51 protein-coding genes and 3 pseudogenes (1 of these 54 running past the window's edge) are annotated in these 57,671 nt (G+C 35.9%); 16 read left to right on the top strand and 38 right to left on the bottom strand.

Going from position 1 to position 57,671, the window contains the following annotated elements; translation table 11 throughout:
* The 8 genes from ACTXGU_RS13590 to ACTXGU_RS13555 form a co-directional block, all read right to left on the bottom strand.
* A protein-coding gene (locus ACTXGU_RS13590) for a 4-hydroxyphenylacetate 3-hydroxylase family protein (protein ID WP_443482065.1) crosses the window boundary here: on the bottom strand, nucleotides 1-813 show its 5' portion. The gene continues 633 nt to the left of window position 1, outside the view; the window shows 813 of its 1,446 coding nt (coding positions 1-813); the start codon lies at nucleotides 811-813; its stop codon lies off the left edge, out of view.
* A gap of 543 nt (nucleotides 814-1,356) precedes the next feature.
* Entirely contained in the window at nucleotides 1,357-2,313 is a 957-nt protein-coding gene (locus ACTXGU_RS13585) for an ABC transporter ATP-binding protein (protein WP_443482064.1), read from the bottom strand.
* Nucleotides 2,288-3,313 (bottom strand): ABC transporter ATP-binding protein, encoded by a 1,026-nt coding sequence (locus ACTXGU_RS13580; RefSeq protein WP_443482063.1) that lies wholly within the window; start codon nucleotides 3,311-3,313, stop codon nucleotides 2,288-2,290. The genes ACTXGU_RS13585 and ACTXGU_RS13580 overlap by 26 nt, the downstream gene beginning before the upstream one ends.
* A gap of 8 nt (nucleotides 3,314-3,321) precedes the next feature.
* A complete protein-coding gene (locus tag ACTXGU_RS13575) occupies nucleotides 3,322-4,125 on the bottom strand; it encodes an ABC transporter permease (RefSeq protein ID WP_443482062.1) in 804 nt (267 codons plus the stop codon).
* Nucleotides 4,126-4,139: 14 nt separating this feature from the next.
* Nucleotides 4,140-5,081, bottom strand: coding sequence for an ABC transporter permease (locus ACTXGU_RS13570; RefSeq protein ID WP_443482061.1), 942 nt, complete (start codon nucleotides 5,079-5,081; stop codon nucleotides 4,140-4,142).
* Nucleotides 5,082-5,098: 17 nt separating this feature from the next.
* The gene (locus ACTXGU_RS13565) at nucleotides 5,099-6,658 is read right to left on the bottom strand and encodes an ABC transporter substrate-binding protein (RefSeq protein ID WP_443482060.1); all 1,560 of its coding nucleotides are present in this window, start codon (nucleotides 6,656-6,658) and stop codon (nucleotides 5,099-5,101) included.
* A gap of 23 nt (nucleotides 6,659-6,681) precedes the next feature.
* The gene (locus ACTXGU_RS13560; protein WP_443482059.1) at nucleotides 6,682-7,383 is read right to left on the bottom strand and encodes an HAD family hydrolase; all 702 of its coding nucleotides are present in this window, start codon (nucleotides 7,381-7,383) and stop codon (nucleotides 6,682-6,684) included.
* A 62-nt stretch (nucleotides 7,384-7,445) separates the two neighbouring features.
* Nucleotides 7,446-9,209 (bottom strand): CocE/NonD family hydrolase, encoded by a 1,764-nt coding sequence (locus ACTXGU_RS13555; protein ID WP_443482058.1) that lies wholly within the window; start codon nucleotides 9,207-9,209, stop codon nucleotides 7,446-7,448.
* Between the two features lie 446 nt (nucleotides 9,210-9,655).
* Here ACTXGU_RS13555 and ACTXGU_RS13550 point away from each other — a divergent pair, with 446 nt between their 5' ends.
* From ACTXGU_RS13550 to ACTXGU_RS13535, 4 genes are read left to right on the top strand one after another with little or no spacing between them, the layout of a single operon-like run.
* Nucleotides 9,656-10,315: an amino acid ABC transporter permease gene (locus tag ACTXGU_RS13550; RefSeq protein WP_443482057.1), complete on the top strand. Its 660-nt coding sequence runs from the start codon at nucleotides 9,656-9,658 to the stop codon at nucleotides 10,313-10,315.
* Complete coding sequence (locus tag ACTXGU_RS13545; protein WP_443482056.1) at nucleotides 10,296-10,976, top strand: amino acid ABC transporter permease; 681 nt, start codon at nucleotides 10,296-10,298, stop codon at nucleotides 10,974-10,976. The genes ACTXGU_RS13550 and ACTXGU_RS13545 overlap by 20 nt, the downstream gene beginning before the upstream one ends.
* 5 nt (nucleotides 10,977-10,981) lie before the next feature.
* Nucleotides 10,982-11,725 (top strand): amino acid ABC transporter ATP-binding protein, encoded by a 744-nt coding sequence (locus ACTXGU_RS13540; RefSeq protein ID WP_443482055.1) that lies wholly within the window; start codon nucleotides 10,982-10,984, stop codon nucleotides 11,723-11,725.
* A gap of 20 nt (nucleotides 11,726-11,745) precedes the next feature.
* The gene (locus tag ACTXGU_RS13535; RefSeq protein ID WP_443482054.1) at nucleotides 11,746-12,612 is read left to right on the top strand and encodes a cysteine ABC transporter substrate-binding protein; all 867 of its coding nucleotides are present in this window, start codon (nucleotides 11,746-11,748) and stop codon (nucleotides 12,610-12,612) included.
* A 118-nt stretch (nucleotides 12,613-12,730) separates the two neighbouring features.
* Here the strand turns inward: ACTXGU_RS13535 and ACTXGU_RS13530 are convergent, their stop codons facing one another.
* A complete protein-coding gene (locus ACTXGU_RS13530) occupies nucleotides 12,731-14,404 on the bottom strand; it encodes an alpha-glucosidase (protein WP_443482053.1) in 1,674 nt (557 codons plus the stop codon).
* 24 nt (nucleotides 14,405-14,428) lie between these two features.
* Nucleotides 14,429-16,597 (bottom strand): alpha-galactosidase, encoded by a 2,169-nt coding sequence (locus ACTXGU_RS13525; protein WP_443482052.1) that lies wholly within the window; start codon nucleotides 16,595-16,597, stop codon nucleotides 14,429-14,431.
* A 258-nt stretch (nucleotides 16,598-16,855) separates the two neighbouring features.
* Here ACTXGU_RS13525 and ACTXGU_RS13520 point away from each other — a divergent pair, with 258 nt between their 5' ends.
* Nucleotides 16,856-17,107 (top strand): hypothetical protein, encoded by a 252-nt coding sequence (locus tag ACTXGU_RS13520; protein WP_443482051.1) that lies wholly within the window; start codon nucleotides 16,856-16,858, stop codon nucleotides 17,105-17,107.
* A gap of 50 nt (nucleotides 17,108-17,157) precedes the next feature.
* Here ACTXGU_RS13520 and ACTXGU_RS13515 read toward each other — a convergent pair whose 3' ends face one another.
* Nucleotides 17,158-17,580: a MerR family transcriptional regulator gene (locus ACTXGU_RS13515; protein ID WP_443482050.1), complete on the bottom strand. Its 423-nt coding sequence runs from the start codon at nucleotides 17,578-17,580 to the stop codon at nucleotides 17,158-17,160.
* A gap of 218 nt (nucleotides 17,581-17,798) precedes the next feature.
* Between ACTXGU_RS13515 and ACTXGU_RS13510 the strand changes: the two genes are divergently transcribed.
* Complete coding sequence (locus ACTXGU_RS13510) at nucleotides 17,799-18,920, top strand: NADH-dependent flavin oxidoreductase (protein WP_443482049.1); 1,122 nt, start codon at nucleotides 17,799-17,801, stop codon at nucleotides 18,918-18,920.
* A gap of 90 nt (nucleotides 18,921-19,010) precedes the next feature.
* On the opposite strand, the gene ACTXGU_RS13505 is transcribed toward ACTXGU_RS13510, so the two are convergent.
* A complete protein-coding gene (locus ACTXGU_RS13505) occupies nucleotides 19,011-19,184 on the bottom strand; it encodes a Fe3+ hydroxamate ABC transporter substrate-binding protein (RefSeq protein ID WP_443482048.1) in 174 nt (57 codons plus the stop codon).
* Between the two features lie 91 nt (nucleotides 19,185-19,275).
* On the opposite strand from ACTXGU_RS13505, the pseudogene ACTXGU_RS13500 reads away from it, so the two are divergent.
* A pseudogene (locus ACTXGU_RS13500) lies at nucleotides 19,276-20,003 on the top strand (amino acid permease); the annotation flags it as partial.
* Between the two features lie 67 nt (nucleotides 20,004-20,070).
* On the opposite strand, the gene ACTXGU_RS13495 reads toward ACTXGU_RS13500, so the two are convergent.
* Together ACTXGU_RS13495 and ACTXGU_RS13490 are read right to left on the bottom strand one after the other, a co-directional pair.
* The gene (locus ACTXGU_RS13495) at nucleotides 20,071-20,664 is read right to left on the bottom strand and encodes a hypothetical protein (RefSeq protein ID WP_443482047.1); all 594 of its coding nucleotides are present in this window, start codon (nucleotides 20,662-20,664) and stop codon (nucleotides 20,071-20,073) included.
* A gap of 161 nt (nucleotides 20,665-20,825) precedes the next feature.
* Nucleotides 20,826-21,524: an ArnT family glycosyltransferase gene (locus ACTXGU_RS13490; RefSeq protein WP_443482046.1), complete on the bottom strand. Its 699-nt coding sequence runs from the start codon at nucleotides 21,522-21,524 to the stop codon at nucleotides 20,826-20,828.
* A gap of 451 nt (nucleotides 21,525-21,975) precedes the next feature.
* Here ACTXGU_RS13490 and ACTXGU_RS13485 point away from each other — a divergent pair, with 451 nt between their 5' ends.
* Nucleotides 21,976-22,350, top strand: a complete 375-nt coding sequence (locus ACTXGU_RS13485; protein ID WP_443482045.1) for a hypothetical protein — start codon at nucleotides 21,976-21,978, stop codon at nucleotides 22,348-22,350.
* 290 nt (nucleotides 22,351-22,640) lie between these two features.
* On the opposite strand, the gene ACTXGU_RS13480 is transcribed toward ACTXGU_RS13485, so the two are convergent.
* From ACTXGU_RS13480 to ACTXGU_RS13445, 8 genes are all read right to left on the bottom strand, one after another.
* The gene (locus ACTXGU_RS13480; protein WP_443482044.1) at nucleotides 22,641-22,928 is read right to left on the bottom strand and encodes a hypothetical protein; all 288 of its coding nucleotides are present in this window, start codon (nucleotides 22,926-22,928) and stop codon (nucleotides 22,641-22,643) included.
* Nucleotides 22,929-23,214: 286 nt separating this feature from the next.
* Entirely contained in the window at nucleotides 23,215-24,462 is a 1,248-nt protein-coding gene (locus ACTXGU_RS13475) for an amidohydrolase family protein (protein WP_443482043.1), read from the bottom strand.
* A gap of 47 nt (nucleotides 24,463-24,509) precedes the next feature.
* Nucleotides 24,510-25,841, bottom strand: coding sequence for an amidohydrolase family protein (locus ACTXGU_RS13470; protein ID WP_443482042.1), 1,332 nt, complete (start codon nucleotides 25,839-25,841; stop codon nucleotides 24,510-24,512).
* A 2-nt stretch (nucleotides 25,842-25,843) separates the two neighbouring features.
* Nucleotides 25,844-26,839, bottom strand: coding sequence for an ABC transporter substrate-binding protein (locus ACTXGU_RS13465; protein WP_443482041.1), 996 nt, complete (start codon nucleotides 26,837-26,839; stop codon nucleotides 25,844-25,846).
* An 81-nt stretch (nucleotides 26,840-26,920) separates the two neighbouring features.
* A complete protein-coding gene (locus ACTXGU_RS13460) occupies nucleotides 26,921-27,769 on the bottom strand; it encodes an ABC transporter permease (protein ID WP_443482040.1) in 849 nt (282 codons plus the stop codon).
* Nucleotides 27,770-27,787: 18 nt separating this feature from the next.
* Complete coding sequence (locus ACTXGU_RS13455; RefSeq protein ID WP_443482039.1) at nucleotides 27,788-29,125, bottom strand: FAD-binding oxidoreductase; 1,338 nt, start codon at nucleotides 29,123-29,125, stop codon at nucleotides 27,788-27,790.
* Between the two features lie 16 nt (nucleotides 29,126-29,141).
* On the bottom strand, nucleotides 29,142-29,945 hold the full coding sequence (locus tag ACTXGU_RS13450; RefSeq protein WP_443482038.1) for an ABC transporter ATP-binding protein: 804 nt from the start codon (nucleotides 29,943-29,945) through the stop codon (nucleotides 29,142-29,144).
* Nucleotides 29,946-30,149: 204 nt separating this feature from the next.
* Nucleotides 30,150-30,974: a creatininase family protein gene (locus ACTXGU_RS13445; RefSeq protein WP_443482037.1), complete on the bottom strand. Its 825-nt coding sequence runs from the start codon at nucleotides 30,972-30,974 to the stop codon at nucleotides 30,150-30,152.
* 795 nt (nucleotides 30,975-31,769) lie between these two features.
* Between ACTXGU_RS13445 and ACTXGU_RS13440 the strand changes: the two are divergent.
* Nucleotides 31,770-33,106 (top strand): annotated as a pseudogene (locus tag ACTXGU_RS13440) (IS4 family transposase).
* A 481-nt stretch (nucleotides 33,107-33,587) separates the two neighbouring features.
* On the opposite strand, the gene ACTXGU_RS13435 reads toward ACTXGU_RS13440, so the two are convergent.
* From ACTXGU_RS13435 to ACTXGU_RS13405, 7 genes and pseudogenes are all read right to left on the bottom strand, one after another.
* Nucleotides 33,588-35,009 carry an 8-oxoguanine deaminase gene (locus ACTXGU_RS13435; RefSeq protein WP_443482036.1) on the bottom strand — a complete coding sequence of 474 codons (1,422 nt, stop codon included), beginning with the start codon at nucleotides 35,007-35,009 and terminating at the stop codon, nucleotides 33,588-33,590.
* Between the two features lie 100 nt (nucleotides 35,010-35,109).
* Nucleotides 35,110-35,385: a hypothetical protein gene (locus ACTXGU_RS13430; RefSeq protein ID WP_443482035.1), complete on the bottom strand. Its 276-nt coding sequence runs from the start codon at nucleotides 35,383-35,385 to the stop codon at nucleotides 35,110-35,112.
* Between the two features lie 5 nt (nucleotides 35,386-35,390).
* On the bottom strand, nucleotides 35,391-36,422 hold the full coding sequence (locus ACTXGU_RS13425; RefSeq protein ID WP_443482034.1) for a nucleobase:cation symporter-2 family protein: 1,032 nt from the start codon (nucleotides 36,420-36,422) through the stop codon (nucleotides 35,391-35,393).
* Nucleotides 36,423-37,422: 1,000 nt separating this feature from the next.
* Nucleotides 37,423-38,888, bottom strand: a pseudogene (locus ACTXGU_RS13420) (IS1182 family transposase).
* A gap of 422 nt (nucleotides 38,889-39,310) precedes the next feature.
* Complete coding sequence (locus ACTXGU_RS13415) at nucleotides 39,311-39,799, bottom strand: hypothetical protein (protein WP_443482033.1); 489 nt, start codon at nucleotides 39,797-39,799, stop codon at nucleotides 39,311-39,313.
* 240 nt (nucleotides 39,800-40,039) lie between these two features.
* Entirely contained in the window at nucleotides 40,040-41,125 is a 1,086-nt protein-coding gene (locus ACTXGU_RS13410; protein WP_443482032.1) for an aminotransferase class I/II-fold pyridoxal phosphate-dependent enzyme, read from the bottom strand.
* Entirely contained in the window at nucleotides 41,068-41,241 is a 174-nt protein-coding gene (locus tag ACTXGU_RS13405) for a helix-turn-helix domain-containing protein (protein WP_443482031.1), read from the bottom strand. Before ACTXGU_RS13405 ends, ACTXGU_RS13410 begins: the two co-directional genes overlap by 58 nt.
* A 398-nt stretch (nucleotides 41,242-41,639) precedes the next feature.
* Between ACTXGU_RS13405 and ACTXGU_RS13400 the strand changes: the two genes are divergently transcribed.
* From ACTXGU_RS13400 to ACTXGU_RS13390, 3 genes are all read left to right on the top strand, one after another.
* Nucleotides 41,640-42,122, top strand: coding sequence for a DUF2975 domain-containing protein (locus ACTXGU_RS13400; RefSeq protein WP_443482030.1), 483 nt, complete (start codon nucleotides 41,640-41,642; stop codon nucleotides 42,120-42,122).
* Nucleotides 42,123-42,132: 10 nt separating this feature from the next.
* Nucleotides 42,133-42,354, top strand: coding sequence for a helix-turn-helix domain-containing protein (locus ACTXGU_RS13395; RefSeq protein ID WP_443482029.1), 222 nt, complete (start codon nucleotides 42,133-42,135; stop codon nucleotides 42,352-42,354).
* 123 nt (nucleotides 42,355-42,477) lie between these two features.
* Nucleotides 42,478-43,248 carry a DUF817 domain-containing protein gene (locus ACTXGU_RS13390; protein ID WP_443482028.1) on the top strand — a complete coding sequence of 257 codons (771 nt, stop codon included), beginning with the start codon at nucleotides 42,478-42,480 and terminating at the stop codon, nucleotides 43,246-43,248.
* Nucleotides 43,249-43,346: 98 nt separating this feature from the next.
* On the opposite strand, the gene hisC is transcribed toward ACTXGU_RS13390, so the two are convergent.
* The 7 genes from hisC to ACTXGU_RS13355 all read right to left on the bottom strand — a co-directional run bounded on the left by hisC (nucleotide 43,347) and on the right by ACTXGU_RS13355 (nucleotide 51,781).
* Nucleotides 43,347-44,411, bottom strand: a complete 1,065-nt coding sequence (gene hisC / locus ACTXGU_RS13385; RefSeq protein WP_443482027.1) for a histidinol-phosphate transaminase — start codon at nucleotides 44,409-44,411, stop codon at nucleotides 43,347-43,349.
* A 555-nt stretch (nucleotides 44,412-44,966) separates the two neighbouring features.
* Nucleotides 44,967-46,436: an ArnT family glycosyltransferase gene (locus ACTXGU_RS13380; RefSeq protein WP_443482026.1), complete on the bottom strand. Its 1,470-nt coding sequence runs from the start codon at nucleotides 46,434-46,436 to the stop codon at nucleotides 44,967-44,969.
* Between the two features lie 716 nt (nucleotides 46,437-47,152).
* Entirely contained in the window at nucleotides 47,153-48,925 is a 1,773-nt protein-coding gene (locus ACTXGU_RS13375; RefSeq protein ID WP_443482025.1) for a pre-peptidase C-terminal domain-containing protein, read from the bottom strand.
* A 193-nt stretch (nucleotides 48,926-49,118) separates the two neighbouring features.
* Entirely contained in the window at nucleotides 49,119-49,316 is a 198-nt protein-coding gene (locus tag ACTXGU_RS13370; protein WP_443482024.1) for a hypothetical protein, read from the bottom strand.
* Nucleotides 49,316-49,912: a DUF3298 and DUF4163 domain-containing protein gene (locus ACTXGU_RS13365; protein WP_443482023.1), complete on the bottom strand. Its 597-nt coding sequence runs from the start codon at nucleotides 49,910-49,912 to the stop codon at nucleotides 49,316-49,318. The genes ACTXGU_RS13370 and ACTXGU_RS13365 overlap by 1 nt, the downstream gene beginning before the upstream one ends.
* Before the next feature lie 213 nt (nucleotides 49,913-50,125).
* Nucleotides 50,126-50,605: a sigma-70 family RNA polymerase sigma factor gene (locus ACTXGU_RS13360; protein ID WP_443482022.1), complete on the bottom strand. Its 480-nt coding sequence runs from the start codon at nucleotides 50,603-50,605 to the stop codon at nucleotides 50,126-50,128.
* Nucleotides 50,606-51,025: 420 nt separating this feature from the next.
* Nucleotides 51,026-51,781 (bottom strand): YdcF family protein, encoded by a 756-nt coding sequence (locus tag ACTXGU_RS13355; protein WP_443482021.1) that lies wholly within the window; start codon nucleotides 51,779-51,781, stop codon nucleotides 51,026-51,028.
* 242 nt (nucleotides 51,782-52,023) lie between these two features.
* Here ACTXGU_RS13355 and ACTXGU_RS13350 point away from each other — a divergent pair, with 242 nt between their 5' ends.
* From ACTXGU_RS13350 to ACTXGU_RS13335, 4 genes are all read left to right on the top strand, one after another.
* Nucleotides 52,024-52,206, top strand: a complete 183-nt coding sequence (locus tag ACTXGU_RS13350) for a hypothetical protein (RefSeq protein ID WP_443482020.1) — start codon at nucleotides 52,024-52,026, stop codon at nucleotides 52,204-52,206.
* A complete protein-coding gene (locus ACTXGU_RS13345) occupies nucleotides 52,206-52,379 on the top strand; it encodes a hypothetical protein (RefSeq protein WP_443482019.1) in 174 nt (57 codons plus the stop codon). The genes ACTXGU_RS13350 and ACTXGU_RS13345 overlap by 1 nt, the downstream gene beginning before the upstream one ends.
* 750 nt (nucleotides 52,380-53,129) lie before the next feature.
* Complete coding sequence (gene abc-f, locus ACTXGU_RS13340; RefSeq protein WP_443482018.1) at nucleotides 53,130-54,761, top strand: ribosomal protection-like ABC-F family protein; 1,632 nt, start codon at nucleotides 53,130-53,132, stop codon at nucleotides 54,759-54,761.
* 21 nt (nucleotides 54,762-54,782) lie between these two features.
* Nucleotides 54,783-54,863 carry a hypothetical protein gene (locus tag ACTXGU_RS13335; RefSeq protein WP_443482139.1) on the top strand — a complete coding sequence of 27 codons (81 nt, stop codon included), beginning with the start codon at nucleotides 54,783-54,785 and terminating at the stop codon, nucleotides 54,861-54,863.
* A 222-nt stretch (nucleotides 54,864-55,085) separates the two neighbouring features.
* On the opposite strand, the gene ACTXGU_RS13330 is transcribed toward ACTXGU_RS13335, so the two are convergent.
* Together ACTXGU_RS13330 and ACTXGU_RS13325 are read right to left on the bottom strand one after the other, a co-directional pair.
* Nucleotides 55,086-55,247 carry a hypothetical protein gene (locus tag ACTXGU_RS13330; RefSeq protein ID WP_443482017.1) on the bottom strand — a complete coding sequence of 54 codons (162 nt, stop codon included), beginning with the start codon at nucleotides 55,245-55,247 and terminating at the stop codon, nucleotides 55,086-55,088.
* Nucleotides 55,248-55,278: 31 nt separating this feature from the next.
* Nucleotides 55,279-57,306 (bottom strand): transglycosylase domain-containing protein, encoded by a 2,028-nt coding sequence (locus tag ACTXGU_RS13325; RefSeq protein WP_443482138.1) that lies wholly within the window; start codon nucleotides 57,304-57,306, stop codon nucleotides 55,279-55,281.
* Nucleotides 57,307-57,671: the final 365 nt, after the last annotated feature.

The raw sequence follows: 57,671 nt of genomic DNA, 5'->3' as shown, positions 1-57,671 counted from the left end.
GACTCGATCCCATGGCACGAGAACATCGTCAAAAACAATTGTTGCATCCATTTCTTCATAACGAGAGCTTAATGGATGTAACTCTTTATTTAAAGAAGAAAAGGAATCTCGGCAAATAATATGAATACCTGGTGTATTGACCGGAACAACCAATAGATTTGCATACTTGCATTCTTCTTCATTAAATTTGAATGACGATTGAACTATAATATCATGGGCATAAGGAACAGCTGTGGCCATCACTTTCGCACCACGAATAATGATACCTTCTTCTGTTTCCTTTACAATTCTCAGCAATAAATCGGGATCTTCCTGTTCTAGTTGAGACTTGGCTCGATTTACTTGTGGATCAGCTACTACCGAAATGGCTAAGCGATTTTCATCTCTCGCTTGTTCATAAATACGAGTAATCTTTTTTGAAAATTCAGGGTCATACTGATTAAATAGTTCTCTTGATGCATACCAACCTGTTAGATAGGATCTTCCGGATTCTGCTAATCTAGACATATTCCCTAGCGTTTGATTCGCCCAAAAAGTAAAAGTTTCTTTTCTAGCATGCAAATCATCGAACGTTTTAGGAACTAAGAATGCATTATGCACATATTGTTTTGTAATGGGGCTAATGAATCCAATTTTGTCACGTACATTAACATCTTCTAATTGATTAAAAAGCGCTTGAATGGTATTTAAAGTGCCTTCGAATGCAGGATGTGCATACAATTCTTTGACTTTCTCTCCGTCTATCCATACCTGTCTACCATCTTTCAAACTATCAATAAATTTTTTATTTTTTCGTTTTTGCTCGATAACCATCTAATATCCTCCTCAATGAAGATTTTTACATCTTCATGATCATTAGCACAAAAATTTCATAACGTTTTTTGATATGGGTTTAAAGCTCATTTGGCTGTTGCAAAATTTTAGTTAATATATATTTTTTAATCCCTTTTTTCTTCGGCCAATTTAAATGACGAAGGCTCTTTTCGTATAGATTGTTGTTATTTAACCCGCAGCCTGAATACACTTCGCTTTCCGCGGACGAGTGCCGAGCCTCCTCGTCGCTATGCTCCTGTGGGGTCTCGTCTTTCTCGCTTTTCTAAGCAGGATTCTACGTGTATTCAGGCTGCTCAGTGCTTCAGCTATGTTTATTATTTTTTTCAAAAACAACAAACTTTTAGAAAACAGCCATGACAAAAAAGTTACGATTCCTTTATTAAAAGAGATTCACATACAACGCTACTAATATTAGTATGTTTTCATTTAATTGAATAAGTCCGTTGATAAATCGGAATAGACCTATAAATAGTATTTGTGACAAATTGGTTCATGAAACCCTCTCCCTTGTCTTTGTTGTGTCTAATATAAATGGCATGAAACGTATTGATCTGTACTAAATTCCTCAAGTATAGGTTCTTTCTGTTTACATATTTCTTTTGCAAAAGGACAACGATTATATAGCGGGCAGCCGCTCAACTTATCTATTGCACTTGAAATCTCTCCTTCTAGCAATAGTGGTTCTCCTTGCCTTTTGTAAGTTGGAATAGCCGAAACAAGTGCTCTCGTATATGGATGAAGGGGAGTCTCATATAAATGATGTACATTGGCAATTTCGATCATTTTTCCTAAATACATTACTGCTATTCGATCACTCATATAATGTACAACATTCAAATCATGTGAAATAAACAAATAAGTTAGTTGATATTTTTGCTGCAAGCTTTTTAATAAATTCAAAATTTGTGATTGAACGGAGACATCTAATGCAGAAACGGGTTCATCTAGAATCAGCAATTTGGGTTGTAATATAAGAGATCTTGCAATACCGACACGCTGCCTTTGTCCTCCGCTTAGTTCGTGTATGTAGGCATCACGATAGCTCTCATCCAATCCAATATCATGCATCATCTCGTTTACCCTTGCTTTTCTCTCTGCTGGTGTTCCGATTTTTTGAATAATTAATGGCTCTTCCATTAGTTTTGAGACTTTATGTTGTGGATTTAATGCGGAAAATGCATCTTGAAAAACATATTGTATATCTTTTTTTAGCAGCCTTTTCTGTTGGATGGTCATATCTCCAATTACTTGGCCTTCAAATATCAAATTTCCTTCGGTAGGTTCTAACAATTGGCCAATCACCTGGCCTAAAGTGGACTTGCCACTTCCACTTTCCCCGACCAGCCCTAGCGTTTCTCCTCTTCTTAACGTAAGACTTACATTGGAAACTGCATGCAACTCTTTGGTTTTATATAACCTTCTCTGTGTATATGTTTTTTTGATGTTCTCCACTTTAACTAGAAGATCTTGCGTACTCATCATTTCCCTCCGCAATTTCACTAAAGTAGCATCTGACATCATGAGCATCAGAAACTTTTGTAAGTTGTGGCTTTGATTCAAAGCATTTTTCGATTGATAGTTGACAGCGGCTAGCAAAGGGACATCCGCCTTTTCGTTCATGAAGCGGCGGTACAGTTCCTGCGATGGAATAGAGCGGTTTTCCCTTTTTATCCGGTGAAGGGATGGATTGCATTAAACCCTTCGTATATGGATGACTAGGGTTTTCAAAAAGTTGTTCTGTCGTGCCAATCTCTACTATTTCCCCAGCATACATAACCGCTATCCGATCACATATTTCACCCATTACACCTAAATCGTGGGAAATGAGTAATATTGTCGTGCCTTGCTCACGCCGTATTTCTTTTAATAATTTTAAAATTTGTGCTTGTATCGTAACATCTAAAGCAGTTGTTGGTTCATCCGCTATCAGCAGCTTTGGCTGACAAGCAATGGCAATAGCAATCATCACACGTTGCTGCATTCCACCTGATAGTTGGTGAGGGTACTCATAAAGCAATTGATCAGCACGCGGTAAACCTACTTTCTTCATAACCTCAATCGCTATTTCTTTAGCTTCCTTTTTGGAAACTTTTTGATGCGTACGAATGATTTCTATAATCTGATACCCTATTGTTAAGGATGGATTTAAAGAGGACATCGGATTTTGAAAAACCATTGAGATTTCATTTCCTCTCATTTTTTGCAATTGATGCTTTGACTTGTTTAACAAGGACTGTCCTTCAAATACGATATCTCCCTTTGACGCGAACATTTTTTCAGGCTGTAAACCGATAATGGAATTTGATAATACGCTTTTTCCACATCCTGATTCCCCAACAATACCAAAAATTTCCCCTTTTTGAACCGTTAAGGAAAGTCCGAAAAGAACAGGGAGTATATTCCTATTTTGTTCAAGTTGAATGGTCAGGTTTTGAATTGATAATATTTCTGGCATTTTTTCATCCTCTCCATCCTCCAAAATAATCTTTACTCCGAAAAATCATGTAAATCTCTTATCCCGTCACCTAGCAAATTAAATCCAAGAATGGTTAGCGTTAACATAAAACCTGGCGCTAAAGTATACCAAGGAGCTAACTTAGCAAACCCTTGCGCCTCATTTAACATTCTTCCCCAGCTCGGATCAGGGGGTTGTACACCTAATCCTAGATAACTTAATGCAGCTTCTACCAGTATCGCAGTGGAAAAACTAAGAGAAGCAGTTACGATAATGGAAGAAACAATGTTTGGTAAAATGTGATGAAGGATGACACGAAAATTACTAGATCCAAAATTTCGAGCAGCCCTAATGAAATCCATCTGTTTAAACTTAATAAATCCACTTCTAATCACGCGAGAAAAGCTTGGAATCGTCATAATACCAATTGCAATTACCGTAATCTCTAAAGTAGGTTGAAAAATTGCTACTAAAATAAGTGCTAATAGAATGCCTGGGAATGCCAATAATGCATCAATGATTCTCATGAGCAATTCATCAATCCAACCGCCAAAATAACCAGCCGCAGCACCTATTAAAATCCCGAACGACAGCCCAATTAATACTGCTCCACCGCCAACGATAAACGCAGTTTGAGAACCTTTCATCACTCGACTTAATACATCGCGTCCAAAATTGTCCGTTCCCATTAAATAATGGCTGTTTGGCTCCATAAGCCTATCTTCAATATTCATTTGATTAACATCATATGGCACATAAAAGAAGCTAATAAGAAAAATAAATAGTAAGAAAAGTACAATCGCACCTCCAGCTATTAGATTAAATTTTTTGAACATTTCATCTCACTTCCTTACTTCCATTTTATTTTTGGATCTAGATAGCGGTAGGAGAGGTCGACTAATAAATTTACGATTACTGCAATCATTGCAATCATAATAACCATCCCTTGAACAAGTGGAAAATCGCGATCTCCAATTGCCGAAATAAGCATTCTTCCGAAACCTGGCAAGGCATATACTTGCTCAATCACAAGACTCCCAGCAAGAATTTCTCCAAAGTTCAAGCCAGCGATCGTAATAACTGGTATCAAAGCATTTTTTAATACGTGCCTAAACAATACAGCTGAATCTTTTAAGCCTTTGCTTTTAGCTGTCCGCACATAGTCAAAATTTAATTGTTCTATCATCGTTGTCCGTAAGTACCTAACAAGCACTGCTATTTGAGGAATGGATATTGCAATAGCTGGAAATAGCAATGATTTAAAAGCTAATAAAGGATTTTCAGACCACGGCACATAACCGCCTACTTTAATCAAATGAAAAAATACACCAAAGATCATAATTAATAATATCCCCATCCAAAAGGATGGAATGGCAAGACCAATTTGGGTGCTAATAGAAATGAATATATCTAGAAATTTCCCTTTATAATTGGCAGCAATTATCCCTAGTGGAATAGATACTAGAATCGTAATAATAATAGCGATGCAAGCTAATGAAAAGGTTACACCTATTCTTTCACCAATCAGTGAAAGAACAGGTTCTGAAAAACGCAGAGACTCTCCAAAATCTAGTAGAAAAACTCCCTTAACCCAATGAATAAATTGTTCAACCGGTGTCTTATCGATTCCAAGCTTTTGTTCCAATGCTTCAATTTGCGCAGGTGTTGCCTCTACTCCCAAAATAATATTAGCTGGATTGCCTGGAATGATGCGAAAAGCTAAAAAAACGAGCACGACGACAAGTAATAACGTTAATAAGGAGCTTAATGTTTTTTTTAGTACATAATCCATTCCATGCCCTCCGGTTATTATTTTTCAATATATACTGATGATAAATCTTGAACATAGATTGGATATGTTTTGTATCCCTTAATCGTATCTTTAAAAGTGACATTTGTATAAGGGTCCATAATGAAAACAGCTGCTGCATCCTCTGCAATAATTTTTTGAGCTTCTTTAATGAAAGAAATTCGTTTATTTTCATCCGTTTCAACTTTAGCTTGATCTAATACTTTATCCAGCTTAGGATTCTTGTAGTTTAAGAAGTTATTATCAGCTGTTGAAATATAACGACTTAATATTTCATACGGGTCAAGCTTTCCGTCTAATCCAATAATAGTTGTTTCATAATCGCGCCCTTGATAAACTCGTTCTAACCAAACTCCCCACTCAACCGTTTCAATCTTCGCTTTAATTCCTACCTTCTCTAGTTGATTTGTGATTACTTGTGCTGTATCAACATGGAATGGATATACGGAAGGAACTGTTATGGTAAATTGGAATCCATCTGGCAACCCAGCTTCAGCAAGTAATTTCTTCGCTTTTTCTATGTCTGTCGGATATAAGTCTTCTAAGCTATCATTATAGTATTTGCTTAATTTAGGGCTTAAGTTGGAACCAATTTTTGTCCCTTTGCCTAGAGCCACTCCTTTGATAATTTCATCCTTATCCACTGCATAATTAATTGCTTGACGAACTTTAATATCATTAAATGGTTTCACTTTATTATTAAAGGCTAATAGCTGAACTAAGTTTTGCTCATTGCTGATTGTTTTAAAACCAGTGGTTAATTGTTCTGCTTTTTCCGTAGCAATCCGTGGATAAATATCAATTTCACCAGATTGTAAAGCTAAGAATGCTGCTTCTGGGTCTGGCAGAATGCGGAATTCTACTTTATCTAAATAAGGAACTCCTTTAATATAGTAATCTTTATTTTTCTCCACAATTAAATGCTGGCCTGCTTTATATTCTACGAATTTGAACGGTCCTGTTCCGATTGGAGTTTTATTGCTGTCTTTGTAATCGGCTGGAATAATAGGCGCCGTAAAAGCTGTAATAACTGCCGCTTCATTTTCTTTTAATCCAACCACAACTGTTTTATCATCTGGTGCTTCAATCTTTTTAACGTTGGCAAAGCCAGCGGATAATGGTTTCCCTGAATCTAAACCAGCTAGCTTAGAATAAGAATAAACAACATCTTTTGAAGTTAAGTCTTGGCCGTTATGGAACTTGACTCCATCACGAAGAGCAAATGTATAGGTTAAGCCATCCTTGGAAATTTCGTATGATTTTGCAATGGCAGAATCTAAGCCTCCATCTGTAGTTGCTTTTAATAATCCCTCAAAAATATTAAACGTTACTTCTCTTGTACCAGCAGCTTCTGCTAAATGTGGATCTAAATAATCCAAATCTTGAGGTATTGCAACGACAATGCTCCCACCTGATTTCGGTTTTGATTCTTTACTATCCTCGGAAGCATCGCTATCCACGTTACTACTATTACTGCATCCCGATAACAAAGCTAGGCTTAAAACAAACAATAGTAACGCAGGTAACCATGTTCTTTTTCTTGTATATAAAGTCATCATTCATCCTCCTCTAATTTCCTCATTTATACACGTATGGCTTTTAATAATGATGGCAGTTCATTAATAGACTCTAGGGTATGCGGATAGTGAAGCTCTTCAATTCCTTTATTTTCAAATCGATTAATCAAATATGTTTTAATCCCCGCTTTTGCGCTGCCAACAACATCGTCATAGTAATTATCACCAATATAAATACTTTCCTCGCTTTTCGTTTTCCCTTGCTTAAGAGCAAGTTCGAATATCTGTTTACTTGGTTTTTCGATGCCAACTTCTGAGGAAATAATAATATGGTCGAAATAGTCAATTAACCCATGGTAATCTAATAAAGGGCGTGCACTCTTATCCCAATTACTAATTACACCAAGTCGATACCCATCCTGCTTTAACGTATGAAGCACGTCTTTTGTGAAGGAAAAAGGCAGCCAATATGGTTTTGTTTCCTTAATTTCTTTTTGCATAAAGCGGTTTTGGGATTCTAGATGGAATGCAAGTTGTAAATAATGATTTACCACGCCCAAATACCATGGAAAAAAATGGTCTGTTTTTGTTCCAAGAATGCCCGGGTACTCACGCATAAATAATTTATCAGCATAGTGATAGGCTTCTTCAATTTTTTGGATAGGTAGATGAATGTTCTGTTCTTTCAAATATTGATCATATATCTTTTCACGCTGTTGATATAACAAGGTATATCCGATATCAAACCATATATATGTATGTTTCAAGATCTACTATCCTCCTGTTTGTTTATAGAAAAGGGGTCGGAGCTGCGCTCACGCCACCTTTATTAGGTTTGAGTCTGGCCCTTTTCTTTCTTAGATGGTAGGGACGAGTCTCCATGTGAATTTTTAATGGTAAACCGTATATTGGATGGGTATTGTTCGCTATGGTATACCGTTTGGGTAGCTGTTTTAAACGTTAGTTCAGTGACTTCATCCAATGGCAAAAACTGATTGCAATGTCGATCAAATGTTGGGAACAATGTGCTTGTTATGTTTAGTCGGATAGCATGACCCTTTTTAAAACGATGTGCAATGGAACCCGCTGAAATGTCCAATTGATATACCTTATTAGGGATTAAAGCTTGGCGCTGATCTATTCCATTTCGTGCACTTGCACGAAGCAGTCCTTCTGCAACATTGATAGAGCGGCCATCAGGATAAACGTCTATTAATTTAACAGCAAAATCTGTATCTTCTACTGTAGTGGAAATATATAATTCTGCGTTCACCTCACCTATTACATCTAAATCTTCTGCTAGAATTTCAGATGTATACACAAGTACATCATTACGGATTTCAATAGGCTGTTGATTTTGTGGTCCCATCGGTGTCTGTACGGGATCTGGTCCAGAGCGGCCGCCAATTGCAGGTACATAGATGGACGGATGATATACATAAATATCTTTTTCACTATTTTGTTTTGATATTTCCTCTGCCAGTTTTCCAGTACCATTAATTGAATTTGCTCGATCTTCACTTGATAAGTAAAGAACTTTACTTTCACTCTCAGGCAAAGGCCAGTGTTTCGACATATGCCATTTATTTTCTCCTGTAACAAAATAACGAACAGGGTCTTCTCCCCACGCCGTTCGACTATCTTTCAGCCACCTGTCAAACCATTTAATTTGTATTTCGTTAACCCGATTTTCTGCATTTTTGCCATAATCAATTTGCCCTACATATCGAGACCATGGCATATGATACCAAGGTGTTAAAATTAAGTATTGATTTTCTCTTGCATTCTCATTTTTGCTTTTTTCTTTTATTCCTTTGTAATTTCCAATCGTTTTGTCCACATACATGTCATACCATCCACCTAGATGTAAACCAGGAACCAAAATATTTTCGTATAATGATGAAGAATCTGCTTGTTTTTCATGTGGTTGTTGAATCCACTTTTGATAGAATGGAGCAAGCTCATTTTTGATAAGCGGTGCATCTTGCAATGGCAAATATCTATATAATTCTTGAATATTCGTTGTCGCAAGCTGTTGAAGCCATTTCACATCTTTTTTTCTGATTGCTTCATTTTGACTAACAAAGATCGCCCAAGACAAATTTTGAGCTAATGGAAAGGCGCCATTCTCAGAAACCTTTATTGAATTGGATCCACACATAAATGGTGCAATACATGCAAGATGTGGAGGCTGCTCTGCCGCTGTCAAAAGTTGTGAAAACCCGATATATGAAAATCCATACATTCCCACCTTTGGAATGGTATAAGGCAACGTAACTGCCCATTCTATTGTATCGTAACCATCTGTTCCTTCGTGAACCAGTGGATGAAATTCCCCTTCAGACGACCACCGTCCACGTGTATCTTGAACAATAACAACATAACCTTGCTGTGCATACCAAATTGGATGTGCATAATTCATTGTTTGTGCATCTTCTTTGTTGTAGGGTGTTCTTAATAGTAGAATCGGATAATCAGTTTTATCATTCGGCCGATAAATATCGGCATACAATTTTGTACCATCTCGCATACTGACTGGTACATTTTGTTGACGGATAATGTCCTTCTTCACGACCACTTTATTCATCATCATGACGTTAATTTCCTTTCATATATCATATTTATCACATGTATTTAGTCGGTTTTAAAAGCCAGAAAAATTCATATTTAGATGCAGGCATTATCTTTTTTTGCAAAATGAACATTAACTTTTACGTTAAGATTCTCCTTTCAAAATTCTACCTAAACAAATCGGATTAGTTTCTTATAAAAATAATATAAAGTAAATATTTACAAAAGTATAATCAGAAATACTAATGCAATAGTTTAGAAATTTAAAACATAAACCAAAGTCTATGTCACCACTAAAAGTAAATTCCGATAAAACATATAAGAATGTAGTTGATTAGTAGATTCCCAGGTGGTATAATCTTCTTGCTTTAACAACTTTTTACTAATAGATTTATTTACTTTTAATAACGAAGAGGAGGAGATCCATTTTAACAAGACAATATTTGAGAAAGAAGAGGTTGATAGATTGTGAATTGGCAAGCAATAGTCGATTGTTTACCTTTGTATGAAAAAGCACTCGGTATAACACTTTGGCTAGCATTTTGGGGCATTCTTATATCATTTATTATTGGAATCATTTGTAGTTTCTGTCAGTACTTTCGCATCCCTATACTTAAACGAATAGCTGCCATTTATATTGAATTGTCAAGAAACACCCCTTTGCTCGTACAACTGTTCTTTCTTTATTATGGCCTTCCTAAGATGGGGGTTACGATGTCAAAAGAAAGCTGTGCGATTATTGGATTAGCTTTTTTGGGGGGCAGTTACATAGCAGAAGCATTTCGCGGTGGATTAGAAGGAGTGCCGAAGATTCAAGTTGAATCGGGAAAAGCAATTGGCTTGTCGACTTTTCAGCTGGCAAGATATGTTGTCTTCCCTCAAGCGCTATCTATTAGTGTACCGATGATTGGTGCGAACTGTATTTTTTTATTAAAAGAAACATCTATTTTCAGTGGTATTGCCATTTTGGAATTAATGAATACAACGCGCGACCTTATTGGGATGTACTATCGAACAGATGAATATCTGCTTGTCCTAGTTATTGCGTATTCCATTATTTTATTGCCACTTTCACTTGTTCTGACATGGTTAGAAAGGAAGGTCCGCCATGGAACATTTGGGTATTAACGTTATTTTTGAGGGGAAAAACCTTATAAGACTATTAGATGGGCTTTGGGTGACTGCTCGCGTTGCTATCATTTCGATGATCATTGGCGGTGTACTCGGGTTAATCATTGGTGCGATCCGTACAACTAAAATAAAGGTCATTCAATTTATTTTTCGGCTTTATTTAGAACTTTTTCGTATTATTCCAATTTTAGTTTGGTTATTTGTTTTTTACTATATCCTGCCACAGGACTACAATCTCGATTTGAATGCTGAAGAAGTTTCTATTCTTGTCTTTAGTTTGTGGATCGCTGCCGAAATGAGCGACATTGTAAGATCCGCCATCTCTTCCGTTCCGAAGCACCAAATCGAGGCAGGTAAAGCGATTGGTTTAAACATTGTACAAGTGTATACATATGTGCTCGTCCCTCAAGCCGTGCGGTATACCATTCCGGCAACCATTAACCTGACAACACGGGTTATTAAAACGACTTCTTTACTAGTCATGATCGGTTTAATTGAGCTGATTAAGGTTGGACAGCAAATTATTGAATTCAGCAGTATAAAAGACCCAAGTGCACCTTTTTGGATTTATGGATTTATTTTTATTCTATACTTTGCCCTAAGTTACCCGTTATCAAAGCTTTCAAGACAATTAGAAAAGAAATATTCACAAGGATGAGTGCAATGAGTAAGCAAGAAGCATTATTGGAAGTTCAAGGATTAAGCAAAAGTTTTGGTGAGAAACAAGTTTTAAATGATGTGAACTTATCGATTAATAAAGGCAATGTGGTCGTTATTTTAGGACCTTCCGGCTGCGGGAAAAGTACATTGCTGCGCTGTTTGAATGGTCTTGAAAACATTCAAGCCGGCAAAATTATTTTTGACGGGAGCGAAGTTGCTCAGAATGAAAAGAGCTGGCAGAAGATGCGCCAGAAAATCGGGATGGTTTTTCAGAGTTATGATTTATTCCCCAACCGTACCATTATGGAAAATATTCTGCTCGGACCTGTTAAAGTCCAGAAAAGAAAAAAACAGGAAGTGAAAAAGCAAGCGATCGAACTGTTAACACGTGTCGGTTTAGCTGACCGAAAGAATGACTATCCGCGTCAGCTTTCAGGGGGACAAAAACAACGCGTTGCAATTGTCAGAGCACTATGCCTCAACCCGGAGCTAATGCTATTTGACGAAGTAACGGCATCACTTGACCCTGAAATGGTGCGAGAAGTGCTTGAAGTAATGCTTCAGCTCGCAAGCCAGGATATGACGATGGTCGTAGTCACCCATGAAATGAGTTTCGCAGAAAAAATAGCCGATCAAATACTCTTTATGGAAAACGGAAAAATTATTGAACGAACAGATGGAAAAACTTTCTTTGAAGATCCGACTACAGATCGCGCGAAACAATTCTTAAGTAGTTTAAACTTTTAAAACAACTAGGAGGAAATATCATGCGCAATTTCAAAAAAACAATTTTAGGATTATTGGCTTTTAGTTTATTCGCTTTCGTACTTGTAGGATGCGGAAAAAATAATGACTCAAAAAATTCAGAATCAAACAACCCATCCTCGGTTGAGGCGATTAAAAAACGAGGCAAAATTAAAATTGCAGTTTTCGGTGACCTTTCGCCATATGGATACATTGATAAGGATGGGAAAAATCAAGGTTATGACGTCTATCTAGCAAAAAGAATCGCCAAAGATTTATTAGGGGATGAATCAAAAGTGGAGTTTGTCATCGTTAATGCGGAAGAACGCGTAGATGCATTAAAATCGAATAAAGTTGACCTTGTCTTGGCTAACTTTACCGTAACGCCTGAAAGAAAAGAACAAGTGGATTTTGCGAATCCATATATGAAAGTCGGTATTGGCGTAGTATCACCTAAATCTAGTCTGATCACTGATGTAAGCCAATTAAAAGGAAAAAAATTAATTGTAAACAAAGGAACGACAGCAGAAATTTATTTCACTCAAAACGAGCCAGATGTTTCACTTGAAAAATATGATTCAAAGACCCAACAATTCCAAGCTTTAAAAGATGGCAGAGCTCTAGCACTTGCTGATGATAACTCCTACCTATATGCATGGGTTAAAAACAACCCTGATTATACGGTAGCGATTAAGGAATTAGGTAAATCAGATTACATTGCCCCAGCAGTAAAAAAAGGCAATACGAGCTTACTTAACTGGGTGAATGATGAACTTGCCACTTTAGGTAAAGAACAATTCTTCCACAAAGATTACGATGAACAATTGAAACCTTTCTTTGGCGCAGATATTAGTGCAGATGATATCGTTGTTGAAGGAAAAGCAGAATAATTTAGAAATCAATAGAAAAAACGGATGCCACTTCTCTAAACGATAGAAAGCAGCATCCGATTTTTACATAAACTTTAGAAACAAGTTATCAACCTTCGAGGCATCCCTTTGACCAGAATTATCCAATCTCTACGATAAACGCTTCGCAAGGATTTAAATCACTAGCTAAATCCTTACGTTCGGTATTGTTTTTAATGATGAAGTTTATTTCCCTATTGCCAACAAGGGAGCAAACTTCTTCGATGCTTCTTGATTGTTCCGAGAAGTTGGCCACAACAAACCAAGTTTTTTCTCCTTCAAAACGTTTGTAAACGAAAAGCTCTTCATCATCAGCAAGGAATAATTCAAACTCTCCATCTCGTAAAATAGTCGTTGTATGACGAAGTTTGATCAAGTCTTGATAGTATTTAAAAATAGATTTTTCGCTTGCACGATCTTTTTCTACATTGATTTCTGGATAGTTTGGATTTACCTTAAACCACGGTTCAGCGGTTGAAAATCCCGCATGAACGGAGTCATTCCATTGCATCGGTGTACGTGCATTGTCACGGCTGATTTTATGCACCGCTGCTAAGAAGTCATCATGGCTCATCGTTTTTTGATTTAATACGAAATGCTCATAATTCCCGCGTAGTTCAATATCTTCATATTCTTCTAGCTCAAATTTTGGATTGGTCATCCCAATTTCTTCGCCTTGGTAGACATACGCTGTTCCTTGAAGACCATGAAGTACTGTTGCAAAAGCAGTCGCACATTCATAGCGGTAGTTTGTATCATTACCCCAGCGAGAAATGACACGCGCTCGATCATGATTTTCGAAATAAAGGGCGTTCCAACCTCTGCCGCGAAGCTCTATTTGCCAGCTTGCTAAAATCTTCTTCAATGCTGGCAAATCACGTTTCTTCGTTGCCCAACGTCCATTCACGTCGCCATGAACCCGGTCAACATGCATGTGTTCAAACGTGAAAATCATGTCAAGCTCTTCGCGTTTTGGATCAACTAGCAGGTGTGCATCATAAGATTTCGCTGCCGGAGATTCTCCAACTGTCATCATATTTAGAGGCGTTAACACTTCCTGGTTCATTTCGTGAATGAATTCATGCATGCGAGGACCATTTTGCTGATTGCTTGTTGAATAGGGACGCTCGTTATCCGGGAAGCTTTGGTCTTTCGAAATAGACGTAATGACGTCCATTCTCCAACCATCAACCCCTTTGGATTTCCAGAACCGTATCATGTCATAGATGTATTGACGCACATTTGGATTTTCCCAATTCAAGTCGGGCTGTTCTGCTGCATAGTAGTGAAGATAATATTGTCCACGTTCTTCATTCCACGTCCAAGCAGAGCCACCGAAGCTGCTTCCCCAGTTATTCGGCTCGCTGCCGTCTTCTTTTGCATCCTTCCAGATATAGAAGTCGCTGAAGAAATTGTCTTTTCCTTTGCAGCTTTCTTTAAACCAAACGCAATGGTCACTCGTATGGTTCGCCACAAAGTCCATAATAATCTTCATCCCACGTTCATGAGCGAGGTCAATTAATTCATACATTTCTTCGTTGGTACCAAACATTGGGTCAATTATGCGATAATCCGTAATATCATACCCATTATCCACCTGTGGAGAAAGGTAGACTGGACTAATCCAGATTCCATCCACACCCAACTCATTAAGATATGGGAGTTTTTCTTTGATGCCTGCTAAATCTCCAATTCCGTCACCATTTGTATCTTTAAAGCTCTTCGGATAGATTTGGTAAATAACCGCATCTTTCCACCATTTATTGAGTTCCATTTCTCTTCCTCTTTTCGATCATTGTTATTGTTTTTCAAAAATCCATTGCTGTGCATAAAAATCATGTGTTACGCGTTCGATTTGAAGACCGACGCGCATCAGTTCATCCCCATCATACACTTTATCTGTTCCTTTTAGTTTGTATTGTCCCTGTTTTGAGAGACCAGCTAAACGAAGTCGTTTACTTGGTGAATTCGCCTTCGATAAAATTTGAGTGTAGCCAACTACGACACGCCCATCATCTACATGTTGCCAAGCAAAGGCATTATCCTGTTCAATCGTTGGCAAATGGGTAAATGTCCCAAATTGCACAGTCAGGCGAATTTCTTTATAAAGCGTAATTTGCTCCTTGACTTCACTTTTCTCTTCTTCCGTTAATTTTGTAATATCTAACTCATAGCCGAAGTTTCCTTGCATCGCGACAATCCCACGAGTTTTAAGGGAGGTTGCTCGTCCATTTTGATGGTTTGGACTCGCAGACACGTGGCAACCCATCGACGCATTTGGGTAAAGATAACTCGTACCTTGTTGGATTGCTAGACGCTCAATCGCATCCGTATCATCACTCGTCCAGGTTTGCGGCATGTAATACGTCATTCCAAGATCGAAGCGACCACCACCTGCGCAATTTTCAAATAAGACATCTGGAAAGGCTGAGGTAATCTTCTCCACTATTTCGTAAAGACCTAGCATGTAACGGTGATAGACTTCTCCTTGCTGCTCTTCCGGCAAGTAGTTTGAACCCACTTCTGTTAGGCTGCGGTTGAAGTCCCATTTCACATAATCTACGCCCACTTCTTTAAACAAATTGATAAATGTGTTTATAAGATAGTCGCGTACTTCAGGATTTGTTAAGTCAAGCACATATTGCTTCCGTGAGAGCGAGCGAAGGCGTCCTTTCACCTCAAGTGCCCAATCTGGATGCACACGGAATAATTCACTATCTGGAGAAATCATTTCCGGCTCTACCCATAACCCAAACTGTAAGCCCAACCCTTTGATTTGATCACGGAATGGACGTAGACCATTCGGGAATTTTCGTTTATCGACAAACCAATCCCCAAGCGAAGAGGAATCATCATCCCGTTTACCAAACCAGCCATCATCTAAAACGAAAAGCTCAACACCTAAATCTTTTGCCTCTTTAGCAAATTCAAGCAGCTCTTGTTCCTTTAATCCAAAATAGAAAGCTTCCCAACTGTTAATTAAGACCGGACGTTCCTTGTATTGAAAATTCCCTCGTACTACATGCTTTTGCGCAGCATTCTGGAAGATTTGTCCCATCTTCCCAAGTCCACCGTTCGTGTAAACAAGTACAGCTTCAGGTGTGACAAAGCTTTGCTCTGCTTTTAGGTTCCACTCGAATTGTTCCGGATTCAAGCCAATTTGAAGGCGCGCTGCTTCTTGCATATCGACATCTACGGTTGCTGCAAAGTCGCCACTATAAACCAAACTCATCGCATATACTTCCCCAGTTGTTTCCGTTGTTTTTGGAGTAACAAGCGCGATAAATGGATCATGTTCATGACTGCTTTGACCACGGCGAGTCGCTACAGTTTGACGATTTTGCGTTAATGGGGTGCGATGCAAATGGCGTTCACGCGCCCATTTTCCACTTAAGTGCACAAGGTCATAATTCATGTGTGGAAGTTCCACGCACGCAGAATTCAATTGCTGAATAAGAACCGTTTTACTGCCCTCATTTACTAACTCGACTTTTCGTGTAATCACATCGCTTTCTACAAAGACAGTGTAATATTGTCTCATAGTAAGCTTTTGATAGGCATCAATTAAGGTAATTACTAAGGTTTCTGCTTTCTCATCGGTTAAACAAGGCTGTCCAGAAATCGCCACATGCCCTTTCATTTCCTCATAATCTACATAGCGAAAATCACTAATACGTGCTCCGTCCCTATGTTTCAAAGTCATGCTTGGACTTCGTAAATCTGGGTTCCCGAAAGATGGGTATTCAACTGGCAAACGTTCCAGTTTATATTCAGGAATCCCATCCGCGTCCGCTATGTAACTGGCACGTTGAATCTCAGACACATAATAATCCAAGAAGGTAGTTTCCAGTCTTTCTCCCCAATATAGATGGAGAAGATGCCCTTGTTCGTTCGCTTGCAGAAGATAACTAGTATTATTGGTTTGTAAATGAAAGATTCGTTTTTCTTTATTCATCTTGATGGTCATGATTTCCTCCAATTGTTAAATAAAAGACTTATATTCCTAAACAATCTGAGTTGTACAGAAGAATGAAGACAGAAACTTCTCGTCCCTGCCTCCTAATCCAAAACTTAGGCAATTCCTAATACAGAAGCAATGATGCCAAATACGATAACACCCAACTTTCATTGAGCTTTATAAAGAGGCTAAGAGCTTAAAAGAGGACTCAATCGGAGAAAAGATGACGTCGAGGAACTAAAAAAGAAAAACGAAGAGATCCGACAATTGCAGGAAAAAGTAAAACATTATGAACAATTGTACAATCAGCAAATGGTTTCAAGTGCCTTTTCTCATCTTCAGTCACAAAACCAGGTGAAAGTTAATTTGATTCAGTTTGATCACAAGAACAAGAAACATACAAGCTTGGAAAATTTGGAAACCCTTTTTGAACCGGAAGAATCTAATACGGCTGAAAAAAATACAAGCCTTTCTAAAATGGAAAATAGATTTAGTAATATATTTAAAAAGGACCGTTAGGTCCTTTTTTGGTTACTTCTTGAACAAACGCCCCCGTTAGCGTAAGTACATTAATTCACAATCTTATTTTCCAGACCATGACATTTAAAGTTATAATTAGGATTTTTCCTAACCTCTTCTTTCTGAAGTTCATACATGGCTATTTTATAGTTTATTTCTTCCAAGTGTTTTAAACTTTCTTCAATTTTCTTCTGCACTTCCAATTTATGCTGTATCAACATTTCTTCTCTTTGCAAGAAGGTATGATTTCCTACTTCATAAAGTTCCTTATATTCTTTTATTTTAGAAAGAGGCATTCCTGTCTCTCTAAGACAACGAATAAAAGAAATCCAATCGATATGTTGTTCGCTATAAACTCTACGACCTTTTTCATCACGAGTTACATTTGGCAGTATCCCTTGCTCTTCATAAAATCTAAGTGTCTTTGCAGATATATTTAAGTTCTCCACTACATATTTCATTGAATACAACATTACTTATCCCACCTTTAGTTACAGTTACTGTAACTAAAAATATATCATAAAGGAGAAATAAAAACAAAAATCCTTTATATAATCATATAAAAATTAACACTTGACTTACCCTTGCGTTAACCAATTACACTAAAGTAGAACTTCTAATAGGGATAGTTGTAACGGCTCAGTCAGATTAACTCAACATTAGAAGAATATTCGATAGAGAGGTTAAAGAAATGAATCAAAAATACAGTAGGTTATTTGAATCCTTCACATTCAGAAGTGGAATAACAATTAAGAATAGAATCGTTATGGCACCTATGACAACCTGGTCAAGTAATGACGATCTTACCATTTCGGATGAGGAAGTAAAGTATTACAAACAAAGAGTGAATGGAGTAGGACTCGTCATTACAGGGTGTACTCATGTTACTCCTAATGGGCAAGGTTTTACGAATGAATTTGCTGGATACAATGATGAATTTACTCCAAGTTTACGAAAATTAGCTGATGCAGCGAAAAGTGAAGGCTCACCTGCGGTACTTCAGATTTTTCATGCAGGTAATAAAGCCCTACCTGGATTGGATGCAGTTAGTGCGAGTGCATTGCAACCCGAAGTTACTAATTTAGGTTCAACTTCAGAAACAAGAGAACTTTCACATGAGGAGATCTTGTCGATTATACGTGCTTTTGGCGACACAACAAAAAGAGCGATTGAAGCTGGATTTGATGGCGTTGAAATTCATGGGGCTCATGGATTTTTAATTCAAAATTTCTGGTCACCAGCTACCAACCAGCGGACGGACCAATGGGGAGGATCACTTGAAAATCGTTTGCATTTTCCATTGGCGATTATTGAAGAAATTAAAAACGTAATTGAAAAACATGCTACAAAACCATTCATTTTAGGATACCGATTTTCACCTGAAGAATCCTCCAAAGAGGACGGATTACGTATGAAAGACACGTATGAATTAATTAATTTCCTTGTTGAACAGGATTTAGATTATATACATGCTTCATTAGATAATGTGTCTTCAAAACCAGTAGATAGTCAAGATGAAAAAACACGGCTTGAATTGATTCTTGAAAAAGCAAACGGTAAGGTACCTGTGTTGGCTGCTGGTTCGATAGTAACACCAGATGATGCTCTTAAAACTATGGAATTAGGATTGCCGTTAGTCGCCATTGGGCATTCGTTAATTATGAACCCTGATTGGGTTGAAAAGGTCGCAAATGGACGTGAAGCCGAGATCGCTTCTGAGTTGAATGTTACGAAACTAGACCAGCTTAATATTCCAGAAAAACTATGGAATGTTATTCAAGCAATGCCAGGTTGGTTTAATATTGGTAAATAAAGAAGTAGTCCTATGGACTACTTTCTTTATTCTTTACTTTTAAATATATTGAACTAACCTGCTCCTTTACTACAATAAGAAGAATGTTTGTTAGGTAGATTTCTTATTAAAGCATTCTTCACAAATTAATTGCCCTTCATATTGTATAAAGGCCTTTATCTCGGTCATTCCTTTTCTCTCTGGATACCGCATTTTAACAAAAATGACTTCATTCCCTTTTATTTCTTTATCACAATAAGAACATTGGGGTTTAATTTTAAACATATATGTCCCTCCGAATCTATCTACATATAAATACTACGAACATCTATGTATAAAGTTCCTTATTTTACTAAACTGCCCCGTTAGTGTAGGCGGTTTAGTTACAGCTATGTTAGTCGTTATTTATTCTTATGGCGGAACAGAATTAATTGGCGTGACATTAGGAGAAACGAAAAACCCGGAAAAGGTCATACCAAAAGCTGCCCGCGGTACACTAACACGCATCGTCGCTTTCTATCTACTGCCATTCTTTATCATTGTCAGCCTTATTCCTTGGAATCAGGTAAATAAGGCAGCAGAAAGCCCTTTTGTTACGGTTTTTGATTTATTAGGCATCCCTTACGCAGCTGATATGATGAATGGTGTTATTTTATTAGCACTGATTTCATCTATGAATTCTGGATTATATGCATCATCTCGCGTTATTTATACACAAGTAACTGATGGCAGCATTGCAAAGATATTCAGCAAATTATCAATAAGAAAAGTACCAACCTATGCCATTTTACTATGTACTTCTTCCCTTTATATCGGTGTACTTATTTCTATTATCGCAGGGGAAAATACATTTAATTACTTAATGGTTCATTAGGCTACACCGTTCTTTTCATTTGGTTAATTATTGCTTCGGCCCATTTTAAATCAAGGATGAAGCAGAATAGTAGTGAAAAAGGGAGATTTCCAATCACGACACTTATCGCCATTATTTTCCTATTGGCTATTTTGGTTGGGGTTATTATGACAACAAAAATAATCATCACCTTGATTACACTCGTAATTTATTTAGTGATTACTGCTTTTTATTTTAGGAAAAAGAAATAATAACGAGATAATAACAAGGTGCCTGGCCCCCGACGCTTTAAAGCGACAGGAGCCAGGCTAAACTAATTTATCGACCCACTATATAATCTTTAGGACCCTCCACAACTATTGTTAATTTTTTTGTTTTTATTAATTCAGTAGTTTCTTTGTTTTTCGGGAGCAGCAGCAGCGCATCTTGTCTTGTTATAAATTCTTTGTAATTACCATTCTTTACGTGAAGGTCTCCAAATAATTCTGCCGCCAAGATTTTACTTTGAGACCAACCATTTTCATAAATATATATATCATACCCATAATATTTTTCTTTAGATTCTAACTCTTTTAGTACCTCTTGGACATCGGGTAAGCGCATATTTCGTATGTTATGTAGAATTTCCATTTCATATTTACAAAAGGTAAAAATAATCATAAACACGACCATAATGTTTAAAAAACCATTTTTGCTCGTTTTTATTATTTTACTAACAAATATACCTATCAACAACGCCATTACAGGATAAAGAGGCAGTATATACCATCTTAGCTTTGTTTCAGCAATGGTAAAAACAGAAAATGGAATGATAACCCATAAAAGAATACCAAAAGTATATTCTTTATCTGCTCTTTCTAACTTATTATGGGAACTCAAACTAAAAAAAAAGAAGAATCCTGCAACTAGCAATAGAAGCCAAAAGAAATACTCTACTTGAAATATATTAACATAATACCAAATATCACCTGTATGACCTTCAAGCGACTCTGAAGACCGTCTTAACAGATCATATTCAACTATCGTTTTAAAAAATCTTACACCATCATAGTGGTATCTAATAATAACCCAAGTTAAGATCGGAAAAAAATAGAAAATAAAAATATAAACCAGGTTTTAATGTTCCATTTTAAAATGTTTTTTGTAAATAGTAAGTACATTCCTACAATAATAGCTATACTGCCAGCATGCCAGCTTTTTGTAAGAAAAGCGAGGGAGAACAGAAATCCAGATAAATAAAGCCACTTACCATTCTTTTCTATCAAGAGTAAACAGATGATGGAAGAAGCAAAAAATAGATTAAACAGGGAATCGGCATCTCCTGTTCTCGATGAATGTTCAAGAATAAACGGTTTGCTGGTCATAAGAACAGCAGCTGTAACGAAGGAAGCCAGGCCTCCATGCTTGTATTTTACAAAAAGCGATATAACGATTATTAATAAAAGAGCACTAATTGCGGATTCCAGCCGCAGTCCCAAAGGGTTAAATCCAACTATTTTGTAGCCTAGCATAATGGACCAAAAGTTGATAGGCGGCTTTAGACTCCAATAATCTGGCTCATATCTAAAGGTATTTACGATATAATTTCCTGTTTGGAGCATTTCATAAGCGCTAATACCATGCCTAGATTCATCCCAATCCTTGATAGGAGCAATATTTAAATGGAAAAATAGATTGATGCTGGCAACCAATAAAATGATAGAAAAAAATATAAAGTAATATTTTTCAAGAAAACATACTATTTTATTCAATATATTATTTACTTCGTTCATTTTCTATTACTTCTCCAATTTCTTTTACCAAAATTTATCCATTCGTTTACTATGTACACCGTTCTATTCTTGCTTTCGTCAAAAATAAGGGCTAAATCTTTTCCACCTATTTTTGATTTGTCTATCCACGATGAAAGAGATTATTAACTTTTTATTTACCAATCTAGACATATAGTCGTGTTCATAACCATTTTACATTTTTCTAACTATTCGTCACCCAATAATTGGTATTTTTTACAAACTTCATAATTTTTACTTATTATTTTTACAAAATCTTAACAGGCAGTGGGCCCCTAATGCTTTAAAGTATTCCCACAGCGAGGCTCCGAAAGTTTACCCAAAAATTCTTTTACTCTATCATCGTCGCAAAACACAAACTTCGGATCGTAATGTGACGTAGAGTTATATATTATACTTAATTGTGATTCACTATTTCCAAAAAGATTGTTATATGATAAAAAGAAAGATTTTAACAACATGTATTACATTTGTTATTTCCACCTTTTTTATTGCAATTTTTACACCTCCAAGTTCTTTTTTGGCTGATGAAAGTGATTTTTTTAGTAATATTTTAATTTCTATGTTGTATGTAGGTCTTGCTGTTATATTATACGGTCTACCTGGCTCTTTATTAGTAGAAATTATTACAAAAAAATTTAAAGAAGCAAGATTATTTTTTGCCTTTGCATTCCATTTGATATTGGGGATAGCACCAGTTTTATTTTTATGGTTTCTAACTTTTTATTCTATAGGAATTTCGTGTGTATTCTTTTTAGTAGATGAAGCCTTAAGATATACACTAGATAAAAAATCCCGAGATAAATAATTATCTCGGGATTTTTTATCTTAATAAGACGTAGTAAATTTTCCATTAGTGTACGTTGGAAATAAATATTTGAATCCTTGATTTTTAAATGTGCGTGAAGTATTAATTAGGTCATCACAAAAAAATGAATATAGAAAAGAAGGAAGCTTAATAAACTAGCAGTTGCACTTCTAACCTATCAATCTTCGACAAATCTCGAGGTACTTCGGGGGCATCACTGTGACCTAAAGTTTAAAGAAGCCAACAAGATCCATTGTCAGCTCCTTTCCTAATCTTCTTTTCACTATTGCTCATGATTCTGAAAATCCATTACGAAATCCTGTGCTTGCTGCAATTTCTGTTGTGCCTGCTGAACATCCTGCTGCAATTCTTGAAGTTCCGAAGTTTGGACGCTTTACAGCTGCTTTTGGGCATGTTGTACTGCCTACTGTGCCTGCTGCATTTCTTGCTTGACCTATTGCCTGTTGTCCTTGCTGCTTTTGCTGCTGTCTTGATGCTTGTTCGACTGCTTGTTGAGCTTGCTGTACTGCCTGTGGTGCAGCTTGTGGTAATGGTGATGGTTTATTCTGTGATGTCATAAAATAAAGCCTCCTGATAATTTCACTTAAAATAAACTTAATAATTATGCACTTAATAGCTTTCTTTATGCTATCGTTTCCATCTAAATTTGGAAAAACCTTTATTCTCCGTGCTTAAACGAACACAAGTCACCACATATTTATCCACTTCCACTGATACTGCGAATTCCAAAAGTCAATCTGCTGCTCCATTTTAATTCGGCCACTTTCTACTTGCCTTTGATACAAACTTTTTATTTCCCCTTCTTTAATTTTTGTTTAATATTTTTCATCACTTCTTTTTTCTTTATATCATTGATTGTGTCCATTTTGTTTTTTCAGGCTCTGTTTCGATCAGAACTTCCCCGTTCTTAAATACATATCTGCATTTAGGCTGACGAAAGAAAAGATCCCTAATATTCTTTACAGGGAAGGAAACGAATGTAGCTGGTAATCCTATTTTTATTCCATATGTCTCTTTAATAGAAAATGCATCCGCGCCATTAGACGTTATCATATGATAGATATGAGTTAATTCTTCACTTCCTGTCATATGGGCTAAATGAATCGCCATATGGGCTGCCTGTAGTATATTCCCATTTCCAAAAGGATAAAAAGGCGTTTGTATGTCATCATGGGCGATGCAGACATTTATTCCTTCTTCTGTTAACTCTTTAATTCTTGTAATACCTCTTCCCTTCGGATGGGCATCCATTCTTGCTTGCATAGTACTATTAATCAAAGGGCAGCTTACAATAGTAAGCTTTGCCTTTTTCACTAGTGACATAACTTTTTGCGCATACGCATCTGAATAATAAAGCAGGGCATTTGCATGGCTTGCTGCAACTCTTCCCTCCATCTGCTCTTTTATCGTTATACTTGCCACTACTTCTAAAAAACGAGAATGTTCATCATCCATCTCGTCACAGAAAATATGTACGTCCTTCCCATATTCCTTTGCCACTGAAAATGCAAATTCTAAAGATTTTACTCCATCCTCTCTTGTATACTCTAGATGCGGAACAGCACTTACAGCATCAGCGCCTCTTTTTACTGCTTCGATAAGTCTTTCTCTATTAGCAGAACAGGAAATCAACCCATCTTGAGGAAAGGCAATGACTTGCAAATCAACAAAAGGCTGAAGTTGTTTTTTCAAATCCAATAGTGCAGTTAATGCCGTTAAATTGGGATCAGAAATATCAACAGCAGCTCTAATATGCAATACACCATATTCCATAAGCATTTTTATAGCCGCAACGGCTCTTTTTTTGACATCATCCTCTCTTAAAGATTGCTTTCGCTTTGACCAAATTTCAATTGCTTCACTTAAGGTTCCACTATTATTAGAAGTTGACTCCCCTGCTGTCAGCACTGTATCTAAATGTGTATGCATTTCTATGAAAGGAGGCACGAGTAAATTTCCCGCTAAATCAAATTCTTCCTTTCCAATAAGCTTCTCTGTTGAAATAGATGCAATGACACCATCTATAATACCGATATTCAAAAGATCCTTTTGAAATGGCAGCTGAGCATTTTTTATTACTTTCTCAAACATATATTACACCGAACCTTTCTGAAAAATATCTGTTCTCAAGCAAAAACCTAGTCTTTCCCTATTACACTTGACAAATGGTGTAAACGTTCATTTTCAAACCTATGATCAGAAAACAAGCAGCTTATCCATTCACCATTATGAAAAACCATGCGAGTAGGAGACAGATTTGCAAAAAGATCATACATATCTTTTGCGTCAAAAAGTACAAAGCTAGCTGCATTTCCTTCCTTTATTCCGTATCTTTGCTCATTAAATAAAAATGCCGGTGTACTTGTCATCATTTTCAAAACGGCTAAGAGCTCTTTTTCACTTGCTAAGTGAGCGGTATATGCAGTCAAAAGTCCAATCTGCAGCAAATCGCCTCTCCCAAATGGATGAAAAGGATCATTGACATTATCGGAGGCTGTTGCAAGCATAACACCTCGTTGAAGCATCTCTTGCACCCTTGTAATTCCTCTGCGAATTAGCCCTTTATCCCCTCTTCCCTGCAAATACATATTTGCTCCAGGCAATGTAGCTGCACCGATTTGCTGAATTGCCATATCTTCTATTATTTTAAATGCTTTCATCTCTTCCATTGCCGCTAAAGAACACAAATGTCCTGTCATTACTCTTCCTTGAAAATCCCATCTTTTTGTATTTTGAATTATCTGTTCAATTGTACAAACATTAGGATTATCCTGTTCATCCACATGCAAATCAATAAATTTATGGTGCTTTACAGCAAGTTGGAATAAATAGTCAATATCTTCTTTTGCCTTTGGCGACAAATGAGGTGCACCGCCAATACCATCAATCCCGTAAGATATTGCTTCCTCGATAATTTCTAGGTCCTCTCGGCTTTTGGATGAAATCTCTGAAAACATTGGGACAATTTGCAAGTCAATAAATGGTTTCATCAATTCTTTCGCTTCGAGAACTGCCTGTAAATTGCTCAACGCAACCTTCGGCGAAACATCCAATTCAAAATTCACATGTGTACGAATACGAGTAGTTCCATAGGATAAGGATTGAAGCGCTGATTTTATCACTCTATTTTTTATTTCTTCATAAGTAAAAGCAGCAGCTTTTTGACTATAGTTTAAAATAGCCTCTTGCAAGGTCCCTGATTTATTAGGAACCATTTTGAGAGAAAACGCTTTATCTAAATGGGTATGGATATCAACAAAAGAGGGTAGAATTACCCTCCCCTCCAAATCTACCTTTTTTTGACTCTTCCAATCCATCGTAAAGCCTTTAGAAAATTTCGGGATATTTAATATCCTTTTTTCCCCTTGTTTCTTTACTTTAGAAAAAACTCCATCCTGGATGGTGAGTGTATAGAAATGTTGACTGTCTAATATCGGAACGCTAACATTATATAATTGGATTTCTTCCATAATTATTCCCCTAGATATTTAGTTGTATATAGTTTTGACACATCTTCCTTCTTTTTAATGATTCCTAAATCTATTAGTTCCTCTTGAAGTTTTGTCCAACGTTCTTTAGACATATATCCAAATCCATGTTCTTTTGCATCACCGCCGAAGATTAAGTCTTTTTCGGTTTTTGCTCCATATTCCATTACATCTAAGGATAAATCTGGATTTTTTTCTTTTAAAAATGGATTAATTTCATCCGAATTATCACGATAATAATTCCATCCTTTAACAGTCGCTTTCATAAAGGATTCCACAAGCTTGGGGTTGTTTTTTAAAACATCTTCTGTCGTAAATATAACGTTCGCATATGTTTCAAAACCAGAATCATGAATATATAGGTAATTTGTTTTCACACCTTTTTGATCCAATACAAAAGGTTCAGAAGTTGCATATCCTTGTGTCACCGAATTTTTGTTATCAATAAATGTAGATAAAGAACCTGTATATGCCATATCTTTTACATTTAAATGATACTTTTTCTTAATATATTCCCAATAGCCGCTTCCTGGAGCAGTATAAACCGTTTTTCCTGCTAAATCTGAAAAATCTTTTACAGCTCCTTTATGAGAAATAAGAACTTGTGGGCTTTTTTGGAAGATCGCACCGATTGCAACTAATGGTATTCCTTTCTCTCTAGCAATTAAAATATCTTCCGCTTGCGTATAGCCAAACTCCGCTTTTCCAGATGCTACAATTTGAGTGGAAGATATTTGCGGGCCTCCTGGCTCTACCGTCATATCAATTCCTTCTTCTTTATAAAAGCCTTTTTTCAACGCTGCATAATTTCCCCCATGCTCCGGCTGAGCAAACCAGTTTGTAACTAACTTTGCTTTTTCCAATCCGTCGCTGGTCTTTGTTCCACTTGTCTTATCACTATTTCCGCAAGCTGCAAGCATCAGTATCGCAGAAGCTATTAATACCATCCCAATTCGTTTTCCCGCTTTCCATCTATCCATCAGCTTTTCCCCCAAACTTTTTTGGTAATTTTCGAATTAATGCGTCTTTTCTATTTCTCTACTTAAAAATACCTTCATCTTTTAATTATCACGTTTCATTTCTGATTCATGCCAAGATCCAAGCACCCATTTCGAAAACAAATTTACTACTAGGAAAAACAATATACCTAAAATACTAGCAGAAATCCCACAAGCAAATAAAAAGGGTGTTTCCATTTTAGTAGAAGCAACAGTTATGGCATAGCCTAAGCCCCCATCTCCTCCGCCTATTCCTGCAATATATTCCCCAACGATAGCACCAACAACCGCTAGCGTACAGGATATTTTCAAACCTGCCATTATATAGGGAAGGGCAAAGGGTATACGGACCTTCCACATAATTTTCCAATTGGAAGCTTGATATAAATGTAAAAGATTAATCATCCCTCTATCAGTGGCATTCAAGCCAACCAATGTATTGGAAAGCATCGGGAAAAACCCAATTGTAAATGCAATAATAACAATTGCATTTGCACCGGATCCGAACCAAATAACGATGATGGGTGCTATTGCAACAATCGGAATTGTTTGCAGTAGAATAGCATACGGATATAAGCTTCTTTCTAAAATTTTGGAGCTAGCCATTAAAATCGCACCAACAATTCCACCAATAACACTTAAAAGAAAACCAATGATAGATTCGGAGATTGTTCTAAAAACCGCATTTCTTAAATTCTCGCCATTTTCTATTGCTGCTGTTAAAATATCGGTTGGTTTTGGAAGCAAATATGGTGGGATTTGAAACCACACCGTACCATATTGCCAAATAAACATAAACAAAATAAACACAAGAACAGGTGGTGTCCAAACATTTAAAATTTCCAGTGAATTTTTATTACTTTTAATTTTAACAGCTTGAAATTTCGTCAATCCTTGTCGGGCTTGTTCCATTTAGCTCCCTCCTTTTTTTTAATAAGCCTCTGTTTCCTGTTTTACCGGAATTTTCCCTGGGTTTAACAAATCATAAGGATCATTTTCTTTTTTCTTCTGCAAAATTTCTTCCATTCTTAAATTATATCCACCAAAGCCTAGCAAATAAGTATGGGGATCGTTTATTTCTACTCCAACACTTCTGAAGTAATCAATTATTTCATATAATCTTTCTTTTGACTGATAAATTAATACAGGTAAGGAAGCTGGCGTAATTTCACCTTTTATCTTTATATATTCAAAATGAAATTGTACTTCATTCCCATATTTCTCGCGTATCGCATCCATTTGTTCAAAAATTTGATCTACTTTAAAGCGTGCTTGTAAATAAGTCATGTTTTCACCATGTTTATGCGCCCATAATGTCGCATGATTCCACGTAAAATCAGATACTTTCAACCCTCTATGATATTTACTAGCAGGAATTGTAAAATCAATTGTCCCAGCATATTTCTGTATCAATTGCTTCAGTAATTCCCTTGATTTTTCTTCTAATTCCAACATGACAATCGACTTATTGGGCTGTAAATATTCTTTTAAACCTTGAAAATGAGTTGGAATTGGCCATTCACATACAGATACAAGACGTTTCGTTGCTTCTTCTATATGTGCTAACTCGTCTGCAAATTTAATTGCTTCCTTAAAAGTATGAAATGACACAATATGCTGTTCCCATTCTGTTCGATTCTCTATTGGCAAAACTGCTTCCAATACGATGCCAGTTGTACCATAGTTATGTATATATTGTTCTATTTCTTCTCCAGCTACATCAAATATTTGCGGTTCTTCTTCAACGGTCATTACCGTTACACCTAAAATGTTTTGATCCCATAAATTGCCCCATCTTATGGAGCCGATACCTCCGGATCCCCCACAAAGAAATCCTCCAACTGTTGCAGTCATAAATGTACTAGGAAAAATCCGCAATTCTTTTCCTTGTGCACGCAGATTCTTTTCTAACACACCTAGCTTCATTCCGGCTTGTACACGAACTGTTTGATCAGTAACCTCCAATAAACGGTTTAGCATCGTTAAGTCAAGTACAATTCCGCCTTTAAGAGGGATAGCTTGTCCATAGTTCCCTGTACCTGCTCCACGAATAGTGACCGGAACTTTATGATCTACCGCAAAAGCTACAATTTCTTTCACTTCATCCATAGTCGTTGGCTTCATAATGCAATCAGCAATCTTTTCTTTTAACTCTTCATAAAGAACTGGTGAATACCAATAATAGTCTTTTGATAAACGTTCCTTTACATTTTGACTGACAATTACTTTATCTTCTCCCATTAATTCCATTAATTTTTCCAGCCACATATTTAACCACCACCACCTAAAATTTTAAATAATGCGAAACTTTTGCTGCAATATCACTAAACTTATGATCTGTTCTTAGTTCTGCTTCCCTTGGAAAAGGAAGATCTACAGCTACCATATTTTCTACTTTTCCAGGACTAGGTGTCATTACTGCTATTTTTGTAGATAAATAAACCGCTTCAAATACATTATGGGTAATAAATAAAACAGTCATTTTTTCTTGCTCCCAAATTTTTAATAATTCTGCTTGTAATTTTTGTCTCGTAATTTCATCTAGCGCACCAAAAGGCTCATCCATTAGTAATAATTTTGGTTTAGCAATCAGAGCTCTTGCTATCGAAACCCTCATTTTCATTCCACCGGACAGTTCTCTTGGAAGTGCTTTCCTGTAATCTTCGAGTCCTACCATTTTTAATACTTTTTCAGCCATTTCACGCTTTTCCGCTTTCGGAATGGGACGAAATTCTAACGGAAGCATCACATTATCCATCACATTTCTCCAAGGAAGCAAGGTTGCATCTTGAAAAACAAAGGAAACATCGGTACTTTCCTTTTGCGCAAGACGTGGGCTTGTCCCCAAAATTTGTAGCTCTCCTTCTGTATGCTCAATTAATCCTGAAATCATTTTAAAAATCGTGGACTTTCCACATCCTGAAGGACCAACAAATGATACAAACTCTCCTTGCTGAATATTTAAGTTAACATTTTGCACAGCTGTTTTTCCATTTAAATACACTTTATTGACATTTTTCAAATGAACAATATTCCTATTACTTATCTGTTCGACGTCTAACACGGAAAGGTTTGAACTTGGTTTCAATGAATTCTCCTCCTTTTTAAAATGTCTCTGTTAAATTTCATTGTTGATTTTTGAATGGTCAGGGGAATCTACTCGCTTTCTGCGGACGAACCGGCAAGCCTCCTCGCTCGTACCCGTCTGAGCTGAGGTCTTGCCAGCCCGTTTTTTAAGCAGGAGTCTCGTAAATTCCCTTCCCAAAAACAACATTATCGTTTAAAAGAGCATTTAAAATAGTTGCAAAGTACTTTTAACGGTTGAAATGTTAAACCGAATCATTTCTTTTAATGCACTAGCTACTTGCTGACTAACAAGAGCATTGATTTTCCTTCCTTTTTCAATTGTAGCGCTTGCTGCATCTCCTGCTACACCTGTATTGGAAATATCATTCATTACCCAGGCAAAATAGCTTGACCCTTTTAAATATAGATGCTTTGTATCCTCCGGCAAGTGTACAAATTCAGTCGGACTTAAATCCATATTTACCCAAGATTCTTTTAATGCCAAAATCATGGAAGTTTCTACTTCCCCTGCATGTATGCCAAATTTTTGCTCTTTTTCAGAAATAAGTGAATCAATAACGGAGTAGTCAGGATTTAAACGAAAAACCGTTAACCCTGTTTCAATCCGAATATCTCTTGAAATCATATTTAATAAATCGTGATTGCCACCGTGTGTATTAAAAAGCAACAATTTCTTAAAACCACTTTGCTGCACACTCTTCGCAATATCAGTAATAACCGCTTGCAATGTGGAAGCAGACAATGTAATCGTACCTGGCATTCCTAAATGCTCTGTGCTTTTTCCATATGCAAGAGGCGGAAGCACCCAGATATTTTCCTCTTCTGGAAGCATCTCTAATGCTTGAACTAGAAGTCCCTCCCCTATTAAAGTATCTGTATAAATAGGTAAATGGGGACCATGCTGTTCGATAGCACCAACTGGTAGGACAACTACTACATCTTCCTTTTCTAAAACCTCTACTTCTTTTGTAGATAATCTTGGTAAAAATCTTTTTTCAAAAGCATGTCCAGAATAACGATTGTGTAGCATTCTTTCCTCATTCCTCCCGAAAACGTTTTTATTTTTCCAAAATTTTAATAAAGCACCTTACGCATAACATATTAAGTTATTTTTTCTAACATCATCACGTTATTAATGATAATAAATAGAAGTTAAATATTCATCAGCTTATATATCTATTTATTTTTTGAATTTTTGTACATTTTAAACAAAGGATTTACAATTCGTGTAATATATTCTTACATGCCCCCCCTTTAAAAGAAGCATCGTAATCATAGTGAATCACGATTGTCAGGTTTCAGCCAAAACCATCATAGACATATAGAATGGTATTTTACTTGTAATGTGATTCATTCCGCCTACACTTCACTCTCTATTGATCTACTTGTGAAAGAATAAAAAATTATTATTACAACTTTCTTCATCTTCTACAAATATAAGCGCGGACAGTGGTCACAGTGCTTAGCCATGATTAAATTAGATACTTCATGTGCAGTGAGATGGAAATGAAAATGGAGAATTACTGAGGAGTTGATTGCATCAAACTATCGATTGCAGGGAAGTCATGTTGAATGGACAACAACACTCACTTACACTACATACCTGCTACACAAAATATTGAAATCCTTCTTCTTTTTACTAACTATACCTAAAAATATTGTAACAAAAGAAGTAACAATGTCCTCCCAATAAAGAAAAATCATGCAATTTGTCTTTATTGGGGGTCTGACCCACATGCCCATCAAGCTAACGAAACGAATTTCCCCCAAAATGAAAAAAACGTTATTCTTTCAGTAAAATACTTGAAAAGGATGACGTTTTTTTATGAACCTCTCGCTTTCTGAAGAACTATATCTATTCTCACAAGAATTACAACGTTTTCTATCTCCAATCGTCCTACAAGAAGTCGCTAGCACATCGCTTACGCAACTATGTAGTCGATTAGAGGCTTCGACGGGCGTGCTCATGAGCCCAGAAGGATTGAATCAACGCTTTAATCCAGCAGCTGTCGCATTTCTTCGAGAAGTCTTTACTTCTCTTCTCACAAAAAAACTCTGTTCCAATCAATCGCTTTCTGCACACATGATGTCTATTTTCAATCGGATTCGTATTTTAGATGCGACGGTGTTTCAGTTACCAGATACCTTCGCCACTGACTATCAAGGTTCAGGCGGAAGTAGTCATACTGCGGGAGTGAAGATTCAACTTGAATACGATTTACTCAGTAGTCAATTTTTAAATGTGCAGCTTGGGCCGGGAAAGAACAATGATAAAACATACGGTACCATTTGTCTTGAAACCGTTGAAAAAGGAGACCTATGTTTGCGAGATCTCGGTTACTTCGATTTAAGTGATCTACAAGCGATTCACGATAAAAAGGCTTACTATATCTCGCGGTTGAAGCTGAATACACGCATTTATATCAAAAATCCCGAACCCGATTACTTCAAAAATGGCACACTGAAGAAACATACGGAATATATTCAGCTTGATATGGACCAGATGATGTCTGAACTACTACCAGGTGAAACGATTGAAATTCCTGAGGCGTACATTGGGCAAAATCAAAAGCTGCCAACGCGTGTCATTATTCATCGTTTAACCGACGATCAAACGCTAACGCGTTTGAAAAATCAAGCAATACGTGAAAAGAAAAAGGGTATTGTCATGAAGGATAAAAGTAAGCGTTTGATGGGCATGAATGTATCATCACGAACACATCGCCAGAAGAAGTGCCGACTAACTTCGTGCATGCCTTGTATTCACTACGTTGGCAAATAGAGATTTTGTTTAAAACATGGAAGTCGTTCTTTGAAATTGATGAAAACATCAAAAAAGAACGTCTTGAATGTCATTAGTATGGCCAACTCATTGGCATTCTCATCTGTTCCTCTACGATGTTTCAAATGCGACAGTTTCTACTCGAAAAGCAGAAGCAAGAACTGAGCGAATACAAAGCCATTTATATGATTAAGGATTACTTTCCGTTACTGTTCCAAGCAACGGCAGTTGACACAGATGAACTCTTGGCGATTCTGCATCGCCTCTATCAATTGCTTAAAAAGAATGGTCGTAAATGTCATCGTTACAAAAAAATGACCGTCTTCGATATTCTTGGTGTTGTCTATGAAACGACGGTGAATAACAGACAAGCTGCCTAGCGAAAAAATCACATTTTCATAGGTTTATTGGGCATGTTTATTTTTCCAAAACTCATTAGTCACAGTACAAAAATCAAGGTGTAGCTAGGGTTTCTCACCGTTAGCTTGATGGGCATGTTGCGGTACCCCAAATAAAAGTAACGAAAAAGAATGATAAAAAAGATTAATAAATCTGATTTTTTTGTATTATCATACTATTATTCACCGTTTAAAATTTTGATCTATTACTGATCGGAAGGAGTGAGGGCAATGAATATTAAACAATCTATCTTAAATAACTGTTACCCTCAATCATTTGTTTTTATTATTAATGTTTTTTATTTCTTAAGTAAGGAAGTCCTCTCTAAATTTCATATTATTCGAACATTTGTTAAACTTTTTTACAAAGATTCTTCTTATTCTTTTAGGTTTGTAGGTGGATATCGCAAAAAATATGAGATTACCTAAGTCTACCATATATTATGCAACAGTGTTTTCACACTTATATTAATGATTTTCTAGGTTGACTTTTTCTATAGTTTATTTTTGTATGTCTTTCAGCAAGCTCCAACATTCTCGTTGCTGCTACCTGAGCTTTAATAGCCAATTGTTCTTCATTAATATTTACAAGCCTTCCTTCTTTCACTACTACTTTTCCCCCGACAATGGTAGTATCAACTTGTGAAGTTCCAGTTAATATAGGTAAAGAAATATCATCAAATAAAGCACCTGCAAATTCCAATCGATTAGTATCAATCATAAATAAGTCCGCTGCTTTCCCAACTTCTAATGAGCCGATTCCGTCTTCCCAGCCTAGAATCCGAGATGAGCCTCGTGTTGCTACATACAAACAATCCTCTGCACTTAAAGCAGTCGATCCATGTTGTAGTTTATGAAGTAAGTTCAGCACCTTTAACTCCAAAAGCATACTAGAGGCATCGTTTGAAGCGGAACCGTCGACTCCTAACCCCACTTTGACACCTGCTTTTAACATCTTCTCAATTGGGAATGTTCCTGACGATAATTTCATGTTACTACTTGGACAGTGAGCTATTCCACATCCACATTGCCCAATTTTTATAATCTCATGATTATTAAACCAAATGCCGTGTGCATACCAAACATCATTCCCTACCCATCCAGTTTCCTCCATCAACTCTAACGGTCGTAGCCCTAATTTTTCTATACAAAATTGATCTTCATCCACAGTTTCCGCTAAATGCGTATGCATCCTTACACCGTAGCTTCTTGCGAGAGCTGCTGATTCTTTTAATAAGTCTTTACTAACTGAGAATGGTGAGCAAGGAGCAACTCCAACACGTAACATTGAAAATTTACTCGAATCATGATAGGTCTCAATAACTCTTCTAGTATCTCTTAATATTGTTTCTTCATCCTGTACGACTTCATCTGGTGGCAAACCTCCATTTGACCTACCAAGACTCATCGATCCTCGCGTAGGGAAAAAACGTATGCCCAAATCATTTGCTGCATGTATTTCTTCATCAATTAATTCTCCACTTATCGAATTAGGAAATACGTAGAAATGATCTGAAGCTGTTGTACAACCACTTTTTAATAATTCTCCTAATCCTACCATAGCACTTAAATAAACATCCTCTGGTGTAATATGACGCCATATATCATAAAGAGTGATTAACCAGTCAAACAATTCGACATTTTGAGCTCTCGGGATATTTCGTGTAAAAGTTTGATATAAATGATGATGTGTATTTATTAAGCCTGGAAAAATTATTTTTCCTCTTGCATCAATTACTGTATCAGCAGTTTCATATGGAATATCTATTCCAATAGCCCTAATCTCTTGACCTTCTACATAAATACTCCCACCTGGATAAAGGTTTTTATTATCATCCATTGTTATAATGTTTCTCGCATTTTTTATTAATAATGTTTTTTTCATCAAATCACCTTCTATTTATGTTACTTTATCTAAAAGAACAATAAATTTCCTTTTCTATTTAATATAAAATACTGTTTTCACCATTTTAATGGATCGTTTTTTAATAATGTGAGAGTTCAGCCATTTTCATTTTTTGTTCAACTCTCTCTTTCTTATTCAAGATGATATTTAAAAATAATAGAGTTAAAGTACCCATCACGATTCCGTTACCTAAAACAAGTCTTATCGTTTCAGGAAAAGCATCAAATGCATGAGGAATGGCATTAATACCTAAACTAATCCCTAAGCCAACTGCCACAATAATTTGGTTTGAAGCTTTTAATAAATCTGCTTTTGACAGGGTTTGAATCGAAACGGTTATAAGCATGCCAAACATAGGAATCATTGCACACCTAGAACAGGTGCAGGAATGACGATCGCTAATGCTGCAATTTTAGGAAAAATACCTATAAGGATTAACATGATACCTGCAACAGCAACTACATATCGATTTGTTACCCTCGTCAATGAAACTAGTCCAACATTTTGAGTAAAGGAAGTATGGTTAAAGGAATTAAAAATTCCACTGAAAATAACGGCTATCCCTTCTGCATGTACCCCCTTCTTTATTTGTTCTTCTCCAATTTTTGTATAACAAACCTCACCTAATGCTGTGAATACCCCTACACTCTCAATCATAATAATAATAGCTATCAAACTCATAATAAGGATAGAAGAAAGATCAAATGTAGGCATTCCAAAATAAAAAGATGTAATTGGCACAAACCACTCTGCATCACTAACAGCTGATAAATTTACTTTTCCAACCAAATAAGCTATGAATGTTCCTGCCAACATAGAGATCAATACGGAAATTACCTGTAAAAAGCCTTTTAATAATGTATTGCAAACGAGAAAGGTGAACAAAGTCACTATAGCTAATGTTAAATTTTCTAAGGATCCAAAATCCTCTGAGCCTACACCGCCAGCAACATAATTCATGGCTACAGACATTAATGAAGCACCAATAATTAATACAATTGATCCAGTAACTACAGGAGGAAAGTATGGAATAATCTTACTGAAAAAGCGACTTAATATAGTGACGACAATGCCTGAAACAATGACAGCCCCAAATACACCTTGAATACTATGAATTTGTCCAATCGCAATAATTGATTCTACGACTGTAAAAGAAATTCTCATCATTACAGGTAATTGTATACCTACGCCTTTTCCTCCTATTACTTGAATTAATGTGGCAATTCCACAAGTAAATAAATCAAAGGATACTAAATAGATGAGTTGCTCTTGCGTTAAGTCAATTGCTGGTGCAATAATTAATGGAACTGCAATTGCACCACCATACATCACACACATATGCTGAAACCCTAGAATAATTAATTGACCAATACTTAATTTCTCGCTTTTCAATTGAATCAGCCCTTTCTTATAATTCCGTTAAACTAGATAAGATGTATAAGATGGTTATCATCTAATCCTTCATTGTGCCCGAGTATTTTACCAATGATATAAAACTGAGATTTCCTTTATTATTCTTGGTAAGCAAAAACGTATAGAATTTTATATTTTTCACTTAAATGGCTGAAGAATATTTCTTTTATGTACTGTTTTCTCTATAAATAATGAAAGTACTTTCTTCACAGCATGAACATAACAATTTAAAATACCTCCTTTTCGTACATAATAAGTAAAAACAAAAGCCCCTCCTGTCTTCTTTTAAGAAGACAGGAGGGGCAAATAAATAAAGAAACACAGTCCTTTAGAAACTCTTTGCCACTCAAATTCATAAAAAATGAGTTTAGAATGAAAAAATGATACGATATGAAAGTTTTAAAACCTTAATGCAATTATAATTTTTTTATAGTAATATTTGTATATTTTTGTAAGGTTTTCTAACATGATTTTTTAAAAGGTGGGCTATGTTAAAGCTCATTGTTAATTTTGCCACCTTGTTGATTTACTTGTGAATAAGAAGAAAAAGGTTGATGTATTCCCACTTGAGGTTGCCAAGATTTATATATGCTCATTAGGGATTTGTATCTAAATAGACCGTTTTTGTTACTATAAAACAAGTGTCTTTCTCCTCATATTAAGTGTAGCTTTGAAATAAAGTTTGACCAAAACATTACTCGGAAAGTTGATTTACCGTTAATAAAAGATTCAGTTTATGTATAAAAGATTAATCAAAAACAGGCTTTATTGCGATTTATTTTTATAATATTTTATTTCAAAATTACAAAGGATTACCATATAATCACATCATGATTTCCCCTTAGAATTTGGAAACAATTCTTTTTATGACTTTACTTCATGATTCCCTTTTTTCAATCTCGAGATAAGTAAAAGTAGTAGTGGCAGTAAAAGGCAACTTGTCTCCAAAATTTAGACAGCAAGTTGCCTTTTTCCTTGTCTATTTTTCCTCTTTTTCTTGGAGGAGTTTTAGAATCCGCTTGAGATTGACGGCGAATATCGCTGTAGCGCCTTGAATTTCCATGCCGAATAGACCCGAGGATGATGCTGTATCATAGCCGTGTCTGTGTTTAAGTTCACTTTTTTTCGCTTCAATTTTATAGCGGGTTTTCGCTAGGTTTTTAAATCTTTCTGTATTATGAAATGCTTCTTGATCTTTATGTTCCGTTGATTTGATGGTTACAGAATAGGATTTACTTTTCGCTCCTTCTTTATAACATCCTTCTCGGAAAGGACAAACTTTACATTTCTCAATATCAAAAAGATATTTGATTCTAGGGTTTTTATCTTGCCCCTTTCTTTCATCTATTTTCTTTTGAATGGCCATGTGTCCTGCCTTACAAACATACATCCCTGCATCTTTATTAAATTCAAATTCTTCTTCTTTTGTCCGTCTCCCATTTGTAATAAGTGGATGTAATTTAGAAATAAGTTCTAGTTTCTCTTCTTTTGTATAGCAAATATTTTCATTTTCCGAGTAGGCAGTATCCCCAATGATTGTTTCAATTTTCATTCCTGTTTTTTGGCTTTTTTCAGTTAACTCTGGAAGATACTTTCCATCACTTTTTTCTCCTGTTGTCACAACTGATGCAGTTATAATTCGTTCATCACACATCGTGTAATGTGTTTTATATCCAAAGAAAGAAGAATCCTCTGATTTATACCCCACACGTGCATCTGGATCCTCTGAAAAGCTCAATTGTTCGGTGTAGTCTTCTACCACTTCTTTTAAAACATTTACTTTCTCCTTCACGGCAGGGATGGCAGCGATTTGTGGTTCTGATTCAACAACTGAAAGGAGTTGACGGCAATAATCCAATTCTTCATTTACTTCATTAGAAGTTGTTTTTGGTGGGAATTTTTCTTTCATTGAATCGTCAATTTGGTAGACAGCTTTTCGAACATTTTTAGATTTCTCTTGTAAAAATTCTTTCGGTGACTTTTGGTTATAACGTGCTTTTGTATGAGTAGAATCTACAATAATGGTTTTACTCTTTATGATTTTTTTATCAAGTGCAATCTCCACTGTTTTGCCGATAAGCATATCTAATAAACCCACATCTTGAAGACGGAGCTTACGAAATTTCGTTAAGGAACTTGGATCAATGACGGCCTCTTCTGGTGCCATATCGAGGAAATATTTAAATCACATATCATATTTGGAACGTTCTACTACATCTACATCTGACAAATCATAAATCGATTTAAGCAAGAGATATTTGAACATACGAATCGGCGGCACTGCATTACGACCGTTATCCAGACAATATTTTGTTTTCAATTCTTCAAGAATAAAGGAAAAGTCCACTAAATCATTGATCTGGCGAAGCATATTATCTTTTGGGACAACGAAATCATAAATAGCTAGAACGGACTAAACGTGAAAGATTCTTGATTAGAAATCATTTTTATACCACCTACATACTTTTTAATATCATAATTATAAAACAAAAAGGCAGTTGAAAGTTCGATTAAATAAAACTTTCAACTGCCTAATAAAAAATTGGACTTTTTCAGTGGCCTCGTTTTGCTCCTGTGGGGTCTCGTCTTTCTCGCTAATCCCGTAGGAGTGGAGCGGACGCCTCTCCAAACAAATGGGGTATTTCTTTTACATAAAGGGTATCCCATAAATAGGATTATAAAAAAGGCAATAGGATGCCCGGGCGTATGAAATGTAATTTTTCACCCTCCCTTGACATCCTATTTTCATGAATTAAACCTTTAAAAAGCGGACTTTTGAATCAATCCATTTCTATTAGCTCGTAATCCTTTCACACGGTTAAAACTCCTACCTGGTCTTTTAGGAACTCTATTCCTTTGAATTTCATTCAGTATTTTTTATACAGCTTATTACGCTTTCTGGCGCTTTTTTCTAACATTAATTGAATAAAATTATCTTTCAGCTTTCCTTTTAAAAGTCGTTGATTGGCGGCATATTCATATTTCAACTCTTTTCCATTCTGTTCTTTGGAAATTATTTCATCTGCTTCTTGTTTTACAAGGGCGGCTATGTTTGCGAGAAACATGGTAGCATAAAAATCCTGTTTAATAGATAAAGCCGTATCACCAGTGAATTTTTGGATATAAACCTTATTTTTCAACTCATCATATTTTGTTTCAATTCCCCAACGTTTAAAATAAAGGACCTTAAAATCGTCTATTCCCAGCTTTTCTTCTATATTGGTGAGGAGAAGTTCTTCCTCACCGGAATCCAAAGTGAATTTAATGGCACGTAAACGGATGACTTCTCCTTGTTTTTTTCCACGCTGTTTCAGTTCAATGATTTGATCTGTTTCCGTTTGTTTAATGGTGGACATATAATAACGGATAGGTATAAAAAAATGGGTGTGCACGTTGGATGAAGGATGAAGATAAATTTACTTCACCCCAACATTTGACGTTGAACCTAAAAAGTCAAGTAATTTGTTAGTTTTAATATAACAATTTTATGACAGTTTAATCTAATAACATTTTATGGAATCTTAAGTTGATGACATTGGGTCTGACCCAATGTCATCTTCTTTTTCAAAAATCGCCTTTTTTACTCGATAAAATCATTAAATCTTTATACATTTTGACTGATGTACATCTATTTGTTGTATTGCGGCGAGAACTTTATCCATGTCCTCCTTAGTCCCGATTGAAATACGTAGATACTGCTCAATACGTGGCATTTTATAAAATCTTGTCAAAATCTTTTGTTTCTTTAATCCTTCATACAACTCCTCCGCTGTTATATATCTTGGCTGAATCAACACAAAGTTTGTCAAACTGTCCAGCACTGTATAACCCATACGGCGAAGTTCTTTTGTAAAGTAGCTTCTAATTGCGATAACCTCTTGCACACAATTTGAAAAATATTCATTATCATCTAATGATGCACAAGCAATTTTTTCTTGAATCATACTCATCATGAATGGATTCGTCGTTCCGCGAACCCCGTTCAAATCATGAATGAGCGAAGCATCTCCCAATACAAAACCAATTCTCGCACCCGCTAAATTCCGTGATTTCGAAAAAGTTTGTACTACTAAAAGATTATTGTATTTTTTCACCAGAGGCGCCACTGAAACACCACCGTAATCAATATACGCTTCATCGATAATCACTAAGCGATTCAAATCACTCTTAACCAATCGCTCTATATCTTTAACAGGTAGATAATGACCAGAAGGGGCGTTGGGATTGACGATAACGACAGCATATGGAAGAGAAATATAATCCTCTACATCAATCTTTAAAGCATCTCCAACAGGAACTTCATGGTAATCGTTCTGTACTTCAAGACATTTCATATTCCATTCTTCATACTTCCCGTGAACCACTCCTATATCGTATTTCTTATTCTGTACACCCAAAAGAATATCCGTAGAATCCTCTACAACATTTAGTTCAACCGTTATGTCTTGATCATTTAAGTAAATGTCTTCGAGTTTTTTTAATAAATGATTTTTTAAAAAGTTAATGTCTGACGCTATCGACACATGTGTTTCATTTTTGCCCGAGTGCTTCAGGTCATCTTCCATTGAAGAAAGAATATTCAGTATCTTTTTCGCAGCCTCAAAAACAATCACTCCACTTTCGGTTAACTCTTTATACTTACCAACCTGTTTGAAAAGTTCACAACCAAACTCCTCTTCCATTTTTTTATTTGCAAGGTAACTGCCGGTTGCGTATAATTCATTTGCTTTGCTGCTTCCGAAAAATTCAATGTCGTCGCTGCATAATAAAAAGTTCTTATATTTCGAATTTCAACCATAAGCCACCCGCTTTCGCTCGTGTCATTTTTTCTAACACATATTCATTAATAATGTGTTATTTAAGTATCTTCATTATTAAATCGGTAAATATATGTTATATATTATCACGCGGAAATGTAATTACAATAGGAAATAAATAAAACAACCTATAAATATTTTTTATAGATTTGTTCAAAAAATGCTTTTTCTAACAAATTATCAAAAACTAAATTTCCATTATTAGAAATAAAAGTTAAACAAGCATTCCCCGTAATGAGAAATGCTTTTTTTCTTGTCTAAAATCAAAAAGAATCATTATATAACAACAATAATATAACTATATTCAATATTTTTTTATTGTAAAACGATAAATATTATGTTAAATTCAGATTGAAAATAACTAAGTGAGGTGCTTTTTATGAAACGAGGATCAACACTCTTTTTAAAAATAGCTGTTATTCTTATTGGAATCCCAATTCTTGCTTTGTGCATCTTTTTGGTGCCGGAAATAGCAAAGTTTGCAGCAGAATTGTATCCAAATATTGCTTCTATAAAATATCTTGTTTTTATCGATTTGTATGCAGCGGCGATACCTTTTTATTTTGCTCTGTATCAGGCTTTTAAACTTTTACACTATATTGACAAGAACAATGCGTTCTCGCAAATTTCTGTAAAGGCTTTAAAGAAAATAAAATACTGTGCAATCATTATCAGTAGTTTGTTTGTAGTAGGCATGCCCCTCTTTTATCTTGTGGCAGAGAGAGATGATGCTCCAGGTATCATCTTAATCGGATTGGTCATTATTTTCGCTTCAACGGTTATTGCCGTCTTTGCTGCTGTTCTTCAAATGCTGTTAAAAGAGGCAATTGATATAAAATCCGAAAATGATTTAACGGTCTGAGGTGAAAACAATGGCGATTATAATCAATATTGATGTGATGCTGGCGAAAAGGAAAATGAGTGTAACAGAACTTTCAGAGAGGGTTGGAATAACAATGGCTAATCTTTCTATATTAAAAAATGGAAAGGCAAAAGCGATTCGTTTATCCACTTTAGAGGCGATTTGCAAGGCTTTAGAATGTCAACCTGGAGATATTTTAGAATACCGAAGTGATGAAGACGCCGAAGATTAAATATTTAACATGTAGAAGGAATGAAAGTTATTCGGCGGTGAACCGATGCACTTAACCCTAAATCTATTTAGCTACTATACAATTCAGGCAGATATGGAGAAAAAAACTTTGGAGGCATAAATCATGAGAGCACTAAGACAACTCGTTCGTTTTGGTTGGGAGCAGGCCCTATCATGTTTGTTTCCTGTCGTTATTTTTGCCTCTTTGGCTTTTACAAAAATCATGCCACTTCCATTCCTGCCACGGTATGACTGGCTGCTTCTCATCTGCCTTCTGATGCAGGGCTGGATGGTGCGTTCTGGCCTTGAAACACGGGATGAACTTAAAGTGATTACCTTGTTCCACCTTATTGGACTTGCGCTTGAACTTTTTAAGGTACATATGGGCTCCTGGTCTTATCCAGAGGAAGGATATTTCAAAATTTTTGGAGTGCCTTTGTATAGCGGATTCATGTACGCAAGTGTAGCGAGTTATCTTTGCCAGGCGTGGAGGAGGTTAAAGGTTGAACTCATTAAGTGGCCACCGTTTTTGGTAGTTGTACCTCTTGCAGCTGCGATTTATTTGAATTTTTTCACCCACCATTATTGGATGGACGTTCGTTGGTGGTTATCTGGACTTGTAATGATCGTCTTTTGGCAATCATGGGTTACATACGAGGTTGATGGAACTCGTTACCGTATGCCACTCGCCCTTTCTTTTGTACTCATCGGATTTTTTATATGGATAGCCGAAAATATCGCAACGTTCTTTGGAGCTTGGGAATATCCAAACCAAACCGATACATGGAGTCTCGTTCATCTAGGAAAGGTGAGTTCATGGCTCTTATTAGTGATTGTTAGCTTTCTTATAGTAGCAACATTAAAGCAGGTTAAGGGAAAGATTCCACTAAGATAGATACTATTTGTTAAGAACCCTCTTTAAAAAAAGTCGAATCCTCAGCATAGTAAGGAATTCGACTTTTTTTGATAGCTATTGGGTCAGACCCCAATACCTCATTTCCCTTGTAAAATCGTTTTAACTCCATCTAAAAACTGCTTCATTTCATCATCAGTGCCGATAGTGACTCTTAAATAGTTTGAGATTCTTGGTTTGTTAAAGTAACGGACAAGAATGCCCATGCTTTTTAATTGTTGAAAAATTGTTTCAGCATTTATTTCTGGATGCGTGATAAAAAGGAAATTTGCTTTTGACGGGACGATCGAAAATCCAAGCTCTTTTAATTCAGCAACTGTCTGCTCTCTTGTTGTTATGATTTTTTGTGCCATTTGTTGAAAATAATCGTGATCTTCAATCGCTGCAACAGCACCTGCCAGCGCTAGACGATCCAGTGTGTAGGAATTAAAAGAATTTTTTAATCGATTAAGACCATCAATTAACTCAGCGTTACCAAGGGCAAAGCCAACTCGTATTCCAGCAAGGGAACTGAATTTTGAGAGTGTTTGGACGACAAGTAAATTTGGATAATCCTGTATAAGTGGGATGGCAGATTCCCCTCCAAAATCAACATAAGCTTCATCAATAATCACAACGCTTTCTGGATTCGCATCAAGAATGGTTTTGATGTCAGATAATGAAAGAAGCTGTCCGGTTGGTGCGTTTGGATTCGGAATTACCACTCCTCCATTTGGCTCGCAAAAAGAAGCAATGGGAATACTAAAGTCTTCTTCAAGAGGAATGAGATTTACTTGTAAACCGCATAAGTTCGCGTAGACCTTATAAAAACTATATGTAATATCGGCAAATAATACAGGTTGATCAGGTGAAAAGAAAGACATGAAGCTAAAACCAAGCACCTCATCAGATCCGTTGCCAACAAAAACTTGATTGCTCGAGAGGTTATAATGCTTTGCGATTGTTTCTCTCAATCGATCACAGTTTGGGTCAGGATACAAGCGTAATTGTTCATCAGCAGCTTGCTTAATGGCTTCTAGTACATAAGGAGAAGGAGGATACGGATTTTCATTTGTGTTTAATTTTACATATGATTTATCCTTCGGCTGTTCTCCAGGAACGTACGGTTCTAGTTTTTTGACAAGTTCATTCCAATACTGGCTCATAGAACACCTCTTCTTTTCATATTGCTAACAACTGTTTGGAAAGATGCTTTTTTCGTTAGCTTATATCTAAGAATAACAGTTCTTCATTTTTCTCGTCCAGTCTTTAAAATGAAGCGGTTAGACCTGTGGAGGAATCTTTTTGATTGGCTGTTTCCGTATAGATTGTTGCTTTTAAACCCGCAGCCCGAATACACTTCGCTTTCCGTGGGCGAGCGTCGAGCCTCCTCATCGCATACGCTCCTGTGGGGTCTCGTCTTTCTCGCATTCCCACAGGAGTCTACGTGTATTCCGTCTGCTGAATACTTCTTCCCCCATTTTTTTATGTAAAAAACAACAAACTTTGAGAAAACAGCCGTTTGATTTTGCCATTTATTTTGGTGTGATTCTATAAGGGATTTGATCCAATCGCTTGCTATCACGGACCAAAATTCTTCTTCTGGATGAACGTATCGTTCTTGTTCTTTTGTCCGTTTCTTTAATCTCCTACTATTTAAACTTTTCTATAAATAGAAAAAAAACCGCACCCTATTGCTTCAAATCCCTATACTATTAATATTACGAGGCGTCACTGCGACGTGCCACTATATAATCTTTAGGACCCTCCACAATTATTGTTAATTTTTTTGTTTTTATTAATTCAGTAGTTTCTTTGTTTTTCGGGAGCAGCAGCAGCCCATCTTGTCTTGTCATAAATTCTTTGTAATTACCGTTTTTTACATGAAGGTCTCCAAATAATTCCGCCGCTAAGATTTTGCTCTGAGACCAACCTTTTTCATAAATATATATATCATACCCATGATAGTTCTCTTTAGATTCTAGCTTTTTTAGTACCTCTTGGACATCGGGTAAGCGCATATTTTGTATGTTATTTAGAATTTCCATTTCATATTTACAAAAGGTAAAAATAATTATAAAAACGACCATAATGTTTAAAATACCATTTTTGCTCGTTTTTATCATTTTGCTAACAAATATACCTATCAACAACGCCATTACAGGATAAAGAGGCAGTATATACCATCTTAGCTTTGTTTCAGCAATGGTAAAAACAGAAAATGGAATGATAACCCATAACAGTATTCCAAAAGTATATTTTTTATCTGCTCTTTCTATCTTATTATGTGAACTCAAACTTAAGAAAGAGAAGAATCCTCCAACTAGCAATAGGAGCCAAAAGAAATACTCTACTTGAAATATGTTAACATAATACCAAATATCACCTGTATGACCTTCAAGCGGCTCTGAAGACCGCTTTAATAGATCATATTCAATCATCGTTTTAAAAAACCTTACACCATCAGATTGGTATCTAATCATAACCCAAGTTAAGATCGGAAAAAAAATAGAAAATAGAAACATAAACCAGGTTTTTATGTTCCATTTTAAAATGTTTTTTGTAAATAGTAAGTACATTCCTACAATAATAGCAATACTGCCAGCATGCCAGCTCTTTGTAAGAAAAGCTAGGGAGAACAGAAATCCTGATAAATAAAGCCATTTGATATTCTTTTCCATTAAGAGTAAACATATGATGGAAGAAGCAAAAAATAGATTAAACAGGGAATCAGCATCTCCTGTTCTCGCTGAATGTTCAAGAATAAACGGTTTGCTTGTTATAAGAACAGCAGCTGTAACGAAGGAAGCCAGGCCTCCATGCTTGTATTTGACAAAAAGCGATAAAACGATTATTAATACAAGTGTACTAATTGCAGATACCAACCGCAGTCCCAAAGGATTAAATCCAACTATTTTGTAGCCTAGCATAATCGACCAAAAGCTGATAGGCGGCTTTAGATTCCAATAATCCGGCTCATATCTAAAGGTATTTACAATATAATTTCCTGTTTGGAGCATTTCATATGCGCTAATACCATGCCTTGATTCATCCCAATCCTTTATAGGTGCAATATTTAAATGGAAAAATAGATTGATGATGGCAACCAATAAAATGATAGAAAAAAATAGAAAGTAATATTTTTCAAGAAACCATACTATTTTTTTCAATATATTATTTACTTCGTTCATATTCTATTGCTTCTCCAATTCTTTTACTAAAATTTATCGATTCGTTTACTATGTACAACGGTCTATTCTTGCTTTCGTCAAAAATACGGGCTAAATCTTTTCCTCTTATTATTGAATTGTCTGTCCACGATGAAAGAGATTATTATCTTTTTTAATTACCACTCTAGACATATAGTCCTGTTCATAACCATTTTACATTTTTCTAACTATTTTTCACCTAATAATTGGTATATTTTACAAACTTCATAATTTCCACTTATTATTTTTACAAAATCTTTACAGGCAGTGGGCATGACCATCGTTACGTGCAAGCACTTGAATATCAACAGGATTCAATGTATTGCGCCAAAACCAATTGTTCTTTGCTGTTTCTCGATAAAAATATTCTTGTTGTTCAGCATTTCCCCATAAATGTGATGTGATTAAATTTACGAAATGATAACCATAGACATGAGCTAGGGAACTATCATATTTAGCCAAAGTTCTTACAATAGAAACAACATCTATCTACGTTTCTCCCCATCCACCGAACTTTTCAGGAATAAGAACTTTTAAAAGGTCCTCCTATCAACCCTTGACTTTGACTTATTTGCTATTATACGCTGACCCCCTCATGTTAACCATGACCTACACCATATAAAAATACCCCCACCCTACTAGGTGAGGATACTTTTGATTCTAAAAAAGTTCATATGTTTACATGCAACTAAATCAGACTATTTCTCTGCTTTATAACTTACCGCTGTTCGTGAACTTTCTGTCATTCCAGAACGAGTAACGGTTACATATACTTTGCCTGCTTTTTTTCCGAGCTGTTTGATCGATAAATTTACAGATGAACCACTCGCTTTTTTGGTTGCTAATACAGTTCCTTTTTTACTTGCATTATATACTTTTACTGTATCCCCTTTAGATAGGCTCTTTACTGTAATCTTATCTTTTTTCCCTTTATTATTTGCTGCTTTTATTTGAGATGTTTTTAAAGGGTTAGACTTCAATGAAACGCTAACTTCATATGGTACATTTACTGCATTATAATTGTAATTATTTACAACTAAATAATAGGTTCCTTTTTTCATCTTTTTATTGGAAGTTGCGTAACCTGAAACTATTTCCCTATCATCTGTTGTTAATGTACTATAAGTATGACCTGACCTATTTTGTATATTCGCATCCCATTTTATTCCTGCTTTTTGTTTCATTTTTATCGTTACTTTTCCATCACTAGGTAAAGTAAATTTATAAATATCTTTATCTTCGTAATCATTTTCACTGCCATAATATTTTTGATTTAGTTTCATTTTATTAGCAGCAGATAAACTATTATTAAATTCTTTTTCATAATTATTGCTTTTCGTAAATTTAGCTTTTAAATCATATGTTTTATCTTCTGAATGATAATCTCCCTCTACCCTAATATAGTATGTTCCTTTGGCAAGTCCTGTATTTACGACAGAATTTCCTTTTACTAACTCACTATCATCTGAATTAAGGTTTTGATAAGTTTCTCCTTTACTATTTTGAATAGTAGCAGTCCAACTTGATCCAGGCATATTTTTTAGTGATAATGCTACATTTCCGTCGCTCGGCAATGTAAATGTATAAAAATCCTTATCATTATATTTATTAATTCTGCCATTATATAATTGATTTAAGTTAATAGTATTTGCAGCTGTAACATTATTATTATTCTCTTTTTCATAATTATTGCTTTCGGTATAACCTACACTCATTTCATATGGAATGTTCTCAGCTGAGTAATAGTAATCTACTTTAATATAATAAGTTCCTTGCGGCAAGCCTACTTCGGTAGTCGTATTTCCATCAACTGATCCACTGTTATCTGTACTAAGTTCCTCATAAATATTTCCTTGACTATCTTGAATATGCCCCTCCCATCTCGATTCTAACTTGTTCTTAATAGCTAATGAAACATTGCCATCCTTTGGAATAGTAAATTTATAAAAGTCCATATCATTATAATTATTGATACTACCAATATACGTTTGATATGTTTGGATATCATTTGCACTTGTTACATCATTGTTCATTTCTTTTTCATATGTACTACTTTTTGTGAAATTCACAGAAAATTCATATGGTATACCATCTGCATTATAATAATTATTTATTTTTATGTAATAGGTTCCTTTTGGCAACCCTACTTGTGTAACAGCATCTTCAGATACCATTCCACTACTATCAGTTTTTATATCTTCGTAAACATCTCCATTGCTATTTTCAATGCTGCCATACCAAGTTGTATCAGATTTTTGTTTTATTGATAAAGTAACATTGCCATCTTCTTCTAAAATCACTTTATAATAATCGGTATCGTCAAAGCTTGTTAATTCTCCAGAATACCTCTGGTTAACATTTATTAATGCTGCATCTGCAGCATCTGCATAAACAAAATGATTTTGTTTGATTATAAAGAAAATGAACAAAGTAATGATTGTAAAAAATACTTTTCTAAAAATATTATTCAATTTGATCAACATCTCCCATTAGTTTATTCATAAAAAATCTTATAAAGGGTTTGATCCCTTTACTCAAAATATTCCTATTGCAATTCCTCAAACTCTTCTACCCTCATCCATCCAGTTTATCTAAAAGCAACAATCTTTTGATTAATCTGTCACTAACCTCCTCCCGACTTCCTTGAATATTTATTAAATACCCCTATAGAACTATTTTACTATATATTTTACAATAAAAAGTATTTCTTTTATGACAAATTACGACAAAAAAGCTGATCATACTCTCTTCAAATCTTCTCAGAATCAGCAATTGACTGCGCAGGATTACCTGGACAATCAATTCAATAGTTGCTTTACGTTTATTAACAGAATGCCCTTCTCCAAAAGACAACTTCTCCATTAAAACATTTTCCCCAATGGTCCCTCTTCGCTAACGATATCTTGAATCTCATAAATGGAAATAGGAAAGTAAGGAAATCCATATGCATATGCCGTTAATTCATATAGCTGGTAATAAAGAACGAGGGACTTGTCGGCAATATAAAAATCTTGACTGGGACTAATCGCTTTAAATGGCTCAAATATGAAAATGTCACGCTCCTTTATTTGTTGGCCGACTATTTTAGAAAGCACCTCAACATACGGGCTGTTCGGTTTAAACAAATCAGAGAGTTTATATTTCTCACCGGTGTGTACATTAAAAGTTAATCCTACAATATACGTCATTCCATGTGCTCCACCAGAATAAGAATAATGCTCGATGGTTAAACTCAAAATGCCTCTTTCATTCGTTTTCAGTTCAAAAAAACCGGTTATTTCGGTTTGTGGATTTTCGTAATATCCTTGCTTTTGAATTAATTCCCTTACCGTTTTTATGATTTGTTGATTGATCGCTGTTTGAGCAGATTGATTCTTAAGACCATGTACAACTGGAACATATACGTCCAATCGCGGCTGCTTTATTCTTTGTATCGCTATTTGTGTTGGAAAATCCATCTCTCATCCCATCCTCTATTAGTCTATCTTATAGCGTATTCACGGGACTTGTTCTATTTGCACTCGGCTGAGAAAGTTTCACACTTTCCTTTACACTTAGATTCGTTTTGTAAAATAAAAACGAAAAAGCCTATTTTCCTATATTTAAATAGAAAAACAGGCTTTTTAAACTTGATTTGTATGAACCATTTAACTTGCAACAGGTTTTCCTCTCTACAAAATCACCCTCAACTTCTCAACCGCCCCTTTCTTCCACCATTTCACTGCAGAGGGAGAGACGTTTTCTTTTTCGGCAATTTCTTTAATGGTCATCTGATGGATAATCGTATAGATGACCCATTTGGTTTGGCAGTCTGTTAATGGCTTGCATAGTTGTCTAATCATATATTCATCTTCTGTATACAGGCTGGGGCTTTCTATTACGGACCAAAATTCTTCTTCTGGATGAACGTATCGTTCTTGCTCTTTTGTCCGTTTCTTTAATTCATCGACAAATCTTCCCCACATATGCCGGTAAAGATAGCTGCTGTATTTGCCTTTCTCTGGCTGAAAGGTATGGGATGCTTCCCAAATACTAATTAAGCCAAGCTGCACAAATTCTTCCTTATTTTTATAAATGGAGAGGTTTTTTATCATATGATGGATCATTGGAGTATACTGTTCTACTAAACTTTCAAAACTAGCAAGTTCCATTGTCTTTTCCTTCTCGAAAAGCGCTTTTCTTGTTATTCCTAGGTAACACTTAACTTACAGGAAAAAGAAAAGCGGAGCGAAAGCAAAAACTGAATGCTTGAAGCGAAAAAAAGACCAATATGCCCAAATTTCGGTCCAAACTTAAAAAACGGCTAAAGAAAACATAAAAAAAACAGCAAATTACGTCTTTACCATAAATATTACTCCCAATAACAATGGAATTTAAACAAACGTTTGATTAAAACTATGATTTCAACGATTATTTTTGTTGACTTAAACGACCTTCAGCTAATCGCCATTACGAACGATTCATGTTCGCAGAGGCTCCAATTGATATAAATCAATTCCCAGTAATGTCGTATCATTTAATCTAATGGTCACACACTGGGAGTTAGGCGCCAACATCCACCTCTTTTCTATCTAATAAAAAAAACTCTTCGTATCGATTGCTAACTTACCTAGATATTCTTTAAGAGCAAGATTAACATTAGTTAAGTTAGAAGGAACAAATTTGTTTGCATATAATTTGATAGTTGAACTAGCTAAATAATCAGTTGGATACGGTTGAACGGTTATTCCTATTTGTGAAAAATTCTTAACGGACCTATCCATATGAAATGCTGAAGTTACTAAAACAGGACGTTTGAAGTCTTTTTCCAACAATATTTTTTTGGAGTTTTGTGCATTTTCCGTAGTATTTAAGCTTTTATTCTCCAAATAAATCTTTTCTGACGGCACTCCTAACCCTACTAATTGTCGTTTGGCAATTTCTGCTTCATTGCCTGAATCTTCGAAAACTTGTCCACCAGAAACAATGATCGGCAACCCCGTCAATTGATAAAGCCTTGCTGTGGTTATTAAGCGGTTAGCAGCAGATCCCGATAGCTGTCCTATCCCGTCCATATCTGGTGTTCCACTAACTGCACCAGCACCTAACATGATAATGACATCACCATTCATTTCATTAGGTTGTTCATATTTTTTTTCTAAGGATCTTATTAAAAGATCACCTGTTAATGGAATGGAAAGAGTATATACGATGAAAGTAATGAGCAGCATTATTTTATAGTAGGAAACTTTCTTATAAAATAACCAAATACTAAACAATAGCAACAATGTAGTAAATAAACCCGGAGGAAGTAAAAAGCCATAAATAAATTTTAATAGGTATAACAAATATTACACTTCCTTTTTTCTTTTATCATTTATAGTCGTTAGTCTCTAATATTCTAGCATATTCGAGGAAAACCCAGTGGCGTTCCTATGACCACTGTCAAATTTATCTTTTACTACAAAACACACGCCAGTTGTTTTATAATCAATTGTATACTTCGAAGGTACCTCATATTTCTCTACCATAAACATTACTCTTTTTTCATCTAACTATTGTAAAATATCCATAAGAAAGGCTGATAAAAATGGAACAAATTTTTCAAGCTATTAAAGAATTACAATTGGAATTTAGGAAAAGCCATGAAGAGTTACAATTGGAAATGAAGAAAAACTATAACGAATTACAATTAGAAATAAAGAAAAACCGTGAAGAATTACAAACTGAAATGAAGAATCGCCATGCAGAATTAGTGAAAACCAAGACATAATGAAACAGGAAATGAGAGAGCGTTTTGATATGCTTGATGAACGAGTTCAGAGGATTGAAGAAAATGTGAAGTTTATTGCTAAGAAAACATGGGAAAATAAGAAAAGCGCAGGCGCCTTGATCAGCTCTGAAGAAAAATGTTCACATGACTCAAAAAGTGTTTTTTACTTTTAGAGGCATGGGGTTATTTTTCACAAGAGCTATGCGCCGGAGCTAGACACTAAACTAGGTTCGAAATTTTATACTTTCTTATCTTTTAAGAAAAGCGGAAGCGCCCTTGCTCATCGACAAAAAAAGGTGAGTTCCACAGGATGTGGATCACACAATCGTTGCCACAGGACGTGGCGGTTTTAGATTGTGTACCTTACAGAGATAAAGGAAACACGAAGAGCATAGCGATTCGATGTTGACTTATCGTAGACGAGGTGAGGGAAGCGTTGAAGTCGATAGGGCGCTGGAGCTAGACACTCGTCTAAGTTGAAAATTTTATACTTTCTTATCTTTTGAAAAAGATATCTTTACTTTGATGGAGCGTAATAACTAATAGCAATGACGATATTGTCTTTTTATACTCCCTTATACCCTTTATTTTACAGATGCATTCATGTTATACTAATGTTAATAAACGCAGAAGGGATGATGGGTGGACGATGATTAACTAATCTTATTTTTTAAATTTGGAATGGCATATTTCAAATCATACAAAATAGGATTAGTCTGCCCATTTTCTGTAAATGATGGAGTTATTAAAATAGCGTTGGATTGTCGGCAATGTCTAAAAATGACACTTTTTAGGCAGATCGAAAACGTTTGTCGACAGTCTGGAGTTATTAATAGCTTATTTGATGATGCACAGGTACGGCTAATCCTTCCAAATAAATTGGGAGGATTTTTTATTCTCCCTTGAAGAGAGGGATTGTTTATATGAAAGAACTTTTAAAATTATCTAATATTAGCTATGACATAATGGACTATAGTGTTTTTGAAGAGGTAAATGCTCGTGTTCAGCAAGGGGATATCATCGGTGTTATTGGCAAAAATGGTGCTGGAAAATCGACATTGCTGCAATTAATAAGTAAGGACTTAGAGCCCACACAAGGACAAATACAATCGCTGCAGCAAGACTTAAAAGTTGTGATGGTAGAACAAGAAACGGAATCTTATTCTTCCGAAAATAAGACTCCTTTAGAAGCACAATTATTGGAGAAATGGCATGTCCCAACGAATCATTTTTCACAATTAAGCGGTGGAGAAAAGCTGAAGGCACGACTTGCAAAAGGCTTTTCACAAGAGTCAGACCTTTTACTATTAGATGAACCGACCAATCATCTTGATGAGCAAAGCATCGAACTCCTTCATCAACATATGAAAAATTATCAAGGAACGATTATTTTTGTTTCCCACGATCGTTATTTTTTAGATATGGCTGCAACGAAAATATGGTCGATTGAAGATAAAAAGCTGATCGAACACAAAGGAAATTATTCTAGTTATATGGAGGTTCGCAAGCAGAAACGACTTTCTCAGCAGCGAGAATATGAAAAACAGCAAAAAATGGTGGAGCGGATCGAAAACCAAATGAAGGAGCTTACTTCCTGGTCAAAAAAAGCCCATGCCCAATCGACGAAAAAGGAAGGAGTTAAAGAATACTACCGCGTCAAAGCAAAGCGTATGGATGCACAAGTAAAATCCAAACAAAAGCGACTGGAAAAAGAGCTGGAAAAAGCAAAGGTGGACCGTGTAGAGTCAGAATATACGGTACAATTTTCGATTACAGCGAAAAACAAAGTAGGAAAACGGTTTTTAGAAGTGAAAAAATTAGCAAAATCTTTTAACGGACGAACACTGTTTAAAAATGTCCATTTTACGATTCAACACGGGGAGAAGGCTGCCATCATCGGGCCAAATGGCAGCGGCAAGACGACACTATTAAAAATCATCGTTGGTCAGGAAACAGCGGAAGGCGATGTTTGGATGTCACCATCTGCAAACGTTGGCTACTTAACGCAAGAAATATTTGATCTGCCACTTGAGCAAAAGCCTGAACAGCTTTTTTATCAAGAAACATTCGAGGCGCGAGGCAAAGTCCAGACTTTAATGAAGCATTTAGGATTTACAGCAACCCATTGGACACAACCCATTCAAAATATGAGCATGGGCGAGCGAGTAAAATGTAAATTAATGGAGTATATATTAGAAGAAAAAGAGGTACTCATTTTAGACGAACCGACCAATCACCTTGACTTGCCGTCACGTGAACAATTGGAAGATACGTTAGCACAATATAACGGAACACTAATCGTTGTTTCCCACGATCGCTATTTTCTCGAAAAAACAACAAGCAGCAAACTCGTTATTTCAAACAATAGCATCCAAAAACAGGCTAACGAAGCATCCTTAAAAAGAGATAACCAGGATGAATTACGCTTAAAGCTGGAAACAGAAAGACAAGAAGTGTTAGGAAAGCTTAGCTTTATGACGCCAAATGACAAGGATTATGCAGAATTAGATAAGCGCTTTAACGAGCTAACGAGGCAAATTAAAGAGCTTTTGTGACGGAATAGACTGTCTTAAGATATCGTTAAACAATATAAAAGTAAAATTATCGCCTACAGTGCCCATTCTGATGCCCTGCAAAAGAAGACAATGTCTGTCTGATTTTGATTTTGGAGTCAGGCGCCACAAAAAAACAATTGTATTTTTGTAGGGGCACTTAGGCGTTTTAAAGGTTTTATAAGTTGTAATTCCCTTTGAGAGTGCTTTTTGTCTCCATTCATTCTAGAATAGCTCTTTATTACAATTATAATTCCAGATGAACATCCTTCGGCAATCTCGAGGCGTCACTGCACCAAAATCTTGAGTATACTAAGAAGGGGCTGTTTAGTTTTTACCTGTAAAGGTGATAGAGTTTTCCATAGCAAAGTTTTCATAAACAAATTCAAGTTTTTTGCCAGGAGACATTAATAGCGTAGTAATATCTCCGTTGATTGTCTTACCTTTTGAAAGTTTAGCAGTAATATCTAATTCAAGCCCGTTATCCACGTAATCGAATACACCATACAGTTCAAGCAAATTAATCTTCTTTCTCTATCTTTTTATCTTCCTTCTGTTTTTTCTTATCTTCTTTCTCTCTCTTTTTATCTTCTTCTCTCTTTTTCTTTTCTTCTTTTTGACTCTTATCTTCTTCTTGATCTTGACGCTGGGTTTCTTCTTCCTCTACCTTCCTCTTTTTCTCCTCTTCCTTATACTCGTTTCTAACCTGTTTTTCTAGCGACGATAAATCAAATTCTTTTTGGGATAATTCCGTAATTGACTTAGTGAGAATTTCTTTAAAAACTTTCGTGACAGTAGAGCCGCTGGATCCCACTAAATAATTATTTTCATCTGTTTTATCATATCCCATCCAAACTGCCCCAACAATTTGTGGAGTATATCCGACAAACCAATGATCCTTTGATCCTGCTTCATTAGCAAAAGGAAGCTCTGTTGAACCTGTTTTACCGGCTACTTCCAAGCCATTTACTTGAGCGTTCATCCCTGTACCTTCTTCCACAACACCTTTAAGCATATAGGTTATTTTCTGGGCGACTGAAGGATCCGTTACTCTAGTAGCATTACTATGCCATTTTCCAATGACCTCTCCATCTGCATCTTCCATTTTTTGAATAGCGTGTGCTTCTACCCTTACACCTTTATTAGGGAATGTAGAATACGCTTGAGCCATTAATAACGGCGATACTCCTTCGCTCAAACCACCAAGTGCTAAACCTGGAGTATAATCCTCTTCCTTTAATTGAATACCGAAACGCTCCACTGCATTCGTACCGTAATTTAATCCCATTCTCTGCAATAACCATACTGGCGGGACGTTATAGGAGTGGATTAAAGCATCATACATTGTAACTTCTCCACGAAATTGTCTATCATAGTTCATTGGTTGATAACCGTTAATATCAATAGGTGAATCTTGCAGCCTATCAAAAATTTCGTATCCTTGTTCTAAAGCAGGAGTATATACTGCCAACGGTTTCATCGTAGACCCAGGTTGTCGTTTTAGTTGAGTGGCACGATTAAATCCTCGGAAACTATGTTCCCCTCTCCCTCCAACAAGCGCATTGATTCCGCCTGTTGCAGGGTTCATGAAAATTGCCCCACTTTGAATCAACTGGTCTGATTGGCCTTTAGGAAACATCTCATCATCCTTATACACCTGTTCCACTACATTTTGTATGGTAGGATTTAATTCTGTAAAAATATGAAGTCCACCTGAAAGAACCTCATTTTCTGTAAGACCATATTTTTTTATCGCTTCCTCTATAATATGGTCTACATAATAAGGGTATTTGCCTCTATAGTCATCTATCTTTTTTCCCTCTAAGACAATAGACTGTTCCTTTGCCTTTTCCATATCATTTTGACTGATATAGCCTTCCTTTTTCATTAAGGATAATACAAGATCTCTCCGTTCAACTGATCTATCCATATCTTTAAATGGAGACAGAATGGAAGGTGCTTTAATCAACCCTGTGAGCATTGCCGACTCACCTAACGTTAATTCGCTCACATCCTTGCCAAAATACGTTTGTGCAGCACGCTGTATACCCCACGCTCCTTCGCCAAAATAAATCTGATTTAAATACCGCTCCATAATTTCATCTTTAGAATAGCTTTGTTCTATTTTTTTCGTTAAAATAAGTTCTTTAAACTTTCGTGTATACGTACGTTCTTGTGTTAAGAAAGCATTTTTTGCCAACTGCTGGGTAATAGTACTTCCACCTGCGACAATATCACTGCTTATTATGTTTTGAGTAAATGCCCGAGCAATTGCAATATAATTAATTCCTCCGTGCTTGTAAAACCGCTGATCTTCTGTTGCGATAACAGCGTGAATCATGTCTTTTGGAATCTGTTTTATACTAACTCCCTCTATATTAGAAACAGCAATCTTACTAGCCACAGCACCATTTTGATCATAAATAATAGTTGGCTGTGGAGCCGGATCTTCTAGTTTACTGACATCACTTGTCCAAATTAATATATTAAGTATGAGAAAACAACATAAAGCCAGGGCTGAACCTGCCACTAAAATCCTCATCTTCATACTTTTTGAGTTCAACTTGCTCCAAATCCTCTTGGATGAATTTCGCTGCTGCCTTCTTTCTATTCTTCCCACGTTTTATTCCTACCTTCTAGTCTGATGATGTTTAACAAATAGCTGCTATATACGGGTTATTTTCAAATATGTCATATATGATGTCAATAGGGCATAAGTAATCGATAAATTTAGGGTCTAACCCCAATGTCATCAACTTAATATTCCATAAATTGCAAACTGTAAAAATGTCATGAAATAGTTAGAATTCAAGCATAAAGATACTTGATTTTTTTCATTATTTGATTTTTTATGATCCTATTATGGGATACCCTTTTTTAAAAAGAAATACCTCATTTGTTTGGAGAGGTGTC

Source organism: Niallia sp. 01092 (assembly GCF_052318935.1).
In the GTDB taxonomy this organism is placed as follows: Bacteria; Bacillota; Bacilli; order Bacillales; family Cytobacillaceae; genus Niallia.
The sequence above is the reverse complement of the archived record's forward strand: the minus strand, read 5'-3'. Positions and strand labels throughout refer to the sequence as shown.

Excerpts from the sequence above, each read along its gene's own strand:
- ACTXGU_RS13490 (WP_443482046.1), bottom strand. The coding sequence starts at position 21,524 with ATGAACGAAGTAAATAATATATTGAATAAAATAGTATGTTTTCTTGAA.
- ACTXGU_RS13510 (WP_443482049.1), top strand. The coding sequence starts at position 17,799 with ATGAATCAAAAATACAGTAGGTTATTTGAATCCTTCACATTCAGAAGT.
- ACTXGU_RS13565 (WP_443482060.1), bottom strand. The coding sequence starts at position 6,658 with ATGATGACTTTATATACAAGAAAAAGAACATGGTTACCTGCGTTACTA.
- ACTXGU_RS13455 (WP_443482039.1), bottom strand. The coding sequence starts at position 29,125 with ATGTGGCTGGAAAAATTAATGGAATTAATGGGAGAAGATAAAGTAATT.
- ACTXGU_RS13470 (WP_443482042.1), bottom strand. The coding sequence starts at position 25,841 with ATGGAAGAAATCCAATTATATAATGTTAGCGTTCCGATATTAGACAGT.
- ACTXGU_RS13430 (WP_443482035.1), bottom strand. The coding sequence starts at position 35,385 with ATGTTTGGCATGCTTATAACCGTTTCGATTCAAACCCTGTCAAAAGCA.
- ACTXGU_RS13535 (WP_443482054.1), top strand. The coding sequence starts at position 11,746 with ATGCGCAATTTCAAAAAAACAATTTTAGGATTATTGGCTTTTAGTTTA.
- ACTXGU_RS13480 (WP_443482044.1), bottom strand. The coding sequence starts at position 22,928 with ATGACATCACAGAATAAACCATCACCATTACCACAAGCTGCACCACAG.
- ACTXGU_RS13525 (WP_443482052.1), bottom strand. The coding sequence starts at position 16,597 with ATGACCATCAAGATGAATAAAGAAAAACGAATCTTTCATTTACAAACC.
- ACTXGU_RS13505 (WP_443482048.1), bottom strand. The coding sequence starts at position 19,184 with ATGTTTAAAATTAAACCCCAATGTTCTTATTGTGATAAAGAAATAAAA.
- ACTXGU_RS13465 (WP_443482041.1), bottom strand. The coding sequence starts at position 26,839 with ATGGATAGATGGAAAGCGGGAAAACGAATTGGGATGGTATTAATAGCT.
- ACTXGU_RS13445 (WP_443482037.1), bottom strand. The coding sequence starts at position 30,974 with ATGCTACACAATCGTTATTCTGGACATGCTTTTGAAAAAAGATTTTTA.
- ACTXGU_RS13540 (WP_443482055.1), top strand. The coding sequence starts at position 10,982 with ATGAGTAAGCAAGAAGCATTATTGGAAGTTCAAGGATTAAGCAAAAGT.
- ACTXGU_RS13350 (WP_443482020.1), top strand. The coding sequence starts at position 52,024 with ATGGAACAAATTTTTCAAGCTATTAAAGAATTACAATTGGAATTTAGG.
- ACTXGU_RS13380 (WP_443482026.1), bottom strand. The coding sequence starts at position 46,436 with ATGAACGAAGTAAATAATATATTGAAAAAAATAGTATGGTTTCTTGAA.
- ACTXGU_RS13405 (WP_443482031.1), bottom strand. The coding sequence starts at position 41,241 with ATGGTTGAAATTCGAAATATAAGAACTTTTTATTATGCAGCGACGACA.
- ACTXGU_RS13555 (WP_443482058.1), bottom strand. The coding sequence starts at position 9,209 with ATGATGATGAATAAAGTGGTCGTGAAGAAGGACATTATCCGTCAACAA.
- ACTXGU_RS13435 (WP_443482036.1), bottom strand. The coding sequence starts at position 35,009 with ATGAAAAAAACATTATTAATAAAAAATGCGAGAAACATTATAACAATG.
- ACTXGU_RS13410 (WP_443482032.1), bottom strand. The coding sequence starts at position 41,125 with ATGGAAGAGGAGTTTGGTTGTGAACTTTTCAAACAGGTTGGTAAGTAT.
- ACTXGU_RS13365 (WP_443482023.1), bottom strand. The coding sequence starts at position 49,912 with ATGGATTTTCCAACACAAATAGCGATACAAAGAATAAAGCAGCCGCGA.
- ACTXGU_RS13515 (WP_443482050.1), bottom strand. The coding sequence starts at position 17,580 with ATGTTGTATTCAATGAAATATGTAGTGGAGAACTTAAATATATCTGCA.
- ACTXGU_RS13575 (WP_443482062.1), bottom strand. The coding sequence starts at position 4,125 with ATGTTCAAAAAATTTAATCTAATAGCTGGAGGTGCGATTGTACTTTTC.
- ACTXGU_RS13475 (WP_443482043.1), bottom strand. The coding sequence starts at position 24,462 with ATGTTTGAGAAAGTAATAAAAAATGCTCAGCTGCCATTTCAAAAGGAT.
- hisC (WP_443482027.1), bottom strand. The coding sequence starts at position 44,411 with ATGAGCCAGTATTGGAATGAACTTGTCAAAAAACTAGAACCGTACGTT.
- ACTXGU_RS13400 (WP_443482030.1), top strand. The coding sequence starts at position 41,640 with ATGAAACGAGGATCAACACTCTTTTTAAAAATAGCTGTTATTCTTATT.
- ACTXGU_RS13390 (WP_443482028.1), top strand. The coding sequence starts at position 42,478 with ATGAGAGCACTAAGACAACTCGTTCGTTTTGGTTGGGAGCAGGCCCTA.
- ACTXGU_RS13460 (WP_443482040.1), bottom strand. The coding sequence starts at position 27,769 with ATGGAACAAGCCCGACAAGGATTGACGAAATTTCAAGCTGTTAAAATT.
- ACTXGU_RS13585 (WP_443482064.1), bottom strand. The coding sequence starts at position 2,313 with ATGAGTACGCAAGATCTTCTAGTTAAAGTGGAGAACATCAAAAAAACA.
- ACTXGU_RS13545 (WP_443482056.1), top strand. The coding sequence starts at position 10,296 with ATGGAACATTTGGGTATTAACGTTATTTTTGAGGGGAAAAACCTTATA.
- ACTXGU_RS13530 (WP_443482053.1), bottom strand. The coding sequence starts at position 14,404 with ATGGAACTCAATAAATGGTGGAAAGATGCGGTTATTTACCAAATCTAT.
- ACTXGU_RS13345 (WP_443482019.1), top strand. The coding sequence starts at position 52,206 with ATGAAACAGGAAATGAGAGAGCGTTTTGATATGCTTGATGAACGAGTT.
- abc-f (WP_443482018.1), top strand. The coding sequence starts at position 53,130 with ATGAAAGAACTTTTAAAATTATCTAATATTAGCTATGACATAATGGAC.
- ACTXGU_RS13415 (WP_443482033.1), bottom strand. The coding sequence starts at position 39,799 with ATGTCCACCATTAAACAAACGGAAACAGATCAAATCATTGAACTGAAA.
- ACTXGU_RS13485 (WP_443482045.1), top strand. The coding sequence starts at position 21,976 with ATGATAAAAAGAAAGATTTTAACAACATGTATTACATTTGTTATTTCC.
- ACTXGU_RS13360 (WP_443482022.1), bottom strand. The coding sequence starts at position 50,605 with ATGGAACTTGCTAGTTTTGAAAGTTTAGTAGAACAGTATACTCCAATG.
- ACTXGU_RS13370 (WP_443482024.1), bottom strand. The coding sequence starts at position 49,316 with ATGGAGAAGTTGTCTTTTGGAGAAGGGCATTCTGTTAATAAACGTAAA.
- ACTXGU_RS13570 (WP_443482061.1), bottom strand. The coding sequence starts at position 5,081 with ATGGATTATGTACTAAAAAAAACATTAAGCTCCTTATTAACGTTATTA.
- ACTXGU_RS13395 (WP_443482029.1), top strand. The coding sequence starts at position 42,133 with ATGGCGATTATAATCAATATTGATGTGATGCTGGCGAAAAGGAAAATG.
- ACTXGU_RS13325 (WP_443482138.1), bottom strand. The coding sequence starts at position 57,306 with ATGAAGATGAGGATTTTAGTGGCAGGTTCAGCCCTGGCTTTATGTTGT.